Genomic DNA, 54,610 nt, shown 5'->3' with positions numbered 1-54,610 from the left:
CTTTATTTAACTGCATGTTAAAAGTGACTTTTTTACTAGCCACCCCAAATGTGATTTAAATCTCTTTTCTTAAAGATATGATCCCCTAATCTTTACCCTACAGTCGCGCTTATGGGAGCTTAATAATGGGATACAGTAATGTGCTGGTCGCAGTGGCCCTTTCACCCGATAGTCAACAATTGGTAGATAAAGCCGTTTCTATCGTGCGGCCTTATGACGGCCGGGTTTCATTGATTACACTGACAACAGAGCCAGAAATGTACAGTAGCTACGCGGCCCCCATGCTGGGTGATTTGCGATCCGTTTTACAAGAGGAAGCTCAGTTATTTATGGATGAATTGGCTATCAATGCTGATTATCCCATTGAGAACCGAACCGTGGTTCATGGTGAGTTCGCTGACAGCGTCACTTATTTTTGTCAGCAACAACATATTGACCTGGTGATATGCGGCAACCACAGCACAAGACTAATGAATAAATTTTCCTGCTCAGCTGCTCGCCTGATTAATACCAGCATGGTAGATGTACTGATAGTCCCTCTTTGATAAAGACGAATAAGGGATTCACGTGAGTAATGAATAGTCATTATAGTTCCGGGGCTTATCGGCCCCGGATTTCGTTATATTAAATATCCATAAATACTGTTAGAACCATTTACCGAAGCGGCGGATATAAAACTGCTTCATCAGTTGCGCAACAACACAGTAACTGATCAGTGTCCCTGCCAACCATGGGAAATATTGCCATGGCAGTGGTTGTAGCCCGACTAAATTTCCTAATGGTGAGAATGGAATATAAATACCTACCGCCATGATGACCCCAGTGGTTAATAGCACTGGCAATGCCGCGGTGCTTTGAATAAACGGAATTTTCTGCGTGCGCAACATATGAACAACTAATGTTTGCGACAACAAACCTTCAATAAACCAACCTGACTGGAACAAAGCCTGATGCTCGACACTGTTGGCCGCGAAAACAAACCACATCAGCGCAAAAGTTGTGATATCAAAGATCGACGAAGTCGGCCCAATCCACAGCATAAAGCGGCCAATATTTTTAGCATCCCACTTACGTGGTTTGCGCAAAAACTCTTTGTCCATTTTATCCCACGGCAGAGAGAGCTGGGAGATGTCATACATCAGGTTTTGCAGCAGTAAATGAATAGCCAGCATCGGCAAGAATGGAATAAAGGCACTGGCAACCAGTACAGAGAAAACATTACCGAAGTTAGAGCTGGCGGTCATGTTCAAATACTTAATAATATTCCCAAAAGTTTCGCGCCCTTTAATAACCCCTTCTTCCAATACCATTAAATTCTTTTCGAGCAAAATGATATCTGCTGACTCTTTGGCGATATCGGTGCCGGTATCAACAGAGATTCCCACATCAGCATCGCGCAATGCCGGTGCATCATTAATACCATCCCCGAGGAAACCGACGGTATGACCATTGCTTTGCAGCATTTTCAGCACACGTGATTTTTGCAGCGGAGTCAGTTTGGTGAACACCGTGCGCAATTCCACTTCACGCGCCAGTGTTTCATCATCCATATGCTCAATATCAAGACCACTCAGCGGCTCTCCGGGTTCCAACCCAACATCGCGACAGATTTTAGCGGTAATAATCGGGTTATCGCCGGTTAATACTTTTACCGCAACGCCATTTTCCCGCAATGCGGCAATCGCGGCCTCGGCACTCTCTTTTGGCGGGTCAAGGAAGGTCAGTAATCCTTGAACAACCAACTCGCGCTCGTCGGCAATACTTAAAGGTAACTCGCTGATTTTGGTGCCTAATTCGCGGGTTGCCAGCAGTAAAACACGAAAACCGTCTTCATTATATTGTGTGGCTAATGCCAATAATGAGGCGCGGCGGGCTTCATCAAGCGGATAGATTTCATCGCCTTCGCGCACTGAAGTACAGATACTCAGCATTTCTTCTACTGCACCTTTGCAGATCAGTTTTTGATGCTGCTGATCATCTTTCACCACAATCGACAAACGACGGCGAATGAAATCAAAGGGTAATTCATCAACTTTATTGAAGCTGCGCAAAGCATCAACTTCGGGCTTGCCACGGCTAAATTTGATAACCGCCTGATCCATCAGATTGCGCATGCCGCTTTGATGGAAGCTGTTAAGCCATGCCAGTTGTAATATTTTACTGTCATTGCTGCCAAGAACATTTAAATGGTGTTCAAGAATGATTCGGTCTTGCGTCAATGTCCCCGTTTTATCGGTACACAGCACATCCATCGCACCAAAATTTTGTATTGCATTCAGCCGCTTGACGACAACTTTTCGCCGCGACATCGCTATTGCACCTTTAGCCAGATTGGAGCTGACAATCATCGGCAACATTTCAGGTGTCAATCCGACCGCCACCGCCAACGCAAACAGCGCCGCTTCACTCCAATCCCCTTTTGTAAACCCATTGATCAGCAATACGATCGGCACCATCACCAACATAAAGCGAATTAATAGCCAACTAACACTATTGACCCCTCGGTCAAAAGCAGTTTGAGCACGGTTGCCCACAATGGATTTCGCAAGTGACCCGAAATAAGTATACCCCCCGGTGGCGACAACCACGGCCATGGCCGTTCCACTGGCAACGTTGGTCCCCATCAGACAAATATTAGATAACTCAAGTAATTCACTTTCGCTACTGGCATCTGCTTCCACCGATTTTGGAGCAATGGACCCCATTGCATCATATTTCTCAATGGGTATCGCTTCACCGGTCAGGATTGCCTGACTGATAAACAAATCTCTGGATTTAATCAGGCGCAAATCAGCCGGAATCATATCCCCGGCAGATAATAAAATAATATCGCCCGGTACCAACTGTTTAATGGCTATTTCCTGTTTTGTCGGCTGGGCGCTATGACTATTACGACGCAGTACCGTGGCCGTGGTACGCACCATTGATTTCAACGTTTCTGCGGCTTTATTGGTGCGGTATTCCTGCCAAAAACGCAGTAATCCACTGATTAAAACCATGGTCACAATAATGCTGGCACCGACAAGATCTGTTTCCTCGCCACGTTGTAGCGGTAACCAATAATCGGTCACAAAGCTGATTGCCGCCAAAATTATTAAAACAAAAATAAATGGGTTATTAAATGCAGCCAGTAATTGAATCAGAGCCGGCGGTGCTTTCTCATGCGCAACTTCATTTAGGCCGTATAATTCCAGCCGCTCTTTGGCATCTTCCTCTGTTAGCCCATTCAAGTTAGCATTTAACTTAGATAATGTTTGATCCAAGCTATTTTTAGCCTCTAATGCAATAGTAAAAGGCTTTTTATTATTATTGCTACGGCTTGTACCTGTCTTTTTAAATTTGGTCATAACGCTTCTCTTTTAATTCTAAACGCACAGGATTTATCCGCTCAATTATTGAGAGGTAAATGTGCTGAACTATTATTGCGCTGCCAATTTTATATTTAATCAGCAGCGGCTAATTAAGTTAATTCCGGGGTGATCGTCCATAACAACTCCTTACTACCACATGGGTCAGTATTATTGACTGCTAATTTGAAATTAGATTAATTTCCCAACTTATGCCGGTAATTCTGATGCAATACGCCAATGAATAGCACTGACACTCCGCTCCAGACTGACTCGGCAAACAATACTTTCAATTTCTTTTTGTGCTGCTGGCGTTGCCATTATTTCAGCACAGACTTCTAGTTGACCAGGCTTGGCAATATCGGCGCTGCATAATGATTGCAATCGTAATGCCATACCATTCAATGCCTGTAAAATCAGAGTGCGAACCAATACTTCATCTTCCGTGCCACATGTCACGTGAATGCGGTAACGCACTTCTAAATCAACAGCTTGTTGTTGAGGTTGCATATTAATGCGTTGTGCTGCCTCGCGCAGCAATATATTGGCACATAGAATAACGGCGGTTGCTGCAACGGCATTCCAATACAATCCCAGGCCACAAAGCACACCAATCCCTGCGGAACACCACAAGGTGGCTGCCGTATTTAAGCCTCGAATATTCATGCCTTCGCGCATAATAACGCCAGCGCCCAAGAAACCAATTCCTGAAACCACTTGAGCAGCAATACGGCCCGGGCTATCCGGGGAGGTGGCATAAGAGCTGAGAATAAATACTGCCGCACCAGTCGCAACTAATGCATTAGTCCGTAAACCGGCCATACGCTGACGCCATTGTCTTTCGGCACCAATTAATGCGCCCAAGCACATCGCCAGTAATAAATTTATGACAAAAGGAGTTAATGCCATGATTCTCTCCATGAATTAATCATTGGTAGAATAATCATGTGCTATTTAGCACACAGATAATTGTGCTGATATATACCTAAGGGTAAATCAGCAATAACCGGTGTTAGCGCCAGGAGGAAAGAGTGAGTGGCTGTTAAATACCATAATAAAAACCCGAATTAATATCCTCGATGATTATCCATCGAGTAAAATCATTATTGGGTATGCACAGCTCAGGAAATACAGAGAGGGTGCTGCCCGCCATGTTTCGGCAAGCAACAAATCGGTCGGGAGATAAGTTAGCTTGCCTTGCTTATTTGACTACTACTTTGCGTATCCATTAGTTTCTCCGCCGAAATTTTTCAAGAGTATAGTTGTCTATGATAATCATGTAAAGGTTATATTTCTAAACAAAACTTAAACCGATTAAGAACAATTAAATAATAAGGATAATAGCGAAAATATAAGACGTAAATTAATCCTATTTCACTGCTAGATATCCTATTGCTATAAATAAGGCTTCCCCAGAAAACATTATTCTTGTAACTACACTGCAAATGTGAAGTTGCTGCGGATACGTTGCATGAAAACACAGCAAACAACAGCTGATGATTACCGTAAACAGCCCAAAATAATTTATTGGAGAACGGCGATATCACCTCGTGGGAAAACACCTACGCAGTGAACTCCATCAATATTCCCCCTACCGGGTAAGTACAACGGGGCATTGAACCGGAGATACCTATCAAGTCCTTGACGTTATTACATAAATGTAATGAACCTTTCACCAAAAATGAGAGCGTGATCTCATTTATAACCCTAACTATTTTAGGTCCGTTGCCGATAGGTTCTTAAAGGAGTGTTGAGATTATTTTAGATATAGGGGTGGATTAATTTTAAGTAGCGATGCCTGCACTCCAATCATTGATGTTACCGCCAGACAGCTGACAACGCGGTGACTTCGAATGTATGGGTATATCAGGCAAGGACCTTTCCTCGAGCGACTATAGAAACGGAACTAACAATGAAACGTGGAAGTACGCATAAGCCATTGGATATAAAAATAACGCCAGAACATAATAAAGAGACGAAAGTATTGTTTGTTAATAATATGCGTCTGGTTACTTTGTTTATCGCCATTTTGGCGGGAATATTGCTTTTATTTGCAGCGGCAATTGGTACATCTGGCTACTTCTTGAAACAAAGTAACCAATCGCTTGAAGAAGCGACTCAAGAACTGGATATACGCCTAGGCCTCTCTAACAGCTCAAACCACTTACGTACTGCACGCCTTATTTTAATTCAGGCAGCATCGTCGGCACGTATTGGTGATGCCGCGGGTTATCAACAGGGCTTGAAGAATGCAGAAAATCGTATTGCTCAGTCGCAACAAATGTTTGACCTCTACTATAACCGCCCCACTAAATCCGAAACTGACATCGCCCTAGACAGCCCACTGAAAAAAGCTTATGAACAATATCGCGACGATGGTATGAAACTCATGTTAGAAGCGACTAAAGAGGGGCATTTTGAAGAAGTTATCTCGCTAGAGGCAGAAAAACTTAATCAGTTAGATGACGCTTATAACGAGCCGCTGCAGAAAGCAGTTAAATACCGCACAGAACTCGCCAACCAAATTAATCAGTCGGCTCAGCAAGAAGCGCATCTCGGTTACATACTGATGGGCGGTGCCTTTATTCTGGCTATTTTATTGACAATAATCGCTTTTTTAGTGATCAGCAAAGTCATTATCAAGCCGATTAACTGGTTGGTAGTGCGTATTCAACGTATTGCTCACGGGGATTTAACACAAAGTCCCGTGGCATTTGGCCGCAATGAAATCGGTGTGTTAGGTCATAATATTCAACAAATGCAAGATTCGTTAGCTTCCACGGTTGAAGCAGTACGCAGCAGTGCCGAATCTATATATCAAGGCTCCAGCGAAATCGCCCTAGGCAATACAGATCTTTCAGCACGAACTGAGCAACAAGCCGCTTCACTGGAACAGACAGCAGCTAGCATGGAGCAACTGACCGCAACGGTTAAACAAAATGCGGAAAATGCCCACCACGCCAGCCAACTGGCGGCGAATGCATCAGGTAAAGCTGCTCAAGGTGGCGATATCGTGAATGATGTTGTCGACACTATGGATAAAATATCCCTCAGCTCAATGAAAATTGCTGAAATTACTAACGTAATTAATAGTATTGCTTTCCAAACCAACATTCTGGCATTGAATGCTGCGGTAGAAGCAGCCCGTGCAGGTGAACAAGGCCGTGGATTTGCAGTCGTCGCCAGTGAGGTGCGCAATCTGGCTCAACGCAGTGCTGATGCAGCCAAAGAGATTGAATCGCTGATTGAAGTCTCGGTTGATCTTATTGGTGATGGCTCAATTCTGGTCTCTGATGCGGGTAAAACCATGAAAGAGATTGTAACGGCCGTCACGCATGTAACTGATATTATGGGTGAAATTGCATCAGCTTCTGATGAACAAAGTCGCGGAATCAGCCAGGTTGCACAAGCTGTATCCGAGATGGACAACGTAACACAGCAGAACGCCTCTTTAGTGCAGGAAGCGTCAGCGGCTGCGGCGTCTTTAGAGCAACAGGCCGAGATACTGACTCAGGCGGTTGCAGTCTTCCATTTAAATGGGCGTAATCCGGCCCCCTCCCTTAAAACGCCAACGCCTTCATCAGGGGGGCAGAATAAAACCGGCGGAAATAAAAAGTCTACCGATGACTCGCTGAATTGGGAAACTTTCTGAGTTATCGCTAGCGGCAATTCAGCCGAGCTATGATTGCAAAAGCTGATAGCATAACCGGAGGTAAGGCTCTCGCCTTCCTCCGGTTTTTTATTGTCACTTGCTGTGCGCCAGATAAATAAAAGGGTTGCAAACGCTATTGGTGAAGTGGCTCAACAAAGGTGCCATCATGGCTATCAATCTCATTAAAGAACCAGACACCTGCGGGGTAATCTTCCAGTGAAACCAGATACATAACACCCTCGCTAAATTGTTCCACCTCTAAAACAACCCCCTCACGCCGCGGGCCGCCATCGGTTTTTACTGTCACCCGATCATTTACTTTCATGATATTACCTTTGATTAAGTCAATGCTGCTAGTGTAGTACATAATTAGGTGAGAATGATAAGGTTTACGCACAATCAAGTGTATGCTTTTGATGAATATATTTAAGCATAAAAATGAATGTGTTCACACTGAGAGCATGTTGAGGAAATCAGCAGGCAGGGGGAGAAATAAGAGTAAGTAAGGCAGTTTACTTCATGCTAGAAAGTAAAAAACCCGCCTTAGCGGGTTTTTTTATAATCAGCCAAAGGCCAATTAGATTGCAGTTACGTTTGCTGCAGACGGACCTTTAGCACCGTTCTCGATAGAGAACTGTACATTCTGGCCTTCAGCCAGGGTCTTGAAGCCTTGATCTTGGATTGCAGAGAAGTGCACGAACACGTCTTTGCTGCCATCAGCTGGAGTGATGAAACCGAAGCCTTTAGACTCGTTGAACCACTTTACTTGACCTTTCATCATGTTAGACATGTGTATTTCCTTTATTAAAAAATTTTGCCACCATGGGCGTGTTATAGCCGGTTATCAGTCGTTACTTATGGAGGCACTATGAAGGAAATTCGTCAGTGAAGAGCTATCAACGATAACGCTTTAAATATGAACCACTTTACTCAAGATGTCGTGCATAAATAGGTCTGTACCACAGGCCGAGACGCATTAACTCATGACCGGCTTTTAATAGCAACTCTTTTTAGCAAGCAAGCGGAAGATTCTTGTTTACATGACTAAAATAAGACCAAAAAAGCTATTTATTATACTCTTGAGGCTTTGTTTTAATCATGTTTGTTACTTGGGCTGAAAGTTTATCCCTTGAATTTGCTATCATAAGCAGCCATCTACTTTTGAGAGAAATACATGAAGCCCAAGTCTGCCACTTTAGATGATGTCGCACGCCAGGCGGGTGTTTCTTATCAAACGGTATCCCGTGTTTTAAACCACGCCCCTCATGTCTCGCTAAAAACTCGGCATAAAGTTGAATTGGCCATGGCTGAGCTGAACTATGTTCCTAACCGGGTAGCCCAGCAATTAGCAGGTAAACATAGCCAGACTCTCGGGTTAGCGACCACCGACCTTTCTTTGCATGCTCCTTCGCAAATAGCTGCCGCAATAAAAAGAAAAGCCCGCCAACTGGGGTATAACGTGGTCATTGCCATGGTCGATGACCATAGTGAATATGCCTGCCAACAAGCTATAAACGAGTTACTGGCTCAACGAGTTGATGGGATTTTAGTCAATGTTCCTTTGAAGACAAAGCACAGCCAAAAAATTACCGAACAATGTGCAGATACGCCGGTTCTTTTTCTCGATGTTGACCCCCGCTCTAACGCTTTCAGCGTCTTATTTGATCCCAAAGTAGGCGCAATTCAGAGTGCAAACTACATCATCGCATTAGGCCACCAACAAATAGTGCTTATCTCCGGCCCCAAAGATGCTATTTCAGCCCAATTACGCCTCCAAGGGTGGTTGCAGGTCTTGAATAACGCCTCACTTTCACCACCAGCGGTTTATCACGGAGAATGGAATGCGCAAAGTGGTTATCAGGCGACACAGAAATTGATCGCCGGTAATACCCCATTTAGCGCTATTTTAGTCGCTAATGACCAAATGGCGCTAGGCGTACTACGTGCTCTGCACGAACACAATATCGACGTGCCGAAAGAGGTCTCTGTTATTGGTTATGACGATACTGCGGACAGCGCCTATTTCCAGCCCCCACTGACCACCATCAGACAAAACTTCAGATTATTAGGGGAAGAAAGTGTATCCCGATTGATAGTCAGGCTGCACCATACTATTGAGCCGCCCTCTCAATCATTGTCATTAGAGACTGAACTGATAATACGCCAGACTACAGCCTCTTTTAATCCTGCTCGGCACAAAAACGAATAAATGCGATCGTTCTCGACTATTTAACTCATAGCTATTTACTTTACTTTCGGCTGAATTCATCTTGAACGCACCAAAATTGTGAGCGCATAACATTTCATTAATTACCAAAGTAACGCTAACAAAAACGAGCTCAATTTCGCAAAAGATAAGGCTGAAATTATGACGGCACAGCAAGAAGTGAAACAGCGGGTTAAACCAGCCCTATCACAGATTTTATCTCGCCGAGATTGGGAAAAGCCGCAGATAACACAATACAATCGCCTTGAAGCGCACCCTCCATTTTACAGTTGGCGAAATATCAGTGCCGCTCAAGATGATAATTATTCCCCACAACGGCAATTACTGAATGGGCAGTGGACATTTAGTTATTTTACGCGGCCTGAATCAGTACCCGATAAATGGACTGAGCAAGATTTGCCTGGAGCTGCGTCAATACCCGTCCCTTCAAATTGGCAGCTCCATGGTTACGACACCCCGATTTACACTAATGTGCGATACCCAATTCCCGTTGACCCACCGCGAGTGCCACAGGACAACCCGACAGGCTGTTATTCTTATAATTTTACATTAGATCCCGATTGGCTCTCGTCAGGGCAAACCCGCATTATTTTTGATGGCGTGAGTTCCGCATTCTATCTGTGGTGCAACGGCCAGTGGGTCGGGTATTCCCAAGACAGCCGCCTGCCCGCCGAATTTGATCTCACGCCTTATTTGCAAGCAAACGATAACCGCATCGCCGTTCTTGTATTGCGTTGGAGTGATGGTAGCTATCTGGAAGATCAGGATATGTGGCGCATGAGCGGAATTTTTCGTGATGTCAGCCTACTGCACAAGCCTGATATTCATTTGCGGGATGTTCATGTCACGACGCATTTATCGCCCGAATTCAGCTCCGCCCATTTAGATGTGATGGCGGCAGTTAATATTCCATTGATTGATATCAATAACACGCAACTGACCAAAGCCTATCAAATCCGGGTGCAACTTTGGTTGGCGGATACGTTAGTTACCAGTCTACAGCAACCTCTAGGCACTCAAGCAATTGATGAAAGGGGGAATTATGCTGATCGCACTCTCCTAAGCCTACAGGTAGAGCGGCCCTTATTATGGAGCGCTGAACAACCTACGCTCTATCGAGCCGTCATCTCGCTACTTGATAACCAGCAAAAACTTATCGAAGCAGAAGCTTATGATGTCGGTTTCCGCCAAGTTGTCATTCATCAAGGACTACTCAAGATTAATGGCAAAGCGGTACTCATTCGTGGGGTGAATCGCCATGAACATCACCCCCAAACAGGCCAAGCGATAGATGAAGAAAGTATGCTGCAAGATATCATTTTAATGAAACAGCATAACTTTAATGCCGTAAGGTGTTCACATTACCCCAATCACCCATTGTGGTATCGCCTGTGCGATCGCTACGGTTTATATGTTGTTGATGAAGCCAATATAGAAACACATGGAATGCAACCTATGGGGCGGTTGGCAGACGATCCACAGTGGTTTTCTGCTTTCAGCGAACGAGTTACCCGGATGGTTCAGCGTGATCGTAACCATCCTTGCATTATTATCTGGTCATTGGGCAATGAATCAGGTCACGGCACCAGCCACGATGCACTTTATCGCTGGGTAAAAACCAATGACCCCACTCGCCCGGTACAATATGAAGGTGGCGGCGCGAATACCCAAGCTACTGATATTGTTTGCCCGATGTATGCTCGAGTGGATGAAGATCAACCTTTCCCAGCAGTACCTAAATGGGCAATAAAAAAATGGATTGGTCTACCAGACGAATCTCGTCCATTGATTTTGTGCGAATATGCCCATGCAATGGGCAACAGTTTTGGTGGGTTTTCCCGCTATTGGCAAGCATTTCGCCAATACCCTCGGCTACAGGGAGGGTTTATTTGGGATTGGGTAGACCAAAGCCTCAGCCGTAACGATGAAAATGGTCAGTCTTATTGGGCTTATGGCGGTGACTTTGGCGACAGCCCCAATGACCGTCAATTCTGTATGAATGGATTAGTTTTTCCTGACCGCACCCCCCATCCAAGTCTATATGAAGCACAATGCGCGCAGCAATTTTTCCAATTTGGGTTGCTTAGCACAACACAGCTGGTAGTCAGCATTACCAGTGAATATCTGTTCAAAAACAGCGATAACGAGCACCTGTATTGGCGTATCGAGTTAGAGGGGAAGTCAATTCTGGAGGGTGACCTCCCACTAAATTTATCGCCTGAAAGCACACAATACCTCACCTTGGCAGATCAATTACCGACCATCAGTGAACTGGGTGATTTATGGTTGAATGTTGAGGTCAGGCAAGTAAAAGAGACTGCCTGGTCACCGAAGCATCATCGTAGCGCCTGGCATCAATGGCGTTTACCCCATTCACTCTCTATTCCCCAAAACTCCTTAGCAAACTTAACTGAGTCTAGTCGCCTCCAACTGCACCAAGATGCGGAATATATTACTGTAGTTCATCAACAGCAGCGCTGGCTATTTAGCTGCAAAACCGGATTGATGGAGCAATGGTGGGTAGATGGGAAAAATAGATTGCTCACCCCATTGCGTGATCAGTTTGTCCGCGCACCACTGGATAACGATATTGGTATTAGTGAAGCAACACAAATTGATCCTAATGCTTGGGTTGAGCGCTGGAAAAAAGCAGGAATGTATCAATTGGAACAACGTTGTTTATCCTTACAAGCGGATAAGTTGTCTCACGCTATACAAGTCAGCGCTGAGTATGTCTATGAGTTTGCCCAAGAACAATTATTACATACCCATTGGTTATACCGCTTTGATCAACAAGGCTGTATGACCATTGATGTCCGGGTTCAAATTGCCACATCGCTCCCCTCACCGGCAAGAATCGGTATGTGTTGCCAATTGTCTGACATTTCTAAAAATGTTAGTTGGTTGGGATTAGGGCCTCACGAAAACTATCCTGATCGCCAGCTCTCGGCACAATATGGTCACTGGTCACAACCCCTTGAACAGATGCATACTCCCTATATATTCCCAAGCGAAAATGGATTACGTTGCAAAACGAGTACATTGAATTATGGAAACTGGCTATTAACGGGGCAGTTCCATTTTGGTATCAGCCGTTACAGCACACAACAACTCATGGTGACCAGCCATCAGCATTTACTTAAGCCAGAACCAGGCACTTGGCTTAATATTGATGGTTTCCATATGGGGGTTGGTGGTGATGATTCATGGAGCCCCAGCGTCCATATAGATAACTTACTGACGAGTGAAACTTATCAGTATCAGGTCCGCTGGCAATACAAAAGCGATATATAGCAGGAGACGAGAAGCTTATTTTGTCACTGGGTTAATGCATGATTTCGGATTAATACCTATATCGGACCAAGAGAAACACCCCTAATATCATTATGTTCCAAACATCTCTTAGTCCGATTATTGCCATGCAATGAGTCATACATGTAGTACTCCTTTGTAAATTTATGCGCCCACCCACCTGAACTGACCCCATAAAGTTGGGCGCTTTTTTATCTTCTGCTCCCCCGTGATGATTTTGTCTTTTTCATATGTGTCATAAGTTGAGCACATTCACTCCATGAATTATTTGCATTACGGGACTAAGATAATCACTCAGTCATAAGCATAGCTTCTGACTCAGTATCTTCATGTTACAAGAGGATTATTATGACATTGTTAACTCATCTCCCAACGAACATGGTCACAATCAAAATTACTCAACCTGGTGGCCCCAAAGTTTTAGTCCCCGTAGATCGCCCGACACCTATGCCAGCTGCAGGTGAAGTGCTGGTTAAGGTTTCAGCAGCAGGAGTTAACCGCCCTGACGTCATGCAACGCCGTGGACAATATGCACCACCAGCAGGTGCCTCCGATATTCCGGGATTAGAGGTTGCTGGTGTCGTGGTTGCGGTTGCGGCTGATGTCTCACGGTTTAAAATTGGAGACAAAGTGTGTGGGTTAATCGCGGGTGGTGGTTATGCCCAATATTGCGTAATACATGAAAGCAATGCTTTACCTATTCCACCTAACCTCACTGAAATTGAAGCGGCGGCGTTACCCGAAACTTTCTTTACCGTATGGACTAACCTCTTCCAACGGGGCCATTTTACCGCTGGTGAAACGGTCTTAATTCACGGTGGCTCTTCAGGTATTGGGACTACAGCAATAATGCTGAGCAAAGCATTTGGCGCAAAAATAGTTATCGTCACCGTGGGGTCAGAAGAGAAACGTCAGGCATGCTTGGCATTAGGTGCAGATATTGCTATTAATTATCACACTGACGATTTTGTTGCCGAGACTAAACGAGTCACCGCTGGGAAAGGTGTCGATGTTATTGTCGATTTAATTGCTGGTGATTATGTCGCACGTAATTATGAAGCTGCCGCAATGAATGGTCGTATCCTGCAGATTGGCACTCAAAATGGGAATGCCAAAGACTTGAATTTGATGTTAATGTTGCTAAAACGTCTAACACACACAGGATCCACATTGCGCTCGCGTACTGTGACAGAAAAAGCGCTCATCGCCAAAGAACTGGAGCAACACGTTTGGCCATTGCTGTGTAATGGTCAAATAAAACCACTGATATTTCAGACATTCCCACTGAAAGAAGCCGCTAAAGCCCATGAATTAATGGAAAGCAGTACGCATATCGGTAAAATTGTCCTGACCACTGATGGCTGTTCAGCGCTATAATTATCCCCACTATGAAATTTCATCAGGTGAAATTGCAAAAAAAACGATTGTTTTCATCTGATGAATGAATAACATATTCACCCTATTGTCTATTTAACTATAACAGTTTTGCTAACTATTTCCTTAAACTGATATACTTTAAATTTAGCTTTCCATGCTAAACTATAACAAACTATTATGGTTTAACTTTAATGAGTTATTAATTACAAGGTTATCATTATGGACATAATTAAAAAAATATTAACCGACGACATCGCAAGAATAAATCAGAAAGAAAAAAGAGATGGTCGATTAAAATTTAACAGCGATTTTGTCTACAAGCACCCCTACCTTTGCCTCGCGATGCTAATATCATACTTTTTTGTCTTGATTTTAATGTACTTAACACCCTACTTTGGCACTGGCTATATGGTTGCCTTCACTGTTTTCTTTGTTTTGATGTCTGCTGTTCTCATGATGGAAATCAAACCCGTATTTAAATTCGACGATATTGGTATTCTTGATTTACGTGTTTGCTATAACGGTGAATGGTTCTTTAGCCGTGCGCTATCAACACAAGCAATTGATGAAATATTAAATAGTAAGGATATCAGCGATGATTTTAAAATCCGCTTTAAACATATTATTAGCAATAAAGGTGAAATAGACTTTTATGATGTCTATGATTTAGCCTATTTGCAAAAAAAATCTATGCGTACCAATGAGTCGAATCAAACTGTATCGTTGACCAGTACCTCCGCGATCAGGCATTAGTCACAACGATCTAGCATGACCTTCCCCTCTGCCAACCCCAGTAGGGGATATACTTTTGTGTATTAATTCTACTTTCTCAAAGATAAATCCGTAGTGGCAGGTATTACTGCTTAAATAGACAATATTGCCCAAGCCTTTGCTGATGCGACTAACGCTAGCAAAACTTTCCTTTTATTCATCAAAGTCATTATATTTAGTAGGGAAATGTCGTTAACATATTAAAATGACACCTATAATGATCCTATTGTTTCTAATCATAAAAGGCGGGTAGGCATGGACAAGATTGATGAACAGTTGATTACCATTTTAGCAAAAAATGCACGGATATCTTTGAAGGATCTATCACAGCAAGTCAATCTCTCCTCCCCCAGTACCTCTGAACGTTTACGACGCCTCGAAGAACGTCATATTATCCGCAGTTACACACTAGATTTGGATCAACAGGCATTCGGGTATAACTTGCAGGCTATTGTTCGGGTCAAACCCCGGGCAGGAATGCTACGGATAACTGAAGAAATGATTCAGGAAACACCTGAATGTGTTGAGTGTGACAAAGTGACCGGCGACGACTGCTTCATTAGCCGTTTATATATTCATTCAATGGGGCAATTGGATACGATTATTGACCGCTGGTCAGAACACGCCGAAATCCAGACCTCAATTGTTAAATCATCCCCAATTATACGGCGGTTTCCCCCGTTAATGCAGTCGTCCAAGGAAGGTAAAATTTGAAATCTGTACCCTAGCCCTCATTTTATCTATAATAAAAAGTTATTCTTGGCATAATTAATATATAAAAGCGAATAGCTGATGAGTAATAATCAAAGCCACGTGTCGAATTCATCGATTCTTACGCTCCCCTATACCCGTTGGGGTCAAGATAACGCGCAAAACTCCAGTGCCGTCGAGGCGCTGGAGCAAGGTAAAGTTCTTTTTCTACCTCATTTGGCATTTGAGCTGAGTGAACAGGAAATGCAACTGCTTGACCCCGCCTTGGTAGATGTAAAACGTAAAAATATCAGCTTTAAGCCGTTGGAAGGTACACTAACCGGCGTCACTGATGAAAGCAAAGTGACATTAACCCGTCAATTGCTCGAGCGTTATTATCAGTATTGCCTCAGTCTGGTGAATCAATTACTGCCGGATTATATCTCTGCCCTGCACAGTCCGACTAATAGCCTACGTTTGCACCCGGTTACGGCCTGGCGTGATAAAACATCTTGGCGTAAAGATGATAGCCGCTTGCATGTGGATGCTTTCCCTTCGCGGCCTAATTATGGTGAGCGAATCATCCGAATCTTCACCAATATCAACCCTCATAATCAACCCCGTGCATGGCGTGTAGGGGAAGATTTTTCGCAATTAGCTAGTCGCTATTTACCGCAACTTGACAGCTATTCCCCTATCCGCAGTTGGTTGCAGCATAAAATCGGGATAACCAAGCGCCGCCGCAGCCATTACGACCATTTAATGCTTCAACTGCACGATAAAATGAAGTCAGACTCTGATTACCAAAAAAATGGTCTACAGCAAGCCATTGATTTCCCAGCAGGTAGCAGCTGGATCTGTTTTTCAGATCAAACGCCTCACGCGGCGATGGGCGGGCAATTCATGTTGGAACAAACTTTCCTGTTGCCTGTTGCAGGGATGAAAAACCCTCAACAATCTCCACTAAAAATACTGGAATCTTTAACGCAGAAGTCACTGATATAGCACATTGCTGGTGCTTGCCGACTGTATACAGAAAGTCCGCTGACAAAGCGGATTTTTTATTCCAGCCTATACCTGATAAAAAAATGCTTATACGACTTGATCCCTGCTAAAAAAATAAATATCATTTTTCACAGAATGTAAGCCAACTCCATAATAGCTTGAACTGAGGCAAACAAATTGACCTTATCGAGCGAAGTCTATATGTGAAAGTTATTTAACTGTTAGATTTTATGTTAACAATAGGTTGATATCTTAGATATTGGTTTGATTTTAGGTGTGAACTTTACACCCGACACCTGTTGAACCTTATCAGATAACTATTGGAGGTTAATATGGTTAAGGTCTATGACAGAAATAGAAACCAAATTATTCCTGGCAAACGTGTTATGGTCGCACAAACAGGAGAAATTGACGTAGCGAAGGCTATTCATGCCGATGGTTTGGCACCTATACAAGCTGAACGGGAGCGGGTTGTAGAGCTACTGCATACCGGTGAACGCTATGTGCCTTTCGATTTAGTCAGACTAGGTTAATAATACTTAAATTGTAGTGCTTCCGCTAATTGAAACATTGTCTTATTGATGTTGTCACTTACTTTCGGGGCTTATCTATATTTAACAGATAGCCCCAGTTTTTTATTTATATAGTATTACTCCTAATAAGTCACTGCTAATAACTACAGATAACAAACCCACAGTGCAAAATCCTATTACACTGTGAGTTTTTGACTTGTTTGGATAATATTCATTCACTCCGAATGGTTTCAGCCTAAATATGGCATGTAGGCTCGATCACTTGGGCGACTTTCTTTTGGAAAGTCTCAAGCTGACAAAGTTTATTATCACCCTCGTTCTCACAGCCTTCAATGGTAATCGGAACAATTCTTGCCGGGTTATTTTTCAAGTCTAACTTATCTGCATTGTGCAACTGCTCCATCGTTTGATAGAACATTTTCACCGCTACATAGCGCTGATGGTTATCCGGATTCTGCCATAATTCAAAAACAAGCCCTCCGCCTGGTGGGGTGTTATCGGGCTGCTGCGGTAATTGCCAATTAGCTCCTAACATACCGGCAATGTTGGCAATATTGGTGTCATGCCCCCCGAGAAACAGCAATTTAGTTTGCGGTGACAGCGGCAGAGTTTGTCCCTGAGCATCAGGCTGCAACACTAATGCCGTATCAATCTGCTGCAATAGTGGGGTTCCTTTATGCCGGGCGATATAAGGGGTTTTGGCCATCAAATCGAACTGTGCATTATGCAGTGACAATAATGAAACCCAATTTTCTTCACCGCTGAGACGGTGCCAGGCGACATCGGGCATGGCCTGCGAATTTTGTAACAGGAAAATTTCACCCAATGTCGACGATAGCGCCAGTGGCCCACTTAATGAAACTTTTGTCCCTTCTTTATTTACGTTGATTTCATTTGCTGAAAAAGTCGCGAAATCACAGCTTTTTCTATTTTGTTGCAATGACTTACAATAAGGTGAAGCCGCAAAATTCAGCACCTCGCCCATTAGAGCAAAGGGCTTGGCATAACGCTGGCTCAGCTCACTTAATGGCCCCCCCAATCGTTCTTCAACAGCCTGATGAGTTTTCGTTGGATCCAATTTACATACCCCCGCCTCGACGGTATGGAATAACGGGTCAATTTTTTTCAAATCAGCTTGATAATGTACTTTCAGGCCGCAATCCGGGGCTATACCGTCCAGAAATGCCTGCCCGGTTAAGCGAGTTCGTTGATCAACATCAGCCTGCACATAGATGGCCCCGTCTGCCGGACACCCCGTCGGCAACAGCCCGTGGCTGCGGAAATACTCACCATAAAATCCGCCCATTAAGGTGACTAACTCGGCCCCCCGCGGCGTTAAATAGCCCGCTTTTACTGGCCATTGAGGCCATTTGTCCGGTGTAACATCATTCATTAACTGTGTTTGTTTCGTCGGGGAGCGAACACCGTGACGGCTCAAAATCACCACGCGTTCCAGAGTGTAGCCGGTAGATTGTGCTGCAAGCGGTGCGGCACTTAGCATAAAACTACTGAGCACCAAAGTGAGTGCAGATAACCACAGATATTCTTTTGCTATTGTCATAATTTTATATCCTTATTAAAACTACGAATATTTTTGCCCTCTCGAGTATGGCCGAGGATCACAAACCTCACAATGTGGAAAGTAATACCACTCCATCCATGGAATAGGTTGACGAAAAATTTCAACCTGAACACGCTAAACTTGATTCGCTTCTCATTGTTAGAATGATAATTAGCCGATTATGTGAGCGATCACGCGGACGAAAACAGCAGCCATGACTTTGGCAAAGATATTCTGCCGAAAATCACCGAACAGGGCCATGTTTGGGCGCATCCGTTCTCATTATCTTGTGTTTCCACTTCACCCCTGATTATTGGCGTGATGTCGGGACATTAGATGCCTATTGGCAAGCAAACCTCGACCAAGCTGCTATCACGCCAGAATTAGATATGTATGACTCACATTGGCCGATACGCACCTACGCCGAGCCATTGCCACCGGCAAAATTTGTACAAGATCGCTCTGGCAGCCATGGTATGACCATGAATACGTTGGTGTCAGGCGGCTGTTTTATCTCCGGCTCAGTCGTGGTCAACTCGGTGTTATTTTCTCGGGTGCGAGTCAATTCATTCTGTAATATCGATTCTTGTGTATTACTGCCCGACGTCAATGTGGGGCGCTCTTGCCGGCTGCATCGCTGTGTCGTAGACCGCGCCAGTATTATCCCCGAAGGCATGGTGATTGGTGAAAATACGGGTGAAGATGCTCGCCGTTTTTATCGTTCGGAAAGTGGAATTATACTGGTCACCCGAGAGATGCTAGCGAAGCTGTAAAGCCGTGGAGCTATCAATGTTGAATTGCCCAGGCATGGACAAGTAGGGAATAGTTTATATAATCATGCCAAACGAATAAAAGGGTCTGAATATGTCATTTACTGAATGGGTCATTTTAGGTGTAGTGATTGGTTGTGCCGTTGGCGCCTTACTAAAGATTTTTGGCAAGAAAAAAGACCATTAGCCCTTTATGTTCCCTGATTAATGAAAACAGCACTGATACTGTGCCGTTTCATTCTCTTTGCCGATAATGATTTCTTACCGCACGGCAATCAAGTCAGTCACTGGTGCAACATCCATTCGCAACCCTGGCCCTCCCACTAATAAGGCGGCACTCCCATACCAAAGTGCCATTGAGTACACCGGCCTCCGTACAAATTAAAAAGCGGCCATTATCGGCCGCCTTTCGCATTGACGAACTCACTCATTCTGATTAGCGCGAAACAGGAACAGCCACTTCCTGTTGCACAAAACCATAGCGGCTCAGTGGGGTAACTTTAACTGATGTAGGTGACGACTTAATCGCGAATTGCTTGGTGGCACCCGGCATAATATAAGGGCTGCCTAAAGGAACAACTTCATTGCTCGGCACTAAAATTACCTGCGGGCCAAGGCGAACGACATGTTTGCTCGGGTTCTTAATAATCAAGTTGTTGCCGGATGTAGAGATAACCAATTCCTGCCAAGGGGTTTTAATCTGTGGCACAGCATTTGGCTGAATGAGAAAACCAATTTCTTGACGAATTGGCATCACTGTCGCATTACCCGGTACCTGTTCTACACCTTCAAATGAAGCTTTTAACAATACTTCTGAATCCAGTACCGTGCCTTTCTTTAATACAAAGTTAACTTGCTGACTTTGCCCGGCATCAATGCGTGTTACCGGCGGAGAAATCAAAATTTGCTTACTCAGATTTTTACCCTCTAAGTCAACCAATTTGGTCACCAGCAAGATCGGGTTCGCCGCGGTGTTTTCAATAGTGAAACTGGTGCGGCCATCACTTTCCTTTAAAATGACCGTGGTGCTTTCTAATTTGAAAGATGCATTAGATGCCAAACTCCAGCAGCTTAACAACACCAGTAAATTGAACATAAAAAACGATTTAACACGTTTAAGAATATGAGTACGAGCAGCCATTGCACTCATACTGTCATGACTAACCATCGTATTTTTCATAATAGATCCTATGTCTAAAAAATATTCACTGAGTATCTGCTTGCTCGACAATTTAAAAATTAATGACATACAGCGTCAGCAACTTCATATAATGCATCCTGATCAAACTTATCCGGCTCAACATAACTCACCACACATTCACTACGATTGGTGGCTTTAACACGTAAACTTGCACCAATCGCTTTGTTTTCCAACATAAAGTTGCCATCACCAATAATGGTTCCCAGGAAGTTACCCTTTTCATCAAGCACATTAGCCCCCACTGGCAACATTTCACCATCGCTATCACGAATACTCAGTAATAATTGACGAGTTTCTGTTGCTTCAAAATTACGGGTGGCGACGGTGCCACGTGTCATTTTCAAATCGGCACTGGTACTGTTAAGGCGAATATTCAGTGGCAATGTTTTAGTGCTTATTTGTGCTTTTGATGCCGTATATGGCATCACCGAGGGTAATAATGCCGTCCCGGCATAATCAGTAATCGATGTGCCACTGCTGGGCGACGAAATACGCAAATTAGACTGACTCGGTATATTCACTACCGCAAAAGTATCACCAATTGCTGACGAAGAAGTGGCAAAAGTGCTATTGGCATAAGCCATTGAGCCATTGGCAGAAACATAAGCTGAGCGGCTATTGTTGGTTGCCTGAGAAACCCCACCGGCCAGTTGTGTATACGCCGAGTTCATATTCATGGCCCCATTAATACGCCGCTGACTATCACTACCAGTTATACCAAACTGATAACCTTTGTTGTCTCCCCAACGACCTTGATAAGTGCTACCTAAGGTCATATTGCCATTATTACGCTGCATCCGACCACTGAGCGATCCGTTACCCAATGGCATAGTGATGCCCACATATAGCGCATTTTGCCCCTGCGAAGTGGATTGAAAACTTAGCGTCGTGGTCACCCGGCCAAATTGTTCACTTGCTGAGAATGTATGTGAAACACTATCAGCCGCCTGATAATACATATTATTAGACAAAACATAGGAAAAAGCGCCCCAGCGAGGATGCGCCCACGTCATCGCTGCCGAGGTCGAGTTCTTCAGTTTACCGTACTTTAAGTCATTCAGATTATTGCCGCTGCTCAGGGCATTATCCGGCGACCAATAACTTGATGAGTCATATACTGTCGACAATGAAGCACTCAAATTGCCGTTAATTGCGACCTGATTTTGTAAGGTGAACTGGTAACCCTGCCCGACATCTTTTGTATTAGAGTAACTTGCCGCTGCCGAAAACCAGGCATTCTCCAGCCCACTATAAAGATTTTGTACATTAATATTTTGATAATCAGGGGAAAGCAGCCCAGCAGAGGTCATACGCAATGCGCTCATCGGGTTAAAAGACATCTCACCCGATGCCAATAGTGGCGACTTGCTCTCACTGTCATTCAGACTATCGCGATAACGGCCTAATCCCAGTTGGTAGGTCGTTGCCTGCTGTTCAAAGTTAGGATCCAGCGCATTCGATACGGTAAAATGCTGCTGGGTACCATCTTCTTCAATAACATTAACATCCGTAACCACCCCACTGGAAAAGTTACTGATATTAGACAACGAAAATGGCCCCGGTGGCACGACGGTGCGGTAAATAACCCGTCCGCGCTGGCGAATCTCAATGGTGGCGTTAGTATTGGCAATTCCTTCAATGGGCACCACCAACTGTGTATTATTCAGTTGAGCATTATCGGAATATATTTGGGCACCAGCGATCGGCAAGCCGGAATATGTGTCACCGACTAAACCAAATTCACCTAACTGCACCACTGATTTCAATGATTCCACCGCGCGTAATGCGTAGGTTTCCTGATTATCGTAATGGCCTACCCCTTGATTATAGGTATAGGTGCCCCGGTTACGTAGTACCCAGTTATTAAAGTTAATTCCCGGCTGAAACTGTCCTTGGAATAAATTAAGATTATCGCTATTACTCTCAATTCGCTGACCAAACAAATTATAGTTCAGTAATAATGCATGACCGCCACTTTGGTAATCACTGCCTTCCATCTCAGGATCAAATGCTTCTTGGGGCAACGTCATTTCCACCCGGAATTGGCCGGGAAATAGTTTTATAGCCACACCAGGCCATAAGGCTTCAATATTTTCACAACTGTCGCCACTGTCTTTGTGGCGTAGCTTCAATGCAATCAGCAACTTTCGGTCTACACACAAATTCCCCTCACTGTCGAAGGTCACTTCAATATGATAGGTTTTATTGGCATTCACAATGATGGTGACATCATGCTGACCGGGTAAAAATTTATCTTTTTTGCTGAAAAAATCTGCTAACTCCGCCGAATACCCCAAACCTTCCAGTGTTTTTATGTCAAATGCCACTGCGCCCTCTTTTGTTGCGGAGAAAACCGCTACAGGGAAGAGAGATAAAAGGAATGCTGTAAATGAAAACGCAACACAACGCGCAAACACATTGGTGTCCTAAAAATAAGGAAAACGGGTGGGTTAATAGAAAATATGGCTTTATGCAAAAAAAAAACACACCAGACTATTAAAAATTGAAAACAGCCTGATTTATAAGATTTTTATGAATTAAATACCAAAAGAAAAATTCATGGTCGCTGAACCATCAATATTGATATTTTCAGTGATAGCCCCACCCATGGTAGTTGAGCCTGCCAATGTCGGTATTACCGTAAAATCGGCACTGAATACTTTACCTGCTTTTGCTGTAGTCGCATTTTCAGACCAGCCAAAGCGGAAATTATTGGTGAGCGTCTCTAAAGTATGTCCGCCCTGCAATATGTTATTAGCATCAATAAAATAGAGTAAGCTGCTCACTCCATCAACAGTGGCATTACTCATGGTGGTTTTATAAAAACCCACTTTCCCGTGGCCATTCACAAAACCCAAACCGAAATTGTGGATACCGGTGTTATCACTAACAGAGGATTTGCGGTTATCAATCGCGTTTAAGCTTAGATACGTCACGCTGTCACAAGTGACTGTCCAGGTTTTTGTGATCGACGGCAATACTGTTACTGCTGTACCACTTTTTATCTGGCTCGATGAAATCTCACCGACATTATAAATACCGCCATCAGGGGCATTAATAGTACAGGTTGGAATACCAATCTTTCCTTTCACTTTTAATTCAGCAGAAGGCGGTGCCGCCTGTACGGTGACAGATAGAATTAATAAGGTGAAAAGAGCTAATTTGAAAGTATGCGTTTTCATAAAATGATGAGTCCTTCCAATATATTAATATTGTCAACACTTATCCATACCTCTGTTTTAAGGCAAAATTGAGGACAGAAATAAAAATCCGCCCTCAATTTATACCGTGACGAGCAGGTTATTTAGATACCGAATGCAAAGTTCATCGTCAATGAACCGTCGATTTCTGCATCTTCAGTGATCGGGCCACCCATCGTCGTGGTGCCAGCCAAGATCGGGCTAACAGTAATATCAGCAGTAAACACTTTACCGGTGCTCTGGGTGTTAGCAGCAGATGACCAACCGGTGCGCAAGCCGGTTGTCAGCGGAGCCGTTGTCGCCACAACAAAGGTTGAGGTCGCGGAAGAGAAGACGTTAGATGTTTTACCATCAACAGTGGCACTCTTCATCTGTGCAGTGTAGTAACCGATTTTGCCAGTGCCATTCACGTTACCCATACCGAAGTTAGTTGTTCCCGCAACACTAGCAGAGGCAGTGCGGTTATCCACTGGTGTAAAGTTCAGGTAAGTTTCTGCATCACAGCTTATTGTCCAGGTTTTAGTCATCGGCGTCAGGGCCGTAGTCGCAGTACCTGATTTAACTAAAGATGAAGACAGGTTACCAAAATCGTAAACACCCTCATCCGGAGGAGAGATAGTGCAGCTTGGCACAGTCAGCGTACCTATTACTTTTAATTCTGCAGTCGGTGCTTCTGCATTGGCAGCATTAATACCAAAAATTAAAGAAGACAGTACAGTAAGTTTAGCCAGTTGCTTTTTCATTTAAATAATCCTGATATAGTGTTTATCGCGTTGCGATACCCAAACGTTAATAGGCCTGGTGCCTGGGAGTTGAATTCATTTTCTATTTGGTTGACCCAAATCAAAATATGGATTCAAAATTTATGCTGCCATTAGACGTTTTGAGACATTCCTTGTATATAAGACTGTAGGCTGATTTAATGTAGGAAAGGTCTTACACGCAAGTTAATCATGGCGTGATTTTGGCAAATAAATTCTCTTAATCTACGTTTAATTGCGAAAAAACGAGAGAATATCTCGAAGAAATGATTTCAAATAAAAATTAAAATACAAGCAAAATCAATTAAATAAATAAAAATCTATTTTTTACGACTCTGTTTTAATTTTATATCTCACTCCGCTTTTCTCCACAGGAGAAATATATTAACCACCAGTTTAATACTCAATTATTATTTATAATAATTCCGCTTTACAGATTTTATTGCCAACATACTGATAACTGCATCGACTTTACGTGCCAGAAAAATATCATGATTATCGGCATGCACTTGATTATTCCCGCCCGCCGTCTACCGCGACCACTTTACCTCCCAGCTTTTCGACCTCACTGGATGCCCCTTTAAAAGCTTCGTGATCCCAGAAATGCTGCGTGCCGACCACTGCGACAGCCATTAATTAGCCCACAGCAATCACCCGACCTCCACTCGCGTCCCCAATTTCCGTGCCAACCCTTTGGCACCTTCGCGCATAACACTGTTATGGTTCCAGCGAAAAAGCGGTGCCGCTATGGGGGACAGGTGATTCATCCAGCGCGTATTGGTACGGATATGCCAGTCGTAACGGACAATAGTGTCAGTGCCATCATAAAATAATGACCACAGCCCGATACCTTCAACCTCGCCACTGGCTTGCCCCTCCAGCAACTGCAAGGGACTGATTGTTAACACATGAATATCAAAGGTTACTCGGTATGGAAATACACCTTTCCAGATATAGCGATGCAATGCGCCGATGCCATTAAGATCACCCTTTTCAATCTCGACAACCTGCTCCAAACTTTTCCACCAACTCGGCCACAAATCCGGACGGCAAAGAATATCCCATACGGCTTGCAGCGGAGCCTCAACTCGCCAGATGGTCGAAAACCGGTACTCAGCCATGCTGCCAGACTCCGTATTAAGGGGTGAAAAAATGCTCAGGAAAGTGCAAATTGACTATCATGGCGTCCATTACTACGGTTTCCAGTTGCTGTCCATCTGCGCCATAACTCACTACTTTGACAGGAAAATTTTGACTCTTTTCCAGCCAAACATCATAGCGATGCACATTATCCACCGTGACGCCAGCCGGGCCGGTTACCGAAAGATGCAATACCGGCTGCTGTGCTAATACTTCGTCACCGAGAATAGCCGTCTCACCGCTTTGTTGTAGGCTGCGGATATGACTGAGCAACGTCCCAATATCTGATTGATCCACACGATGACCATTTTTATCACGTATCAAACTATTGGTCGGCGACAGACTCAGCACCGGTAAACTATTTATTCCGAATGGCCATAATCGCACTTTGCCACTGCTTGGATCATAGACCAGCGCCGCGCCATTATGGGGTTCGGTGAAGTCCATGCGCACATATCCCGGCTTACGGTAACTGTAACGAATCACAGTTAAGTCCCCCTGCACCGACTGAGAACGCACTCTAACCTGATAGGATTCAGTTTGCTCAAAATGGCGGAGAGCTACACTGATAGGGTCATTTGCGCTGGTCTTGATTTGTGGGGTGAATATCATGGAAGCATCATAAATTTGATGTGTGGCCGTCGTTGCATAGGCAATACTCGACGACATAAAAACTGCCGCCAATAGGGTGAGTGAACCGGTTAAGCCGCGAATAGTTTTCTCCTTGGGGCAAATAATTCAAGCCCATGATTAACTATAGGCCTAAGTATCAACAAACAATTACCAACAAACAATTACCAATGAGCAATCCGGATGTATTATTTATCGCCTTGCTTTGCCAACTTACTGTGATAAAGATCGCTGAATTTTTTTTCTATAAGTGCTTGAATAATGAAAGAGCATGAGGCGTTTTACCCCTCAGAAAGCGGATATTCTTACCCGTTTGCGAGGCGGGCCTTTCAAGTTCTCGGGTATCTCTTCATGAAACGGTTGCGTTCATGCCCCTTTTTACGGCATGTTTACAACAACACTTCCCTGCTTTAGACGTTCGAATTATCACTTTGTGAGCAACCTGATGATTAAGTGGCTGTGGAAAGCAAATCAACCGCAAGCGGAGCGGCTTGCACAGTGGCGTGAAGCGCTGAATATCCCTCTATTGGCACCTTTAAGTGACGAGGAGCAACAGCGGCTGGTTTCTGTCGCCAGCCATTTGCTGCAACAAAAACGCCTACTACCACTGCAAGGGTTAGTATTAACGCCGTTGATGCAGGCCCGCCTAACACTGTTATTCGCCCTGCCAGTGATGGAATTGGGAGCTAAATGGCTGGATGGTTTCCATGAAGTGCTGATTTATCCGTCCCCTTTTGTGGTTGATGACGACTGGCAAGATGATGCGGGCTTGGTCCACACTGGGCAAACAGTGCAGTCCGGTCAGAGTTGGGAACAGGGGCCGATTGTACTGAATTGGCAAGATATTCAGGACTCGTTTGATTTATCAGGTTTTAATTTGGTTATTCATGAGGCTGCCCACAAGCTGGACATGCGCAATGGCGGTCACTCAAACGGCGTGCCACCCATTGCCATGCGTGATGTTGCTGCCTGGGAATATGACCTACATCAGGCGATGGATAATATTCAAGATGAGATAGATATGGTGGGTGTCGACGCTGCCAGTATGGATGCATACGCCGCCAGTGATCCTGCTGAATGTTTTGCGGTGTTATCCGAATACTTTTTCAGTGCGCCCGAGCTATTGGAAAACCGTTTCCCGGCGGTTTATCAGCATTTCTGTACTTTTTATCGTCAAGACCCGCTGGCCAGACTAAAACGGTGGGAAAACGATAATAAAAACGCCGAGATCTTGCATCCACTGAATTAGTTATTGGCTCAACGCCTTAAACCATAAAGGCATAAAATGGCGAATTTACCTGATTTAGCCATTATCTCTCGCTGTCTTGCTCAGATGCTGAGCAGTCGAGCCAAATGTACCACTTTAGCGTTGACAGTATCGGGCATGCTAGATATCATGCGCCCCGTTCACACGATTCCTCTGTAGTTCAGTCGGTAGAACGGCGGACTGTTAATCCGTATGTCACTGGTTCGAGTCCAGTCAGAGGAGCCATATTAGAGAAGCCCGCTTAAGGAAACTTAAGCGGGCTTTTTGCTACTTTATTGCTAGTGGGCGGTTATCGCCATCGGCGGCCAGATTCGCCAGCTGGCTGAAAGTTAGTTATTATCCCCCCCCATTCTCCCTTCGGGCAGCCTGATGTCTACGATTTACGATACCTTTATTGCCCCGCCGTGCCATGACAAGATAGAGATTCTCTATCATGACGATCATCTGGTGCTTATCGATAAACCTACTGGGCTACTCAGTCTCTCGGGGAAAAATCCACAAAATCTCGACTCGGTGCATCATCGACTGGTACAAATATTCCCCGGCTGCACTCTGGTCCACCGCCTTGATTTCGGGACTTCCGGGCTGATGGTCATTGCCCGCAATAAAGCGATTAATGCTGCCCTCTGCCAACAGTTCAGTCAGCGCACCGTAACCAAGGTGTACAGCGCGCTGCTTTGTGGACATCTGGACGACAACGAAGGAATCATAGACGCGGCGATTGCCAAAGACCCAGCACTGTTCCCGCTGATGTCGATTTGCCCAATCAACGGCAAGCCCGCCCGTTCCCGCTATCAGGTCATTGAGCGCTTTTATCACGAACTGGAAGACAATAGATTATTGCCATTGACGCGGGTACAGCTCACCCCGGAGACCGGGCGCACTCATCAACTCCGCATCCACTGCCAGCAGTTGGGCCACCCTATTTGGGGCTGCGACTTGTATGGTGGCCGCCTGCTACCCGGCACCGAACAGACACCGCGGCTGATGCTGCATGCCAGTGAGCTACATTTTGTTCATCCCATCAGCAAAGAGCGGATCAAAGCCCGTAATACCTGCACGTTCTGAAAGCGAAAATATTTATAACCAGCCGCTGTGGAGAGGGTCGCTGCAAAGACGCCCTAAGTCTCGCCATAGTGTTCTTTTGAGAAGCCCATTTTAAAGAAAAACCCACTAGAGGAAACCTCAGTGGGCTATTTGATGATTGGGTTGTTTTGCGGGCGAGTGCTACAGCGCGTAAAAAGTGCTACAGCGTGTCAAAAGTACTACAGCACATAAAAAGTATTACAGCGCATAAAAAGTATTACAGCGCATAAAAAATCAATGCAGCAATACCACCAAATAAAATCCATTTAATCAGATAATAAATTGTGCGGTTCCAGGCTTTTAAACGTTTACCCACCTTCCGTACCGCATAGATATATTTGAAAGCTCGGTTGACCCCACCGGTTCTATCCCCCTCTTCATTGGGGGCAGTGGCGGCACTCATTAAATTACGGCCCAACCAATGGTTAATCCATTGCGCCCAGCGATAGCGCATCGGGCGCTCAATATCACAAAATAAAATGAGCCGGTTTTGCCCACTGTGATTTTCGGCATAATGAATATAGGTTTCATCAAACAATATTCCTTCACCGTCACGCCAGCTATAAGTGGTGCCATCAACATCAATAAAGCAGCGGTCATCATTCGGCGTTATTAAGCCAAGGTGGTAACGCAAAGACCCCGCATAAGGATCACGGTGGCGAGGTAAACGGCTGCCGTCTGGTAACTCAGCAAACATCGCCGCTTTCACCGATGGCAATCCTTGTAATAATGTGGTGGTGTGTGGGCACAATGTCATTGCCGATGGGTGGCTATCTTCATACCATTTCAAGTAAAAGCGCTTCCAGCCCGTTTTAAAAAAAGAATTAAAACCTGCATCATTATATTTATCCGATGCTTTAATTTGCTGGATTTTCATTAACGCCTGACCTTCTTCCCGAATTTTTAACCAGTTATCTCGCAATACGGTCAGTTCGGGGAAAAGATCCTGCTTTAAATAGGGCGTGGTGGGCACGCGTGAGAATAAATACATAAAGACATTGATCGGCGAAACAAATGTCGAATGGTCTGAGAGCTGACGCCAGAATCTATAACGCACTTTCCCACGGAAATGCACATAGGCTACACACAAGATGAAAAATAATAGCACTATATATTTCATGATGTCCTATCAATAAATATTTTTGGTAGCTAAATATTTAGTCTATTCCCATTAAACTTTCCAACTAAAAAGAATTTAAAATAATGACAAGGGACGAGAGCATAAGAATTAGTAAGCAATAAGTGTTTGTATATCGCTATCATTTAATGTGAAACAGCCAGTAAAACAACGGCCTGCGGAAAAATCCCCACTTAACTCTCGTAACAATTGTAATTCAAAACGCCCCGTGTCCAACGAGTAACTCAGCAACTTTGCTTCAAGAAAGTCAAAATACCGTCCAAGCTGTGGGTATATTGCTTTAAATAAGCTTTCTTTCGCGGAAAAAGCTAGTGTTAGCAAGTGGTTAAAAGGTAATGGACCCTCGTGAAAATGCTGATATTCCTCTTCACTGAGAATACCTGGCCACAGGTTGGCGGCTCTTTCAGCAGGAATTAAACTTTCTATATCCAAACCAATACCATGCAAGCGGCGCTGGGGTTCTAAAGGCTCAGCGGCAGATGTTATTATTTGCGCGGTACACAAAGCGCGTTGATTATTATGGCTAATGCTGCCAATCAAACCGGTCGGCCACAATGGTGCGCGATCGATGCCATTCGCTAGCGGATAATCACGCACTTCCAGCATATTCAGAACTTGCCTGGCAACAAAACGCCCGGCCAGATATTCGGCGCGCCGTTTAGCCACCGCTTTTTGTAAACTGCCCGGAAACGCGATGCCATAGACGGTAAACAGCTCATCCCGATATTCATTCACATCAAAATCACATTTAGCCAAAAGCCCATGAAACAAGGGTTGGTCATTCAGACCGGTAGCGGGTAATGCAGCAAAGGTAAAATTACGGATAAATACCGACGTCACAGGTTATCCTAATCATCTTAATTAATGGCGTTTTATAGTAGTAGTTAACCTCCTTTGCCACAACATCAGAACCTCGCCATGTGAACTAAAACGTTATCCACTTCAAGTTGCGCCTCATTTATAACCCGATAAATCATATCTATCGCCACGCGGTCGATTGATCATAAGACAATATGAAATGATACTTCACAATTATTGAAACGCAGTTCCTGTCATTTCTTTTTCTGTGACACTGGTCAATTTAAAAGCAAATGTAACCCGCTAGGTTTATCACCCTGGGGATAAAGGAATAGCCCTTTTATATAACTATTCCATTATTAGAAATAATCTCTTTTTACCTGTTATTTTAATGACTTCTGGAGACCACTGAATGAAATTCTCTATGAAATTTCCTAAGCCGCTACCAACACTCTGTCTGGCTATTGCTGCTATTTTATTTAGCCAAATAACCGCCGCCCAGCAAATTAAAGCTGCCGATGTTCATCCTAAAGATTATCCCAATGTCGTAGCGGTTAAAAATATGGGTGACAAGTTGAAGACCGTGACTGACGGGCGATTGGAAATTAAAACTTTCCCCGGCGGGGTATTGGGTGATGAAAAACAAATGATAGAGCAGGCTCAAATGGGAGCCATTGATATTATTCGTGTTTCCATGACCCCGGTGGCGTCTATTTTACCGGAGATCAGTGTCTTTACTCTGCCCTATATGTTCCGCGATGAAGATCACTTGCATAAAGTGCTTGATGGAAAGATTGGTCAGGAAATTGGCGATAAAATCACTAACAATAAAAATTCAAAATTAGTCTTCCTCGGTTGGATGGATGCGGGCACCCGTAATCTGATAACCAAACAGCCGGTCATTAAACCAGAAGATCTCAAAGGCATGAAAATCCGAGTGCAGGGCAGCCCTATTGCACTGGCAACACTAAAAGCAATGGGGGCCAATTCACTCAGTATGGGTGTCAGTGAAGTGTTCAGCGGGATGCAAACCGGGGTTATTGATGGCACCGAAAATAACGAGCCAACTTTTGTCGCGCATAACTACTTGCCAGTGGTTAAAAACTATACCTTGAGCGGCCATTTTATTATTCCAGAATTGTTCCTTTATTCTAAAGTTAAGTGGGATAAATTATCTCCTGAAGATCAACAAACCATTCTGAAACTGGCAAAAGAAGCACAAGCAGAACAGCGGGTATTATGGCAAGCCTATGTGCAGCAATCTCATGACAAAATGAAAGCAGGCGGCGTGCAATATCATGAAATCGATCATGACTATTATTACCAAGCCACTCAGCCGGTACGTGATGAATTTGGCAAAGATTATCAAGACTTAATCCAGCAAATTAACGCGGTCAAATAATATTCTTTTGGCGGTATTAATAATTTTAATACCATCGATATATACCCAAAGTCATTGGTGTTGCAGCAAGACGGAAAATAAATCAATTCTGATGAGCTTACACAAAAGTAAGTGATTCGGATGAACAAACGCCGCTAACACTGCTGCAGCGCCAAGGACGAAGGGTAATCTGAGGTTTCCGCTATGGCTCGCTCTTATCTATCAACGATGGATGCTTTATATCGCCTGTCAGTTTGGGTGGCGGGTATTGCATTAATTATTATGGTTGCAGTTATTCCCATTGGGATATTCACCCGTTATGTCCTAAACGATGGTTTATCCTGGCCCGAACCCGTGGCTATTTTATGCATGGTGACATTTACCTTTGTCGGCGCTGCGGCCAGTTATCGTTCGGGTTCGCATATTGCCGTCAGCATGGTTACCGACCGGCTCTCTGAAGCGGGTAAAAAAATCTGCCTGATATTGGTGGATTTGCTGATGATATTAATCAGCCTGTTTATTCTGGTTTACAGCTTTATTTTGTGTAGCGAACTTTGGTCACAACCCGTGGCGGAGTTCCCATTACTGACCGCCGGGCAAACTTATATTCCTCTGCCGGTAGGCTCTGCAATTACCCTGTTGTTTATTATCGAGCGCCTGTTCTTCGGCTCGCAGACCCACCGCCCGGTAGTCATGATTGGCAATTCATAATTTGGGGAACTTTGCCTTATGGACGCATTTATTTTAGTTTTTACTTTGGCCATTTTGTTGGCTATCGGTGTACCGGTGGCTTATGCCGTCGGCTTGAGTGCCATTGCTGGCGCATTTTGGATTGATTTACCGCTGGAAGCGGTAATGATTCAAATTACCAGCGGCGTCAACAAATTCTCATTATTGGCTATTCCTTTCTTTATTCTGGCCGGTGCCATTATGGCCGAGGGGGGAATTGCGCGGCGGCTGGTGAGTTTCGCCTATATTTTCGTCGGATTTATCCGTGGCGGCCTCTCACTGGTGAATATCGTCGCCTCGACTTTTTTCGGTGCTATTTCAGGGTCGTCAGTGGCGGATACCGCCTCTATTGGCTCGGTGATGATCCCGGAAATGGACAAAAAAGGTTACCCACGTGACTTTGCGGCAGCGGTGACCGCCAGTGGTTCAGTTCAGGCAATATTGACGCCGCCTAGCCATAATTCAGTGATTTATTCATTAGCCACCGGCGGTACTGTCTCGATCGCGGCGCTGTTTATTGCTGGGATATTGCCGGGTCTGCTGCTCAGTTTTACCCTGATGTTAATGTGTGTCGGTTTTGCTTATAAGCGGGGCTACCCCAAAGGTGAGCGGGTGCCGTTCCGTCAGGCGCTTAAAATCTTTGTCGACACATTATGGGGGTTGATGACGGTGGTCATCATCATGGGCGGGATTCTTTCTGGCGTGTTTACTGCCACTGAATCCGCCGCTATTGCCTGTTTATGGTCATTTTTCGTCACCATGTTTATCTATCGTGATTACAAATGGTCAGAGTTACCCAAGCTGATGTATCGCACGGTAAAAACCGTCACTATCGTGATGATTTTAATCGGCTTTGCTGCCAGCTTTGGCGCGATCATGACCTATATGCAATTACCCGAGCGTATCACTGAGTTCTTTACCTCGGTTTCAGATAATAAATACGTCATTTTAATGTGTATCAATATCATGTTGCTGCTGATTGGCACCTTGATGGACATGGCCCCGTTGATTTTGATACTGACGCCAGTGTTGATGCCGGTCACCAATTCATTGGGCATTGATCCGGTGCATTTCGGTATGATTATGCTGATAAATCTGGGAATTGGCCTGATTACACCGCCGGTGGGGTCAGTGCTGTTTGTTGCCAGTGCGGTGAGTAAACAGAAAATTGAGCAGGTGGTAAAAGCCATGTTGCCGTTCTACGGCGCACTGTTCTTGGTGCTGATGCTGGTGACGTATATTCCAGCAATATCGCTGTGGTTGCCAAGAGTCTTTGGTGTCTACACCGGCTAACACGTCAGCTCGCCATCTATCATAAATATGTCGGGCCGCTGACTAGCCCGACATAAAAAACACCTCTAAATCAATACCATAAACTCATTATTGGCCAACCCACCAGCAGCAACATGCTAATGTAGAACACCCCCATGATCCCACCCAGCCGCCAGTAATCTTTCGATTTCACATAGCCGCAGCCGTAGATAATGACGCCAGGGCCGGTAGCATACGGGGTCAAAACCCCCATGATCCCGATAGACAACACCAACAACATGGATAAATGCTCCATTGGCACCCCGCTCAACCCTTTACCCACGGCTAAAATCACCGGCAGCATGGTGGCGGTATGGGCAGACAAACTCGCGAACAGATAGTGGGAGAAATAGAACACTAACACCAATGCCACCACCGTCATATTCGGCGAGAAGCCGTCAAGATGAGTGCTCATGGTGTTGGCGAACCTTTCTGCCCCGGCTGGCGTAGTTGACTTAATTGTTTGGCATAGCGCGATAAACGGCAGTCGCTATTTTCCATCAACACCACAATGTCCGGGACACTGGCTATAGGATAAAAGCCACAAGCTTTAAATAAGCTCTCATTTTTAGTTTTGGTATAAATAAACAAATGGCTGTGATGGCGCTCATAGGCCAGATTGACCAGCTCTGTTGCTAATGTCAGCGCCAACCCTTCGCCCCTCACCTGCTCACTGATTGCCACACATTTGATAATATTGCCGGCAATACCACCGCAGGCCAGCAGTTTTTCATTACGGCTTACGGTAATAAACACCTCAACGGTGGTATCTATATTCAGATCATTCGCACGCAAGAAACGGGTTATTTCTGCAATCTGCTGATGGTCTGAACGATTAATTAGACTAAATACCGTATCCATAATTCACTCTCTACCATAACGTTTACATAACAAATAAAAAACAAGTTAAAAAATCAGTAATGAAATAAACAATTACTCATTATTTAAATAAAAATTTACATAAAAACAACAAGATAAAATAAATTTACATGGCTTTATTTTTAATTTTAATTAATTTGTGCACACATGCTAAACATAAAAATAGCGCGATTAATTGACCTGTTTCACATATAATAGAGTAAATATAATTTATTTAATGGTTTTAATTTTCTTAATTATTAATATATTTTTTTATTTCTCTTAGCTATTTAATTATTGACTGAATTAACTTATGTTAATGCCAGTGCAATAACCCATATGTTAATTAAGGTGAGTAATGTGTCGACCCCCTCTGCCGATCTCTTCACATCAGGCAAATTAAAATGGCGCAGCCGGATATGGAGCCGATTGCAAAACATGGCTTTTCCACTGCGCATATTTCTGCTGCTATTAACCGTCTCTATTCTGTTGGTCGGGGCACTGGATCGCTTTCTCAGCCATAATTTTGAGCAATATCTGCTGGATCAAGTCAGTAAAACTGCAATGAATCAGGCCAAAATAATCGCCTCAATGGATTCCGTCGTGAATGCGGTTAAACATCGCGATAAAGCCCAATTAGCCCACATTGTCGACCGGCTGGGGAATAGTTCGGATCTTGATTACCTGGTGATTGGAGATACTCAGTCCATTCGCCTCTATCACCCTAATCCGCAAATGATTGGCCACCCAATGCAATGGACTAAACCCGGCGCATTGGAAAGGGGCGAGAGCTACATTATTTTCGGTAAAGGATCTATCGGCGAAGCCATGCGGGCTAAAACCCCGATCCGCGATGAGCAGGGAAAAATCATTGGTGTGGTTTCTTTGGGTTACCTGATCAGCAAAATAGACCACTGGCGGTTAATTTATTTGTTGCCACTCACCCACTCTTTTCTTTTCGTGTTGGGAATATTGCTACTGCTATCATGGCTATTTGCTCACCATATCCGCCGCCAAATGATGGGGATGGAACCGAAAGAAATAGCCCGCGTGTTGCGCCAGCAAGAAGCTTTGTTCGGTGCCGTATTTGAGGGGCTGTTAGCGGTTGATCCTGAGGGCAAGATCACTGCAATCAATCAAAATGCGCGTAAAATGTTGCGCATCTCTGCCACGCCACAGCAATTGATTGGTCGCAAAGTCAGTGAGGTGGTTGCTCCTGACCACTTCTTCCTCGATCAAAGTGGTGATAATCGCCAGGATGAACTGTGTACCTTAAATGGTTTGAATGCCATTGCCAACCGAGCGGGTATCTGGTCAGAAGAGGGGGTTTTTCAAGGCTGGGTGGTGAGTTTTCGCAGTCAGGATGATATTCATACTCTCAGTGCCCAACTCAGCCAGATTAAACAATATGTCGAAAATCTGCGCACTGTGCGCCATGAGCATCTCAATTGGATGTCGACCATGAGTGGGCTGTTGCAGATGAAAGAGTTTGATCGGGCACTGGAAATGGTCAAAACCGAATCCTCTTCTCATCAAGCGCTGATTGATATGTTACGCACCGCATTTGATAACCGGCAAATTGCGGCGTTATTATTTGGTAAATACCATCGGGCCAAGGAGTTAGGGCTGAATTTGAATTTTGTCCCCGGCTGCCAGTTAAATCATTTGCCCGCCACTATCGGCGAAAATGAACTGGCTGCCATTATGGGGAATCTGCTGGATAATGCTTTTGAGGCGAGCCTCAAAAATCCTGAGGGTGATAAACACGTTGAAATTTATCTGTCCGATGAAGGTGATGATGTGATTTTAGAAGTCGCCGATCACGGGTGCGGTATCGACCCACAATTTCAAGATAGCCTGTTCGAACGGGGTATCAGCTCTAAAAATTCAGATGAACACGGCATTGGCCTGTATCTGGTCGCCACCTATGTGCAGCAAAGTGGCGGCACCATTACGATAGAAGAGAATCCGCCACGCGGCACCTTATTTACCGTCTTTATTCCGAAGACACATTAATTTCAAAGACGGGGAGACCCCATGGAATGTCTTAATATTTTAGTGGTAGAAGACGAAACACCACTGGCAGAAATGCATGCAGAATTTATCAAGCAAAGTAGCTATTGCCATGAAGTCTGGTTGGCGGGCAATTTACAGCAAGCCCGCAGCATGGTGGCTCGCTTTCATCCTGATTTGATTCTGTTAGACAATTATCTGCCCGATGGCAGCGGTTTGGCCTTATTACGCGAGCTGACCTTACAGGGGTTCTCTGGTGGGATTATTTTTGTCACTGCGGCCAGCGACAGCGAAACGGTCTCTGAAGCTATCCGCTACGGGGTTTTCGATTATCTGATAAAGCCGGTGGCCTACGAGCGGCTCGAACAATCTCTGGCTCGCTACAGTCATCGCCATCAAGTTTTGCAAGATGGCACCAAAGTTAATCAGCGCCAAATTGATGAAATGTACAATACCTATGCGCGTGGCGAACAAAAAATGACCTTGCCATTGGGTATCGACCAAATGACATTGGATAAAATCCAGACGTTATTCAGTGATAATGCCGATGAATACACCGCTGAAAGTGTCGCGAAAATACTCGGATTAAGCCGCACTACCGCCCGCCGCTATCTGGAATTCTGCGCCGCTAATCATGCCCTACAAGCCGAGATTATTTACGGCAAAGTGGGCCGACCACAGCGTATCTATCACAGTAAAAAATCGGGGTGATTATGACTAAACGCCCTCTTCGCGCTCCCTATCCTCCTGTGGAGCGCTGAGTTTTTCACGGAGAGCTGAGTTTTTCACGAAAAATAGCTTATTTCTCCATCAGATTTTTCCCGCATATGTTAAGCCTCTTACATTTTTGATAACAATTATTGCTACCCTAATGATTGATGAGCATCATGCTCGTCTATGTTCCGCAATAATGAAAAATTATGATTAATGTCGCGTTGATAGATGACCATATTGTTGTCCGCTCTGGTTTTGCCCAGTTATTATCGCTGGAGAAAGATATACGGATTATTGGCGAATATGGATCGGCGGCAGAGGCCTGGAGCAATCTGCCCGCGACAGATGTACATGTCGCCGTGATGGATATCTCAATGCCGGACGAAAGCGGGTTAAGCCTGCTCAAACGCCTGCGCCAGAAAATGCCGCATTTTCGTGCCATTATTTTGAGTATTTATGACACCACCGCCTTTGTGCAAAGTGCTATGGATGCTGGTGCCAGCGGCTATTTGACTAAACGCTGTGGCCCGGACGAATTGGTTCAGGCGCTACGCACCGTCAATGGCGGTGGCCTCTATTTATGTGCTGATGCCCTGCGCGCCTTGCGTCATATGCCGCAGCAGCCGCAACAACTGGCGGTGTTGACACCGCGCGAGAAAGAGATTTTCCAGTTATTAATCAATGGAATTAGTGTCAAATCCATTGCTGAGCAATTATCACTCAGCCACAAAACCGTCCATGTTCATCGGGCCAATATTCTGGGCAAACTGAATTGCGAAACCACGGTCGAGCTGGTGCACTTTGCGCTGCAACATCAATTACTGGCAGGGAACTGATATGTGGCAATTGCGCTCAGTGGGGCTATCGCTGTTTCTGGCTATTTTCTTCTCACTGAGTTGGCTGGCGCTGTGGACCATTAGTTTTTATCTGAGTGACGATGGTTTACACGCCGTTTTATTACTGCCGCAAGGTCTGCGGCTGGCATTGATGATATTGCTGCCGCGCCGCTATTGGTCAGTCTTGTTACTGACGGAATGCGCCGCATTGTGGTGGCTGCACCGTGAACAATTGCAGCCTACCCTGTTGATTATGCTGTCACCTTTCCTCAGTTTGCTGCCTGCCGTGCTCACCCAACGTTTTTGGCACCATTACACGCTTTATTGGCAGCGGCTGTTATTGTTGCTCGCCGCCGTCACCGGCAACAGCCTGCTACACGGGTTGGTGCTGAGCTTCTGGCTACCATTGCCGTTAACCCAAACGCTGCTCGCCACCTTTACCGGCGGCATTCTGTTAGTGCCATTCACCTATCTCATCTATGAGTATTTAAAGCAGCAGCATATCCGCAACTTGTTCTCGCAACAGATGCCAGACCCACCGCTGCGCACCTCGCTGCTGATTTGGTGCTCGCTAATTTTTGCCATTGGGGTTTGCGTGCAAATCGCTATTGCCCCCAATATGGAGCGGTTGCTCCTGATTTTTGTCTTTCTGCCCAATGTATTTATGGCTTACAAATTCGGTTGGCAAGGCGGGGTATTGGCGGCGGTGTTAGGCAGCCTGATGATAACCGTGACCCGCCAGGCCAGTGGGGCATTTCATGATTTGGCTGAACTGGAATTATTTCTCTCCACTCAAGCGCTGTTGGGGCTGACATTGGGGATCGCCATCAGCCGCCAACAACAGCTGGCGCAACATCTGCACCGTTACCGCAATCAGTTGGAGCAAGAACTGCAAACCCGCCGCAAACTGATGAAACGGTTAGTGCGCACCGAGGAAGATGTGCGCAAAGAAATTGCTCGCGAGCTGCACGACGAAATCGGCCAGAACATCACCGCCATTCAAATTCAGGCGATGCTGGTCAACCGCAGTGCGCCCTCTCCAGCTGCACAATCTGCGGCTAATCAAATCAGCAGCTTATCGCAACGTATTCACCAAACTACTCGCCAACTGCTACGCCAATTGCGCCCACCGGTGTTGGATGAAATGCCATTGGATCAAGCCCTACAGCATCTGGCAGAAGAGTTTGCTTTCGCCGAGCAAGGTATTCATTTCCAATTGGATTATGCGCTGCCCGCGACACCCGGAGAAGATGTGGTGGTGTTTACGCTTTATCGGCTGGTGCAAGAACTGCTCAACAACATTAATAAACACGCTAATGCCAGCAATATTCAGGTTAGCCTGCGCCTGTCCGACAATATCATCACCCTGGAAGTCCGTGATGATGGCACGGGAATTCCAGTGCAACCGCAAGGCGGCGGATTAGGTTTGCGCGGTATTGAAGAGCGCGTGCGCGCTCTGGGCGGCGACTGGTTATTGCAACGCCGTTTAGGAACCCGGGTGGTGGTCAATCTGCCCACCCATGTCCGCACCAGCGACTCTGTGAGCCTGCCCACAGAACTGAATCAAACCTCCTCATAACTAAGCATTATTCCTAACCGTCTACAACCTTGTCTCATCTCTTTTACTTTTTCCTTCCTTACACTCAACACAATTACCGGAGGAGTCCATGTCAGCACCGCCATTGTCGTCAAAGACTTTACCCCCTGAGCCTTTGACGCCGGAACAGGTGAATGCGCGCTATCGCTACTGGCGTCCACGCCTGATGGCCGCCATGGTGATGGGCTATGCCGCCTTTTATCTGACCCGCAAAAGTGTTAATTACGCCATGCCAGTGATGCAACTGGAGTTGGGGTTAGATAAAGGGGACATCGGCTTGCTGGGTACCCTGTTTTATTTGGCCTACGGCGGCTCCAAATTTGTGTCCGGCATAGTGAGTGACCGCACCCAAGCGCGCTGGATTATGGGCATCGGTTTGATGATGACCGGGATACTGAATGTGGTGTTTACCCTGTGCCACTCCCTGCCCGCCTTGTTGGTGGTCTGGACTTTAAATGGTTTCTTTCAGGGCTGGGGCTGGCCGCCTTGTGCCAAATTACTGAGCACATGGTATTCCCGCAACGAACGCGGGACGTGGTGGGGTTGCTGGAATACCTCCATCAGTATTGGCGGTGCCGCAGTACCTTTGTTATCGGCTTTTCTGGCTTCGCACTATGGTTGGCAGTCCGCACTGTTAGTGCCAGGGGCCATCGGCATCGTATTAGGCATTTGGTTATGTTGGCAATTGTGCGACAAGCCGCAGCAGCAAGGGTTGCCGACCATCGGCCAATGGCGGCGTGACCCACAAGATCAGTGGCAGGAGCAGCAAAGCCCACCGATGCCGATGGGGCGTATTTTTCGCGATGCTATTTTGCGCAACCGCACCATCTGGTTATTAGGGGTTTCTTATGTGCTGGTCTACCTGATCCGCATCGCACTCAATGATTGGGGCAATATTTGGTTGGCGGAGAGCCATGGTGTCAATTTGCTCAGTGCCAACGCCACCTTATCGCTATTTGAGTTAGGTGGGTTATTTGGCGCGTGGTTCGCCGGTTGGGGGTCAGATTTGTTATTTCGCGGTCAGCGCTCACCAATGATTTTGTTATTCGCACTGGGGCTGTTTCTGACCATGACGGCCCTGTGGCTGGCACCGGTAGATAACTATCCACTGCTGTCGGTGACATTTTTCAGTATTGGTTTTTTTGTTTTTGGGCCACAGATGCTCATTGGCCTGGCAGCCACCGAATATACCCATAAAGATGCTGCTGGTACGGTCACGGGGTTTCTCGGGTTATTTGCTTATCTCGGGGCAGCACTGGCGGGGTGGCCGCTGGCGCAAATATTACAACATTATGGCTGGCAAGGCTTTTTTGCCCTGCTAACACTGGCATCGGCTGGCGTTGGGTTGTTATTGATGCCGCTGTTGATGGCCGGTATTAATCGATTAAAAACGGTTCGTTAAGCAAATTAAAACCATAGGTTAAGTCAATAAAAGCACGTTAAATATAGTAAGTCATACCTCTACAACGGTCATATCTATAACTACAACTCTGACTGCCCCTGCAACGGGCGCATAAGAATATAAAAAGGATAATGTTATGAAACTTACCTCTCTCTCAGTACTGATAGCCGCTGGCCTCGCACTGAGTGCCTTTACCACTGTCGCCAAAGCGGAAGGCCGTTTGGTGATTTATTGCAGCGCCACCAACGCAATGTGTGAAGAAGAAGCCAAAGCGTTCGGCGAAAAATACGATGTCAAAACCAGCTTTATTCGCAATGGCTCCGGCAGCACACTAGCCAAAGTCGATGCAGAGAAAAAGAACCCACAGGCTGATGTCTGGTATGGCGGCACTCTGGATCCGCAGTCTCAGGCTGGTGAAATGGATTTACTCTACCCCTACGCCTCCCCTAATTTGGCGGAAATCATGCCGCAATTCCGCGATCCGGCCAAACGCAAAGGTAACTATTCCTCTGCGGTATATATCGGCATTTTAGGCTTGGGTGTGAATACCGATCGCCTGAAAGAAAAAGGCCTGCCAGAGCCGAAATGCTGGAAAGACCTGACCAACCCAATTTACAAAGGTGAAATCCAGATTGCCGATCCGCAAAGCTCGGGTACCGCCTACACCGCGCTGGCCACTTTCTCACAATTGTGGGGTGAAGATGCCGCGTTCGATTACCTGAAAAAACTCAATGCCAACGTGTCGCAATACACCAAATCTGGCATCGCCCCCGCCCGTAATGCCGCACGAGGTGAAACCACCATCGGCATTGGCTTCTTGCACGATTACTCGCTGGAAAAAGAAAAAGGCGCACCGCTGAAACTGATTTCACCTTGCGAAGGTTCTGGCTATGAAATTGGCGGCGTCAGTATTCTGAAAGGCGCACGTAACCTGGATAACGCCAAATTATTCGTTGACTGGGTATTGTCAAAAGACGCGCAAGAATTGGCATGGCAGAAAGGCCAGTCTTACCAAATTCTGACCAACACCACCGCAGCGACCTCCCCTAACTCACTCAAGCTCGATGACTTGAAATTGATTAATTACGACATGGACACTTACGGTGCCACCGAAATGCGTAAGAAGTTGATCACCAAGTGGGTCAATGACGTCAAGATGGGCAAATAACAGCCTACAAAATAAGCGAACCATAAAATAACTTAGCGCTTTTTCTATAACCGAGCCATTGGCGTTGCAGCGAATACGGCTGCAACGCCAAGGATGAAGGTTAGATCTGGGGAACACCATGACTCACTCACATGTTCTGCGGCTCCCGCAGACACGGGATACCATTTTCTATTGGTTGGCTTTCTCCGTGGCTGCTTTTGCCTTACTACCTGCGTTCAGTTTGGATTATGGCCTGGTTGATGCCAGCCGTTCTGAGCTACTGGCCGCCTATGGCTGGTCCAGCTTAAATATCAGTATTGTATGGTTTGCCTTGCCATTAGTGCTGCTTTTCCGACCGCTTTCCCCACAAGGGCGCGAACATCGTGCTCGCCACCTATTTGATGCTGGCTTCGCCCTATTTTGCGCCTTATTCGTGGTGATCACCTCAGCCTGGGTCGAACGCGGGCTGGGTTTTGCCACTATCGGGTTGTTTATCGCATTAGGCGCGGTTATTACGTTAGCGCTAGCTCGCCTTGAATGGCTGGGAGGCGATCGTTTTGTCCTCGGGTCGCTGGTCACTATTATCGCGCTGATCACTGTTTTTATTCTGTTTCCCAGTATCGCTATCTTCATTCCGGTGTTTACCGATGAAAGCGGAGCTTTTGCGCCATGGCAATTTATGGCCATCCTCGGGCAAGCGCATATCCTGCAAGTGATCTGGAATTCGTTCGTGCTGTCGGTGGCAGTGGGTATTGGCTGTACTTTCTTTGGCATGGTGTTAGCCATATACACCACGAGAATTGCTAAACGCTCAGCACTGCTGGGACGAATCTTCTCAATTCTGCCGATTGTCACTCCGCCATTTGTGGTTGGGTTGGGTGTCACCTTAATGATGGGCCGTTCCGGTTACGTGACCGAGTTAATGGTCACTTGGTTCGGGCTGACAAATACTAACTGGCTCTATGGTTTTACCGGTATCTGGCTGGCGCAAGTTTTGGCCTTCACGCCGATGTCATTTATGATCCTCGACGGCGCGATTAAAACCATTCACCCGTCACTGGAAGAAGCGTCCTATACCTTGCGCGCCAGCCGCTGGCAGACTTTTCGGCAAGTGTTTCTGCCGCTGTTAAAACCGGCATTGGCGAACTCATTCTTGATAGTCATCGTGCAATCACTGGCTGATTTCAGTAACCCGCTGGTATTGGGGGGGAACTTTGACGTGCTCGCCACGCAAATCTACTTCTATATTACCGGCGCTCAACTTGATTATCCGGCGGCCTCGACCCTGGGTGTCATTCTGCTGATGTTCTCGCTGTTTATCTTCTGTATCCAGTATATGTGGATAGGCAAGCGCTCCTACGTCACCATCTCCGGTAAATCTTCACGCGGTGATGTTCAGCCATTACCGGTCTCTCTGGTGTGGGGCACCACGGCCATGTTGTATGTGTGGATTGCGTTTAACGTGTTGTTATATGGCAGCATTTTCTACGGCAGTTTCACCGTCAACTGGGGGGTTGATTACACCCTGACACTGAATAACTTTAACCAGCTATTCGGGCAAGGTTTCAGTGATGGCGCATGGCCTTCGCTGCTCGATACGCTGCTCTATGCCGGTATCGCCGCCCCTATTACCGCCGCTCTGGGCCTGCTCATTGCCTATATCGTGGTGCGCCAGCAATTCCGTGGCAAAAAAACCATCGAATTCAGCACAATGCTATGTTTCGCCGTGCCGGGCACGGTTGCTGGGGTCTCCTATATTCTGGCCTTTAACAGTGCGCCGGTGTATCTGACCGGTACTGCGGCCATCGTCATTATCTCCATGGTGATGCGAAATGTGCCCGTCGGGATACGTGCCGGGATTGCGGGTCTTGGACAACTGGATAAATCGCTGGATGAAGCCTCCCTCAGCTTACGAGCGGGTTCGCTGCGTACTGTGATTTATATTTTGCTGCCATTGCTGCGTCCGGCGATTTTATCGGCGCTGATTTATAGCTTTGTGCGGGCGATGACCACCGTCAGTGCCATTGTTTTCCTGGTGACGCCGGACACGCGAGTCGCCACCTCCTACATCCTTAACCGGGTGGAAGATGGCGAATACGGCATCGCAATTGCTTATGGCTCCATTCTGATTGTGGTGATGCTCGCCATCATCTTCCTGTTTGATTATCTGGTTGGCGAAGCGCGTATTGCCCGCTCGAAAGCCAGTAATGCTGAATAACGGCGCACTGATAAGGCTTAATATGATGACTAACGAAAACTATGAATCTGATAAAAATCATGGGTCTGATAAAAAACCGGGTTCTGATAAGAAACATTTTGTCGAACTCAAACATGTCACCAAGCGTTTTGGCACCAATACCGTTATTGATGATTTAAATCTGGCGATTCCAAAAGGCGAAATGGTCACCCTGTTGGGGCCATCCGGTTGTGGCAAAACTACCGTATTACGCTTGGTTGCCGGGCTGGAAAAACCTACTGGCGGACAAATTTTTATCGACGGTGAAGATGTGACGGATAGATCTATCCAGCAGCGCGATATCTGTATGGTATTTCAGTCCTATGCCCTGTTTCCGCATATGTCGCTCGGCGAAAACATTGGTTATGGCCTAAAAATGTTGGGTCGTCCAAAAAATGAAATTCGCGACCGAGTGAAAGAAGCGCTGGCACTGGTTGATTTAGAAGGGTTTGCTGACCGTTTTGTTGATCAGATATCGGGGGGGCAACAACAGCGCGTAGCGCTGGCAAGGGCGCTGATCCTGAAGCCCAAAGTGCTATTGTTTGATGAGCCGCTCAGTAACCTGGATGCCAACCTGCGCCGCAGCATGCGCGATAAAATTCGTGAATTACAGCAACAGTTCAATATTACTTCGCTGTATGTCACGCACGACCAAAGCGAGGCTTTTGCCGTTTCTGATACCGTCTTAGTCATGAATAAAGGCAAAATCATGCAAATTGGCGCGCCGCAGGAATTATACCGCCACCCAGCCTCTCACTTTATGGCCAGTTTTATGGGAGATGCCAACGTATTCCCCGCACGGATTAACAGTGATAGCGTCGAAATTTTTGGTTATCACATTCCGCGTCCACAGGGATTTGCTGATGGATATCAGCAAGCTACCGTGGGAGTCAGGCCTGAAGCCATTACATTGAGCCAACAAGGTGACCCAAGCCAGCGCTGCACTATCAATAAAGTGGCTTATATGGGGCCACAATATGAAGTTCTGGTCGATTGGCAAGGCCAATCATTATTGTTGCAAGTGAATGCCACACAATTACAACCCGCTCCCGGCGACAGCTATTATCTACAAATTCATCCGTATGGCATGTTTGTCTTAACGGATGCCCCACAATAAATGCCCCGGCGGGCAGTGTGATCACACGACTGCCCGCCATTTTGCCGGTTATCAAACTGTTTTTTGTGGGTAAACATTGAGCTAAAAGCTAAAAATCTCAACAAGTTGCACAAACTGTAAGCAAACAATCCAAATTTACTGTTTCCCCTTTGACATGTCCCTCATACCTCGCTATTATTCGCCCCGTTCACACGATTCCTCTGTAGTTCAGTCGGTAGAACGGCGGACTGTTAATCCGTATGTCACTGGTTCGAGTCCAGTCAGAGGAGCCATATTAGAGAAGCCCGCTTAGGAAACTAAGCGGGCTTTTTGCTTTAGTTTTTATCTCGCCATTTATCGTAATAGCAAGATTCTTAAAGCACCATTATGAGTTTTTTATTCCCCCTCACTGATGAATTCATTATAAAATCATTCGCTATCTAACTGATATTTATACTGGAATAAGCCAGACAAGATATCATAGAAGTTTTCTACGTGCAGTGATGAAAAATCAGATACTGTTACAGTTAAAATGATTATTTGACTATTTCTTCTCTTTTTTTGAATGGGTAATTCACATTTTAATAAAAAAAATCCTAACTCTTTTATAATCAATTCACTAAGCAGAATAATGCTGATGGGATGAATTTGGTTAAGCAGCGGCTACATGAGTAATAATCTTTTCTTGATAATCTATAATTAGAGATTAAAATCACCGAAATAGTACCTTACCTATACGCTAAATAATTCGTGTTGCAGGAAAGCGGCAAGCGAGAGAGCTCTGATGAGTCAATGATTTGGGTGACAAATATGTCGGGAGTAGATTTGAACGCTGCTTGCAGCGGCCTCGCAGAGGCGAGGCCCATGGACGGGCCGAGTAATAAAGGTAGCCAGCGCACATACAGTTTGTAGTATGGCGGGTATAATAATAGTTTGGGCATCGGCAGTAGCAATTCTTGTTTATCTCATCTTGGGTAATCATTTAAAGTCGATCGGTTCGAACGAGCAGCAGTGAATTAACTCTGCGAATCCCAAGATATAACGGTTTACGGAGATAACATGACAAAATCAGTGATGATAGTTGATGACCACCCAGCAATTCGTGTCGCCATTCGTGCTTTACTGTCACAAAGTAATGAATTTTCAACTATTTATGAATCAGTTGACGGCAGTGAGGCCCTGGAAACATTAAAAAATAATCCTGTTGATCTGGTTATTATCGATATTGAACTACCTAACTTTGATGGTTTCTCATTGCTGAAAAAACTACAGCAACGTGGTTTTACCGGTAAGTCATTATTTTTGTCAGCTAAGAATGAACAGGTTTTTGCTGTACGGGCATTACAAGCTGGTGCGAATGGTTTCATTAGTAAAAATAAAGATATCAGTGAAATTCTTTTTGCTGCACAGAACGTATTACGTGGGTATTCTTTCTTCCCATCTGAAACTTTGACTCAATTAGCCGGACAACCTTCAAGCCATGATCCTGTCAATCGGGCCCGTTTGTTGTCAGAGCGCGAGATTAATGTTTTACGTTACCTGGTCAATGGTCTGTCTAATAAACAGATTGCCGATGAGATGTTTATCAGTAACAAGACTGTCAGTACCTATAAAACACGTATCCTAACTAAGTTAGGACTAAGTTCTGTAATTGAACTGGCAGATTATGCACACACCCATAATTTGGTATAGCTTCGCTAAATCTAATTTACTGCGTACAGCGTTATCTTTATATCGTTGCTTCCGTTTACACATTTTACTGTGCTGTTTGCTATTACTGAGTGGGCAACTTTATGCCGTCCCAATGGCAAGTCGTCAGGGATGTGATACGGGTCAACCATTGACGATACACAGTATCGCGAACAGTTATAGTGAAGACTTACTGCTCCCTCCGTCCACTGACGCACGCCAATCAAGCCGGCGTACTGTGAAAGTAGGGGTTGTTATTGATGCTAATACGCCCTTTGTCGTGAATCGCGATGATACTTCTATTGAAGGTATTGTTGCGGATTATCTAAAAATCATCAGTGATGCCAGCCAACTCTCTTTTCAGATGATTGGTTATTGTGATTATGGTTTGGTATTGAATGCATTAGAAAATGGTCAGGTTGATTTAATGGCCGGCACCCCGATGCCCGCTCAACCAGGGCTGATTGCTTCCCATGCTTTCTTTACTAACCGGCATGTGGAAGTTCGCAGCAAAAATTGGGACCCCACCAAACGCACCCATCCAGAAACCGTGGCCATCGTGAATAATGAGCCACTCTCTCCGGAGTTTTTATTTAATTATCATGCCGATAAAATCGTCGCCTATCCGAATCAGTTACAAGGATTACTGGCCGTCGCCTATGGCAATGCCGATGTGTTTGTCGCCAATGCCACATCAGCTAACTATTTGATTGACCAATTGCAACTGCTGACACTGCAAATTCGTAACTTTGCCCCTTATCACCCTGCCCCTTACACCTTTCTGGCGCTGGAAAAAAATCAAAAACTGATCGATTACATTAATCAGATTTTGGAATTACTGCCCAGCAGGGCTACGGGTGATATTCAACAGCGTTGGTTTGGCAGTAAGCATCATTACAATATTGATGCCAAATTACTTTTGACGGAACAAGAAGTTACCTGGATTCAACAGCATCCAATGGTGACCTATGTTGCTCCATTGGATCTGGCTCCGCTGATTTTTCGTGATCGCCAAACTGGCGAAATGGCCGGTTTTTCCGTCGATCTCATTGATATTATTTCACGCCGAACCGGGATTAAATTTAAACCGGTTTACACCAAAGATACCGGTGAGGCGATGCGTGATTTTATTGCTGGGAAAATAGATATGCTGCCCATCGTGGCAGTCCGTAATGGGCAATACGGCAACAACCTTTACTCTTCACCAGTCGCTCAATCTTTGTGGGGCATATTGACGCGAGAAGATCGCACTGATATCAACAACGTAGCGGATTTAGCGGGCAAACGGGTCGGTATACAATCAGGCAGTACTTCCGGTGGAATTATTAGCAATGCTCTTTTGGCCCAAAAAATCACCTTTGTAGACGCGCCTGATACCATGACATTAGTGCGTTGGTTACAACAAGGGAAAGTCGATGCGATTATCAAGAATATGATGACCGCTAACTACCTGTCGGCACAGAATTTCACGCCCAATATTAAAACGGTGGCCGTCACCGGAGAAGAACCCTTGATGATGGCATTTGCCATCAGCCCGCAATTACCTGAATTAAAAGCCATCATTGATAAAGTCATAGAGTCAATTCCTCCGGAAGAGTTAGACAATCTGATCAGTGAATGGAGTACATTCAAACCTAAACCGACCTCCTTTGATGAGCATTCATTGGAGAATGAGTGGCTGATGTTGGCGCTGAAAATAAGCTCCGGTCTGCTGCTGATCTTCGGTCTATATCTTTGCTATTTGGTGTTCAATAAACGCCGCCAGGCCAAGTTGTTACAGGCTCGTTTGCGACAACAAGAGTCTATTATTAATGCCCTGCCATTCGCTGTTTTTATTCGCACCAAAAAAGGTGAATTAGCAGTTTATAACAGTCACTTTGCCGCTGCACATCAAGATAAGCTCAACGACATGCTCAATCAGAAGACTGAGCAAGCCCACTGGCCAATGACCAGCCCACTTGATCGCGAGATAGATAAGTATTGTCGTTATGTCTTACGAGACAGACAGCCCCAAATGGTGGATTTGTCTCTTGAGATCAACAATGAGTTGCGTGATATTTTCCTGTGGATTATTCCGCTGGATAATGCGGAGCGCAGTCTGCTGGGCGGCTGGCTGGATATCAGCCAACGCAAAGCTGTTGAGCGCGAACTGGAAGCCGCCCGTGTCGAAGCCGAAAGTGCTAACCGCACTAAGAGTACATTCCTGGCGACTATTAGCCATGAATTACGCACACCAATGTACGCCATTATGGGGTTATTGGAGCTGGAAATACGCAGTGACCAGCCGGTGGATAAAAACACGCTGGTGACAGTTTCCAAATCGGCTGAATCACTGATGCTACTGCTGGATGACATCATCGACTCCGCCAAAATCGAAGCCGGGCAGCTGAGTGTTCACCCTGCTGTGGTGGATTTCCGTCAGGAAATAGAGCGGATGTTCACGATTTATCAGCCTATCGCCGATGAACGCAATCTGAGATTCTCTGGTTGGCTGGATGACCATATCCCTGATTTGGTGATGGTTGACATGCTGCGGGTACGGCAGGTGATGGGCAATCTATTGGGTAATGCCCTGAAGTTTACCGAGCAGGGTGGCGTGTCAGTGGATATCACCTGGGAAGCCACTGACGAAAAACACGGCGTAATGAATATCGATATTACGGATACCGGTATTGGCATTTCCCCAGCGGCACAGGCCACATTATTCCAGCCATTCAGCCAAGCTAATGAGGGTAAATCACCGCGTTTCGGTGGCTCCGGTCTCGGGCTGTGGATCTGTCATCAATTGATTCACAAAATGGGTGGGGAAATAACATTAGAAAGTAAGCTCGGCAAAGGGACCAGTCTGTTTATTACATTGCCGTTGGAAATTGCCACGACCAGTGATTTGCCACCAGATTCAATCATTGCTGACGTAGATGAAACTCAACTGAATCAGTTGAAAAACTTGCGTATTTTGGTGGTGGATGATTTACCCGCTAACCGCCAATTGCTACAGCAACAATTAGCCTTTATTGGTATCGAGCAAGTCATGAGTGCCGAAAATGGCGCTGAAGCTTGGCAAATATTGCAGCATTATAGTTTTGATGCTGTCATCACTGATTACAATATGCCGCTGATGAATGGCTACGAACTGGCCACTCATATTCGTAATAGTGCGACGATGAAAGATATGGTCATCATTGGTTGCACCGCCGATGCACGGGAAGAAAGTACCACCCGTTGCAATGAGGCAGGGATGAATGACTGCATGGTTAAACCCGTGACTATCGATACGCTGCGCACCACCCTGCTGCGTCAGGAGATTATTGGCAGTTATGTGGATACGGGGCATCATCACACTGTGGTTAATGATGTTACCGTGCAGAATCGCGGCCATCAGGGAGAGCTAACCTCAGGTGAGAGCGAATATCTTATTGTTACTAAACAACAATCTACTCTAGCGGCAGCGCAGAATAAGCTAAAATCCCTATCGGGAGGCAATGCCGAAGTGGAATTGCAATTATTACAATCTTTATTGGAAAGCAATGTGCAGGATACCGCGGTGCTGACACAACTGTATACCCACCTCAGTGTTGTTGATGACAACACAATTTCTGCTGATATTTATAAAGAAATGGCAAGTTTGGTTCATCGGATTAAGGGTGGCGTACAATTAATTGATGCCCAGACACTGGTAGATAGTTGTATTAAATTCGAATCCTTACTGCACGAACAAGATAGACATGCTGCTCTGGCTCATGGTATCGACTATCTGGCGCTATTGGCTGAGACTAACCAATTATTGGTAAATTTGATTGCTTCATACTCTGAAATAGACAGCCCGTCGCCATAAAATAGAAATTAAAATGATACTCTTACTGAAAGCTCGTCAGACATTTTGACGGGCTTTTTTATTTCTTATTATTTATATTTAATGACGAAAATATAACCTTTTCTAAAAACTCATCATAACTCATTGTAATAAATGTGAATTATTATTCAGCTTCTTTTGAAAGGATAAGTTCCTACACGTTTTGTGGGAAATTTCATATATAAAACAAGGACGCCTCTCATTCTGTCGCCCTGACTTTCCCCTTACACTACCACCGGCCCCAAAACCGGGTAGTGAATACCCATAATGGAGGTTCATCTTCAACTTAATAATCACTTATTTTGTTGAATGATAAAGATCGCCGTTTACAAGAATATATACCCTAAATAATTCGAGTTGCCATCAACACACATGCAGCTTGAAGAATGATGGGGAGATGCATCATAAAATTAAGTGGGAATCACATGGGAAAAACACTAATAGCGTTGGCGCTACTCACCCTACCGGGCATAGCGTTAGCAGCGACCTCAAATAACACTATCAAGTTTCAGGGAGAAGTTGCCGAACAAACTTGTATGGTTGATATCAATGGCACCGCCAACACCCCCGTTGTTCTGTTACCAACCGTCTCGACCAGTAACCTGAATCAAGTTAATTCAATCGCCGGTAAAACTAATTTCACAATCAACCTTACTGGCTGCAACATCGCCATACAAGACACCAAAATCAGCTCCGTTTTTCAAGGGATGAATGTCACACCTGCAGGTAATTTGGGCAATGTGGGAACAGCAAAAAACGTCGCTATTCAGTTACTTGACACTAATGGTGCACCAATCCGTATGTCTGGAGGCAGCGTTTCAGTCCCTGGAATTACGCTGGCCACTGGAGCCACATCTGCATCACAGGATTTAGCGGCACAATATATTACGGAAGAAGGTCGCGCGACTGCTGGGAGCGTGATCGCTTCAGCGCAATATGCGATCACCTACCCCTGACTATTCGTGAAATCCGAACTGTTTCATGAATATGTTGGCCAACCGGTAACGGAGCCGATACAAACCAGAAAAACAAGGATATGTAAGCGCTATGACACTGATTGCCCACAAAATTATCGCCTGCTCGTTGTTGCTGCTTAGCGGCGTACCCTTATGGACGCAAGCCAGTGTTGTCATGACAGGGACACGAATCATTTATCCTGAAGGTACACGGGAGAAAGTGTTACAGCTCAGTAATAAGGATAACCACCCAAATTTGGTCCAATTATGGATGGATGACGGAAATAATCAGTCTTCGCCATCAAAAAGTGATGTCCCTTTCGCACTGACACCACAAATATTCCGTATGGAAGCACAAAGTGGGCAAGTCGTCCGTTTGTCATATGTCGAACATAATTTACCTAAAGATCGCGAATCGGTTTTCTATCTGAATTTCTTACAAATTCCCGCCTTAAAAAAAGAAGATACGCAATCTGAGAATAAACTTGTTTTGATCGTTAATAACCGGCTGAAAGTCTTTTATCGCCCAGCAGCATTAAAAGAAAATGTCGACACCTTAGGTGAAAAAATCCGAGTCAATCTGGAAAGTACCAACGGCGACAAAATAAAGATACATAATCCCACGGCTTATTATATCAGCCTGCGCGATGCCAAACTGGTCAGTAATGGGAAAACTATTTCATTTGCTACCAGCGAGATGTTTGCTCCTAACTCAATCACTGATCTGGCTTTTCCTGCTGGGGTGAAAGCCAAAAAAGGCGAATTATTGACGCTGAACATGGTTAATGATTATGGCACCAGCATCTCCTACGATTACCATTTGTAATGCTGTTGTGATAATGACCCTGAACGTGCCTGACGACAGAGATAACCCGTGAGGTTCGCTCCTTGGCTATCCTATTTGCTCACACAGAGTCTGTTGGTCAGTCATTCCGTGTCAGCGGCAGATGAGAGCAAGCAAGACGAATATATGTTTGAAGATGCGCTATTGCGCGGCTCATCCCTCGGTTTGGGCTCCATCTCTCGCTTTAATAAAAAAGACAGTTATGAAGCAGGCAAATACCAGGTTGATATCTATATGAACAGCAAATTTGTTGATCGTATCGAGCTGATGTTTATCACCAAAGGTGATGCTGTTGTTCCCTGCTTATCAGTATCACAACTGCTACAAGCTGGCGTTAATGAAAATGCGCTAGAAAAGGCCAATCCGGAAGATAACTGCCTGGATTTTAAAACCCTGCTGCCTGCCAGTGACTATCACTTCGATTATGCCAAATTACGTTTTGATTTATCGGTTCCGCAACTCTTTGTTAAAAATGTTCCGCGCGGCTATGTTGACCCCCGTAATCTTACGGCGGGAGAAGCTATTGGTTTCAGCAATTACAACTTAAACCAATATCATGTGGACTATAATAAAGAGGGAATTAAACGCAGCACCAATTCAAGCTATTTGAGTTTGAACAATGGTATCAATGCTGGTATGTGGCGCTTTCGTCAACAAGGTTCTTTGCGCTACGACGCCATTCGTGGGGCCGACTGGACATCTAACCGGTTGTACAGCCAACGCGCCCTGCCCACTATTGGCAGTGAAATAACATTGGGTGAGACATTTAGTTCGGGCCAATTTTTCTCCAGTCTCGGGTTTAGCGGCATGGCCCTAAGCACGGATGACCGCATGTTGCCGGAGTCACAACGGGGTTATGCTCCTGTTGTCCGGGGGATTGCCAGAACCAATGCAAAAGTCACGGTATATCAAAATAATCGGTCGATTTACCAAAGCACCGTTTCACCTGGCCCATTTGAATTCAATGACTTATCTGCCACTAATTTTGGTGGTGACCTGACCGTTGAGATTCAGGAAGCCGATGACAGTCTCAGCACCTTCCAAGTCCCCTTTTCCTCTGTACCAGAATCATTACGCCCCGGGCATTCCCGCTACAACTTCGCCGCCGGTCAGGTTCGTGATCTGGGCAGCCATGAGGTATTTAGCGAACTGACTTACCAACAGGGGGTCAGTAACGCCATTACGGCCAATACTGGGGTGCGCGTAGCCTCAGGATATCAGGCCGTTATGCTGGGAGGCGTTTTCACTCACTATATTGGGGCCTTGGGGTTGGATGCGACCTATTCACATGCCAGCCTTCCCGGCAATATCAATTCACCCGATAATAGCGATTCATCCCGCAATACAAAACAGAATGGCTGGATGGCGCGGGCTTCTTTCAGCCGCACCTTTGAAGCAACCAACACCACATTATCCGTCGCGGGTTACCGCTACTCCACTGAAGGTTATCGTGATTTAAGTGATGTTTTGGGCATACGGGCG

General features: G+C 45.4%; 40 protein-coding genes, 2 tRNA genes and 4 pseudogenes (1 of these 46 running past the window's edge). 30 read left to right on the top strand and 16 right to left on the bottom strand.

The genetic code is table 11. The features are described 5' to 3' along the window. Positions 1 to 125 precede the first annotated feature (125 nt). Positions 126 to 545, top strand: a complete 420-nt coding sequence (gene uspC, locus FTA91_RS05585) for a universal stress protein UspC (RefSeq protein WP_145533824.1) — start codon at positions 126 to 128, stop codon at positions 543 to 545. Positions 546 to 644: 99 nt separating this feature from the next. Here the strand turns inward: uspC and mgtA are convergent, their stop codons facing one another. Beyond that, the gene (gene mgtA / locus FTA91_RS05580; protein ID WP_050114419.1) at positions 645 to 3,347 is read right to left on the bottom strand and encodes a magnesium-translocating P-type ATPase; all 2,703 of its coding nucleotides are present in this window, start codon (positions 3,345 to 3,347) and stop codon (positions 645 to 647) included. 210 nt (positions 3,348 to 3,557) lie between these two features. Then, positions 3,558 to 4,256: an MgtC family protein gene (locus tag FTA91_RS05575; RefSeq protein WP_004392115.1), complete on the bottom strand. Its 699-nt coding sequence runs from the start codon at positions 4,254 to 4,256 to the stop codon at positions 3,558 to 3,560. A 1,003-nt stretch (positions 4,257 to 5,259) separates the two neighbouring features. On the opposite strand from FTA91_RS05575, the gene FTA91_RS05570 reads away from it, so the two are divergent. Further along, positions 5,260 to 6,999, top strand: a complete 1,740-nt coding sequence (locus tag FTA91_RS05570; RefSeq protein WP_145583026.1) for a methyl-accepting chemotaxis protein — start codon at positions 5,260 to 5,262, stop codon at positions 6,997 to 6,999. A 133-nt stretch (positions 7,000 to 7,132) separates the two neighbouring features. On the opposite strand, the gene dsrB is transcribed toward FTA91_RS05570, so the two are convergent. Beyond that, positions 7,133 to 7,324 carry a protein DsrB gene (dsrB, locus tag FTA91_RS05565; RefSeq protein WP_004708108.1) on the bottom strand — a complete coding sequence of 64 codons (192 nt, stop codon included), beginning with the start codon at positions 7,322 to 7,324 and terminating at the stop codon, positions 7,133 to 7,135. Positions 7,325 to 7,576: 252 nt separating this feature from the next. Beyond that, positions 7,577 to 7,789, bottom strand: a complete 213-nt coding sequence (gene cspE, locus FTA91_RS05560) for a transcription antiterminator/RNA stability regulator CspE (RefSeq protein ID WP_002210893.1) — start codon at positions 7,787 to 7,789, stop codon at positions 7,577 to 7,579. A 384-nt stretch (positions 7,790 to 8,173) separates the two neighbouring features. Here cspE and FTA91_RS05555 point away from each other — a divergent pair, with 384 nt between their 5' ends. The 7 genes from FTA91_RS05555 to ydfZ all read left to right on the top strand — a co-directional run bounded on the left by FTA91_RS05555 (position 8,174) and on the right by ydfZ (position 16,914). Continuing rightward, a complete protein-coding gene (locus FTA91_RS05555) occupies positions 8,174 to 9,208 on the top strand; it encodes a LacI family DNA-binding transcriptional regulator (RefSeq protein WP_050114421.1) in 1,035 nt (344 codons plus the stop codon). A 159-nt stretch (positions 9,209 to 9,367) separates the two neighbouring features. After that, positions 9,368 to 12,520, top strand: coding sequence for a beta-galactosidase (locus tag FTA91_RS05550; RefSeq protein ID WP_145583024.1), 3,153 nt, complete (start codon positions 9,368 to 9,370; stop codon positions 12,518 to 12,520). A 366-nt stretch (positions 12,521 to 12,886) separates the two neighbouring features. Then, on the top strand, positions 12,887 to 13,915 hold the full coding sequence (locus FTA91_RS05545) for an NAD(P)H-quinone oxidoreductase (protein ID WP_050114210.1): 1,029 nt from the start codon (positions 12,887 to 12,889) through the stop codon (positions 13,913 to 13,915). A 219-nt stretch (positions 13,916 to 14,134) separates the two neighbouring features. After that, positions 14,135 to 14,668: a YlaC family protein gene (locus tag FTA91_RS05540; RefSeq protein WP_050114212.1), complete on the top strand. Its 534-nt coding sequence runs from the start codon at positions 14,135 to 14,137 to the stop codon at positions 14,666 to 14,668. A gap of 273 nt (positions 14,669 to 14,941) precedes the next feature. Then, positions 14,942 to 15,400 carry an Lrp/AsnC family transcriptional regulator gene (locus FTA91_RS05535; RefSeq protein WP_145535430.1) on the top strand — a complete coding sequence of 153 codons (459 nt, stop codon included), beginning with the start codon at positions 14,942 to 14,944 and terminating at the stop codon, positions 15,398 to 15,400. A gap of 78 nt (positions 15,401 to 15,478) precedes the next feature. Next, entirely contained in the window at positions 15,479 to 16,381 is a 903-nt protein-coding gene (locus tag FTA91_RS05530) for a Kdo hydroxylase family protein (protein WP_186377344.1), read from the top strand. Positions 16,382 to 16,713: 332 nt separating this feature from the next. Next, the gene (ydfZ, locus tag FTA91_RS05525; protein WP_050114216.1) at positions 16,714 to 16,914 is read left to right on the top strand and encodes a putative selenium delivery protein YdfZ; all 201 of its coding nucleotides are present in this window, start codon (positions 16,714 to 16,716) and stop codon (positions 16,912 to 16,914) included. 235 nt (positions 16,915 to 17,149) lie between these two features. On the opposite strand, the gene FTA91_RS05520 is transcribed toward ydfZ, so the two are convergent. Next, positions 17,150 to 18,475: an AppA family phytase/histidine-type acid phosphatase gene (locus FTA91_RS05520; RefSeq protein ID WP_050114218.1), complete on the bottom strand. Its 1,326-nt coding sequence runs from the start codon at positions 18,473 to 18,475 to the stop codon at positions 17,150 to 17,152. Between the two features lie 189 nt (positions 18,476 to 18,664). On the opposite strand from FTA91_RS05520, the pseudogene FTA91_RS05515 reads away from it, so the two are divergent. Then, positions 18,665 to 19,248 (top strand): annotated as a pseudogene (locus tag FTA91_RS05515) (GlgC family sugar phosphate nucleotidyltransferase); the annotation flags it as partial. Between the two features lie 433 nt (positions 19,249 to 19,681). On the opposite strand, the gene FTA91_RS05510 reads toward FTA91_RS05515, so the two are convergent. From FTA91_RS05510 to FTA91_RS05480, 7 genes and pseudogenes are all read right to left on the bottom strand, one after another. Beyond that, positions 19,682 to 20,413 carry a fimbria/pilus chaperone family protein gene (locus FTA91_RS05510; RefSeq protein ID WP_408065633.1) on the bottom strand — a complete coding sequence of 244 codons (732 nt, stop codon included), beginning with the start codon at positions 20,411 to 20,413 and terminating at the stop codon, positions 19,682 to 19,684. 71 nt (positions 20,414 to 20,484) lie between these two features. Next, positions 20,485 to 22,863: a fimbria/pilus outer membrane usher protein gene (locus FTA91_RS05505; protein WP_145535433.1), complete on the bottom strand. Its 2,379-nt coding sequence runs from the start codon at positions 22,861 to 22,863 to the stop codon at positions 20,485 to 20,487. Between the two features lie 120 nt (positions 22,864 to 22,983). Further along, the gene (locus FTA91_RS05500) at positions 22,984 to 23,628 is read right to left on the bottom strand and encodes a DUF1120 domain-containing protein (protein ID WP_145535436.1); all 645 of its coding nucleotides are present in this window, start codon (positions 23,626 to 23,628) and stop codon (positions 22,984 to 22,986) included. Positions 23,629 to 23,750: 122 nt separating this feature from the next. Beyond that, positions 23,751 to 24,389: a DUF1120 domain-containing protein gene (locus tag FTA91_RS05495; protein ID WP_050114224.1), complete on the bottom strand. Its 639-nt coding sequence runs from the start codon at positions 24,387 to 24,389 to the stop codon at positions 23,751 to 23,753. Between the two features lie 437 nt (positions 24,390 to 24,826). Further along, positions 24,827 to 25,040, bottom strand: a pseudogene (locus FTA91_RS05490) (ABC transporter substrate-binding protein); the annotation flags it as partial. Between the two features lie 17 nt (positions 25,041 to 25,057). After that, entirely contained in the window at positions 25,058 to 25,528 is a 471-nt protein-coding gene (locus FTA91_RS05485) for an SRPBCC family protein (RefSeq protein WP_145535442.1), read from the bottom strand. A 16-nt stretch (positions 25,529 to 25,544) separates the two neighbouring features. Continuing rightward, a complete protein-coding gene (locus tag FTA91_RS05480) occupies positions 25,545 to 26,216 on the bottom strand; it encodes a DUF1571 domain-containing protein (protein ID WP_050114227.1) in 672 nt (223 codons plus the stop codon). Positions 26,217 to 26,622: 406 nt separating this feature from the next. Between FTA91_RS05480 and mtfA the strand changes: the two genes are divergently transcribed. From mtfA to FTA91_RS05465, 3 genes are all read left to right on the top strand, one after another. Then, on the top strand, positions 26,623 to 27,426 hold the full coding sequence (gene mtfA / locus FTA91_RS05475; protein WP_145535445.1) for a DgsA anti-repressor MtfA: 804 nt from the start codon (positions 26,623 to 26,625) through the stop codon (positions 27,424 to 27,426). Between the two features lie 167 nt (positions 27,427 to 27,593). After that, positions 27,594 to 27,669, top strand: a tRNA-Asn gene (locus FTA91_RS05470). A 144-nt stretch (positions 27,670 to 27,813) separates the two neighbouring features. After that, complete coding sequence (locus tag FTA91_RS05465) at positions 27,814 to 28,512, top strand: RluA family pseudouridine synthase (protein WP_145535447.1); 699 nt, start codon at positions 27,814 to 27,816, stop codon at positions 28,510 to 28,512. Positions 28,513 to 28,747: 235 nt separating this feature from the next. Here FTA91_RS05465 and lpxO read toward each other — a convergent pair whose 3' ends face one another. Then, positions 28,748 to 29,650, bottom strand: a complete 903-nt coding sequence (gene lpxO / locus FTA91_RS05460; protein WP_145583022.1) for a lipid A hydroxylase LpxO — start codon at positions 29,648 to 29,650, stop codon at positions 28,748 to 28,750. 108 nt (positions 29,651 to 29,758) lie between these two features. After that, positions 29,759 to 30,508 carry a 4'-phosphopantetheinyl transferase family protein gene (locus tag FTA91_RS05455; RefSeq protein WP_050114234.1) on the bottom strand — a complete coding sequence of 250 codons (750 nt, stop codon included), beginning with the start codon at positions 30,506 to 30,508 and terminating at the stop codon, positions 29,759 to 29,761. Between the two features lie 382 nt (positions 30,509 to 30,890). Between FTA91_RS05455 and FTA91_RS05450 the strand changes: the two genes are divergently transcribed. The 3 genes from FTA91_RS05450 (at position 30,891) to FTA91_RS05440 (ending at position 33,869) form a co-directional block, all read left to right on the top strand. Next, positions 30,891 to 31,868 (top strand): TRAP transporter substrate-binding protein, encoded by a 978-nt coding sequence (locus tag FTA91_RS05450; RefSeq protein ID WP_050114368.1) that lies wholly within the window; start codon positions 30,891 to 30,893, stop codon positions 31,866 to 31,868. Positions 31,869 to 32,051: 183 nt separating this feature from the next. Next, positions 32,052 to 32,558, top strand: coding sequence for a TRAP transporter small permease (locus FTA91_RS05445; protein ID WP_050114235.1), 507 nt, complete (start codon positions 32,052 to 32,054; stop codon positions 32,556 to 32,558). A gap of 18 nt (positions 32,559 to 32,576) precedes the next feature. Continuing rightward, entirely contained in the window at positions 32,577 to 33,869 is a 1,293-nt protein-coding gene (locus FTA91_RS05440) for a TRAP transporter large permease (RefSeq protein ID WP_050114237.1), read from the top strand. Positions 33,870 to 33,939: 70 nt separating this feature from the next. Here FTA91_RS05440 and FTA91_RS05435 read toward each other — a convergent pair. Both FTA91_RS05435 and FTA91_RS05430 read right to left on the bottom strand, forming a co-directional pair. Next, positions 33,940 to 34,314 (bottom strand): annotated as a pseudogene (locus FTA91_RS05435) (anion permease); the annotation flags it as partial. Positions 34,315 to 34,316: 2 nt separating this feature from the next. After that, positions 34,317 to 34,748, bottom strand: a pseudogene (locus FTA91_RS05430) ([citrate (pro-3S)-lyase] ligase); the annotation flags it as partial. Positions 34,749 to 35,084: 336 nt separating this feature from the next. Between FTA91_RS05430 and dpiB the strand changes: the two are divergent. The 14 genes from dpiB to FTA91_RS05360 form a co-directional block, all read left to right on the top strand. Further along, on the top strand, positions 35,085 to 36,761 hold the full coding sequence (gene dpiB / locus FTA91_RS05425) for a sensor histidine kinase DpiB (protein WP_186366602.1): 1,677 nt from the start codon (positions 35,085 to 35,087) through the stop codon (positions 36,759 to 36,761). 21 nt (positions 36,762 to 36,782) lie between these two features. Beyond that, entirely contained in the window at positions 36,783 to 37,469 is a 687-nt protein-coding gene (gene dpiA, locus FTA91_RS05420) for a two-component response regulator DpiA (protein WP_145535453.1), read from the top strand. A 209-nt stretch (positions 37,470 to 37,678) separates the two neighbouring features. Beyond that, positions 37,679 to 38,308: a response regulator transcription factor gene (locus tag FTA91_RS05415; RefSeq protein ID WP_050114246.1), complete on the top strand. Its 630-nt coding sequence runs from the start codon at positions 37,679 to 37,681 to the stop codon at positions 38,306 to 38,308. A gap of 1 nt (position 38,309) precedes the next feature. Continuing rightward, entirely contained in the window at positions 38,310 to 39,887 is a 1,578-nt protein-coding gene (locus tag FTA91_RS05410; protein ID WP_145535456.1) for an MASE1 domain-containing sensor histidine kinase, read from the top strand. Between the two features lie 88 nt (positions 39,888 to 39,975). After that, the gene (gene uhpC / locus FTA91_RS05405; RefSeq protein WP_145535458.1) at positions 39,976 to 41,307 is read left to right on the top strand and encodes an MFS transporter family glucose-6-phosphate receptor UhpC; all 1,332 of its coding nucleotides are present in this window, start codon (positions 39,976 to 39,978) and stop codon (positions 41,305 to 41,307) included. A gap of 136 nt (positions 41,308 to 41,443) precedes the next feature. Next, the gene (locus tag FTA91_RS05400) at positions 41,444 to 42,475 is read left to right on the top strand and encodes an ABC transporter substrate-binding protein (protein WP_050114251.1); all 1,032 of its coding nucleotides are present in this window, start codon (positions 41,444 to 41,446) and stop codon (positions 42,473 to 42,475) included. Positions 42,476 to 42,593: 118 nt separating this feature from the next. Beyond that, positions 42,594 to 44,672, top strand: a complete 2,079-nt coding sequence (locus FTA91_RS05395; RefSeq protein WP_050114253.1) for an ABC transporter permease — start codon at positions 42,594 to 42,596, stop codon at positions 44,670 to 44,672. Between the two features lie 25 nt (positions 44,673 to 44,697). After that, entirely contained in the window at positions 44,698 to 45,807 is a 1,110-nt protein-coding gene (fbpC, locus tag FTA91_RS05390; protein WP_050114255.1) for a ferric ABC transporter ATP-binding protein, read from the top strand. A gap of 196 nt (positions 45,808 to 46,003) precedes the next feature. Beyond that, a tRNA-Asn gene (locus tag FTA91_RS05385) sits at positions 46,004 to 46,079 on the top strand. Positions 46,080 to 46,845: 766 nt separating this feature from the next. Then, positions 46,846 to 47,478 carry a response regulator transcription factor gene (locus FTA91_RS05380; RefSeq protein ID WP_004391176.1) on the top strand — a complete coding sequence of 211 codons (633 nt, stop codon included), beginning with the start codon at positions 46,846 to 46,848 and terminating at the stop codon, positions 47,476 to 47,478. A gap of 112 nt (positions 47,479 to 47,590) precedes the next feature. After that, a complete protein-coding gene (locus FTA91_RS05375) occupies positions 47,591 to 51,310 on the top strand; it encodes an ATP-binding protein (protein ID WP_050114370.1) in 3,720 nt (1,239 codons plus the stop codon). A 443-nt stretch (positions 51,311 to 51,753) separates the two neighbouring features. Further along, positions 51,754 to 52,284 carry a fimbrial protein gene (locus tag FTA91_RS05370; protein ID WP_004388881.1) on the top strand — a complete coding sequence of 177 codons (531 nt, stop codon included), beginning with the start codon at positions 51,754 to 51,756 and terminating at the stop codon, positions 52,282 to 52,284. Between the two features lie 91 nt (positions 52,285 to 52,375). Next, on the top strand, positions 52,376 to 53,110 hold the full coding sequence (locus FTA91_RS05365) for a fimbrial biogenesis chaperone (RefSeq protein ID WP_145535463.1): 735 nt from the start codon (positions 52,376 to 52,378) through the stop codon (positions 53,108 to 53,110). A gap of 48 nt (positions 53,111 to 53,158) precedes the next feature. Beyond that, positions 53,159 to 54,610, top strand: partial view of a fimbria/pilus outer membrane usher protein gene (locus tag FTA91_RS05360; protein ID WP_145583021.1) — the 5' portion only. The gene runs 1,191 nt beyond the window's last position; the window shows 1,452 of its 2,643 coding nt (coding positions 1–1,452); the start codon lies at positions 53,159 to 53,161; the stop codon falls past the right edge of the window.

The sequence above is a fragment of the Yersinia thracica genome (assembly GCF_902170565.1).
Classification (GTDB): Bacteria; Pseudomonadota; Gammaproteobacteria; order Enterobacterales; family Enterobacteriaceae; genus Yersinia; species Yersinia thracica.
Note: the sequence above shows the minus strand (reverse complement) of the source record. Positions and strands in the feature narration are given on the sequence as shown.

Bases quoted from the DNA above. Each gene is read 5' to 3' on its own strand.
- uspC (WP_145533824.1), top strand. From the start codon at position 126: ATGGGATACAGTAATGTGCTGGTCGCAGTGGCCCTTTCACCCGATAGT.
- mgtA (WP_050114419.1), bottom strand. From the start codon at position 3,347: ATGACCAAATTTAAAAAGACAGGTACAAGCCGTAGCAATAATAATAAA.
- FTA91_RS05575 (WP_004392115.1), bottom strand. From the start codon at position 4,256: ATGGCATTAACTCCTTTTGTCATAAATTTATTACTGGCGATGTGCTTG.
- FTA91_RS05570 (WP_145583026.1), top strand. From the start codon at position 5,260: ATGAAACGTGGAAGTACGCATAAGCCATTGGATATAAAAATAACGCCA.
- dsrB (WP_004708108.1), bottom strand. From the start codon at position 7,324: ATGAAAGTAAATGATCGGGTGACAGTAAAAACCGATGGCGGCCCGCGG.
- cspE (WP_002210893.1), bottom strand. From the start codon at position 7,789: ATGTCTAACATGATGAAAGGTCAAGTAAAGTGGTTCAACGAGTCTAAA.
- FTA91_RS05555 (WP_050114421.1), top strand. From the start codon at position 8,174: ATGAAGCCCAAGTCTGCCACTTTAGATGATGTCGCACGCCAGGCGGGT.
- FTA91_RS05550 (WP_145583024.1), top strand. From the start codon at position 9,368: ATGACGGCACAGCAAGAAGTGAAACAGCGGGTTAAACCAGCCCTATCA.
- FTA91_RS05545 (WP_050114210.1), top strand. From the start codon at position 12,887: ATGACATTGTTAACTCATCTCCCAACGAACATGGTCACAATCAAAATT.
- FTA91_RS05540 (WP_050114212.1), top strand. From the start codon at position 14,135: ATGGACATAATTAAAAAAATATTAACCGACGACATCGCAAGAATAAAT.
- FTA91_RS05535 (WP_145535430.1), top strand. From the start codon at position 14,942: ATGGACAAGATTGATGAACAGTTGATTACCATTTTAGCAAAAAATGCA.
- FTA91_RS05530 (WP_186377344.1), top strand. From the start codon at position 15,479: ATGAGTAATAATCAAAGCCACGTGTCGAATTCATCGATTCTTACGCTC.
- ydfZ (WP_050114216.1), top strand. From the start codon at position 16,714: ATGGTTAAGGTCTATGACAGAAATAGAAACCAAATTATTCCTGGCAAA.
- FTA91_RS05520 (WP_050114218.1), bottom strand. From the start codon at position 18,475: ATGACAATAGCAAAAGAATATCTGTGGTTATCTGCACTCACTTTGGTG.
- FTA91_RS05510 (WP_408065633.1), bottom strand. From the start codon at position 20,413: ATGGTTAGTCATGACAGTATGAGTGCAATGGCTGCTCGTACTCATATT.
- FTA91_RS05500 (WP_145535436.1), bottom strand. From the start codon at position 23,628: ATGAAAACGCATACTTTCAAATTAGCTCTTTTCACCTTATTAATTCTA.
- FTA91_RS05495 (WP_050114224.1), bottom strand. From the start codon at position 24,389: ATGAAAAAGCAACTGGCTAAACTTACTGTACTGTCTTCTTTAATTTTT.
- FTA91_RS05485 (WP_145535442.1), bottom strand. From the start codon at position 25,528: ATGGCTGAGTACCGGTTTTCGACCATCTGGCGAGTTGAGGCTCCGCTG.
- FTA91_RS05480 (WP_050114227.1), bottom strand. From the start codon at position 26,216: ATGTCGTCGAGTATTGCCTATGCAACGACGGCCACACATCAAATTTAT.
- mtfA (WP_145535445.1), top strand. From the start codon at position 26,623: ATGATTAAGTGGCTGTGGAAAGCAAATCAACCGCAAGCGGAGCGGCTT.
- FTA91_RS05465 (WP_145535447.1), top strand. From the start codon at position 27,814: ATGTCTACGATTTACGATACCTTTATTGCCCCGCCGTGCCATGACAAG.
- lpxO (WP_145583022.1), bottom strand. From the start codon at position 29,650: ATGAAATATATAGTGCTATTATTTTTCATCTTGTGTGTAGCCTATGTG.
- FTA91_RS05450 (WP_050114368.1), top strand. From the start codon at position 30,891: ATGAAATTTCCTAAGCCGCTACCAACACTCTGTCTGGCTATTGCTGCT.
- FTA91_RS05445 (WP_050114235.1), top strand. From the start codon at position 32,052: ATGGCTCGCTCTTATCTATCAACGATGGATGCTTTATATCGCCTGTCA.
- FTA91_RS05440 (WP_050114237.1), top strand. From the start codon at position 32,577: ATGGACGCATTTATTTTAGTTTTTACTTTGGCCATTTTGTTGGCTATC.
- dpiB (WP_186366602.1), top strand. From the start codon at position 35,085: ATGTTAATTAAGGTGAGTAATGTGTCGACCCCCTCTGCCGATCTCTTC.
- dpiA (WP_145535453.1), top strand. From the start codon at position 36,783: ATGGAATGTCTTAATATTTTAGTGGTAGAAGACGAAACACCACTGGCA.
- FTA91_RS05415 (WP_050114246.1), top strand. From the start codon at position 37,679: ATGATTAATGTCGCGTTGATAGATGACCATATTGTTGTCCGCTCTGGT.
- FTA91_RS05410 (WP_145535456.1), top strand. From the start codon at position 38,310: ATGTGGCAATTGCGCTCAGTGGGGCTATCGCTGTTTCTGGCTATTTTC.
- uhpC (WP_145535458.1), top strand. From the start codon at position 39,976: ATGTCAGCACCGCCATTGTCGTCAAAGACTTTACCCCCTGAGCCTTTG.
- FTA91_RS05400 (WP_050114251.1), top strand. From the start codon at position 41,444: ATGAAACTTACCTCTCTCTCAGTACTGATAGCCGCTGGCCTCGCACTG.
- FTA91_RS05395 (WP_050114253.1), top strand. From the start codon at position 42,594: ATGACTCACTCACATGTTCTGCGGCTCCCGCAGACACGGGATACCATT.
- fbpC (WP_050114255.1), top strand. From the start codon at position 44,698: ATGACTAACGAAAACTATGAATCTGATAAAAATCATGGGTCTGATAAA.
- FTA91_RS05380 (WP_004391176.1), top strand. From the start codon at position 46,846: ATGACAAAATCAGTGATGATAGTTGATGACCACCCAGCAATTCGTGTC.
- FTA91_RS05375 (WP_050114370.1), top strand. From the start codon at position 47,591: ATGGCAAGTCGTCAGGGATGTGATACGGGTCAACCATTGACGATACAC.
- FTA91_RS05370 (WP_004388881.1), top strand. From the start codon at position 51,754: ATGGGAAAAACACTAATAGCGTTGGCGCTACTCACCCTACCGGGCATA.
- FTA91_RS05365 (WP_145535463.1), top strand. From the start codon at position 52,376: ATGACACTGATTGCCCACAAAATTATCGCCTGCTCGTTGTTGCTGCTT.